A 57,671-nucleotide genomic window follows, 5' to 3' on the forward strand; every position below is an offset into this window, starting at 1 on the left:
TGCATTACCGTCTTTATCTCCTACTTTTAATGCACCCGTATCCGCAGATAATTGTACCGCTTTATCGCCTTCACCAAGAGTTACCTTGTTTTTCGCTGTTACGCTATCAACTTCGATGTCTTTCGCTAAACCGTAAGTGAATGTCTTACCATTACGTTTTACCGCTAAGTTTTTGTCCGCTTCGAAAGTAATTTCATCACCAGCGCCAATCGCTTCTGATTTTGCACCTTTCTCTGTACGGTCTGTCATTGTTTCTTCTAGGTTATTCGCTTTCGCAAACCATTTCGCGCTGTTGATTGCGTTCGCTACGTTCTCAACTGTCGCTACTTTGTTCTTATCTGCATCAGCTACGGTTACTTTACCTTTATTATTACCGCTTTCTTCTGCAGGTTTGATTGAACCTGTGTTCACTTTAATAGTAATAGTATTGTTATCTGCTTTTGTTGAGATAACACCACCATCTTCACCTTTAACAGTTAACCCCTGATCCCATAAGCGCACATCTGCACCATTATTTGCAGTTTCATCGCCTGCAATTTGTAAGTTAACAGATTTTAATTGTGCTACGTTTACTGCGTCAGTATCTACAGTACCTGCTGCCAAGTTGTTGATTTGACGAGTATGAGTTTCGCTACCTACAGAAACACCAGCTTTCGTTGAAGTTAACGTTTTGTCTGTTAACGAAGCGTATTTATTTAATACTGAACGCTCGTTACGAGTAGTTGTGTTCTGGTTGAAACCACTAACGCCTTTATTAACAGTTGTTTTAGAGTCAGAACCTAAAGCTACGCCGTCTTGGATATTCGCGATTGATTTAGGACCAGCTGCGAAAGCAAATTGAGCACTTGCCGCAGATTCAGAACCGATTGCCGTTGCATATTGGCTGTTTGTTGATGATGCTTTGTAACCAATTGCAACAGAATGATTTGATTTAGCCGCACTTTCACGACCGATTGCAATTGCATTGCTACCCGTTGTTTCCGTAATAATACCAATTGAGATACTGCTGTTACCTGATGCTTTAGCGGCTTGGTACTGACCAGCACGATTTGGGTTGCTTGTTGTTGCTCCACCAATTGCGATTGCAAAATCAGCATCTGCTTTAGAGAAAGTACCTAATGCAACTGTTGCTTGTTTACTTGCTGCCGCAGAAGTACCTACAGCAGTAGCATGGTTACTTGTTGCTTGAGCAGAACGACCTAATGCTGTTGCACGGTCATAAGTTGCTTGTGCTTGCATACCTAAAGCTGTAGTTGATTGCCCCATTGCTTTCGCCTCAGCACCCACAGCAGTGGTAAAGTTACCGTTATTTTGGTAGGAACCACGATTAGTATCTATACCTGCATAAGCTTGTTGACCTAATGCAGTCGAAGATCCACCTAATGCACGAGAGTATGAACCTAAAGCAACCGCTGCTTGACTAATGTTTGCACCGTTACCAGTTGCTTTCGCCATTAAACCGATTGCAATATGACCGTTACCACCTTGACCATTTTCACCACCAGCGTGAGAGCCGTTACCCATTGCGATACCATCATACGCTGTTACTGTTGCCCCTGGAGTTTGAGTTGCACCGTTTAAAGATTGATCTGTTACGTGATCAGTACCAATTGCTAAGCCACCGCGGTCATATGCAGTAATAACTGGCTTTGCTGACTCTGCCGCCATTACACCACTTGCTGTTACGAAAGAAGCCGCTAGAACTGAAAGTTTAGCCACTTGTTTTACTGAGCTTTGTTTTTTATAAGCCTTACTTAATTCAGACACAACCGTCCATGATTGAGTTGCGTGATTCCAAATAACTTTAAATATTTTATTCATTTACATGTTTCCTTATGAATAAGATGTAGATTATGGTGCTTTTAAATAAAAACGCCTGTAGAAGTTGATCATCTTAGAAGTAAGATATCAAGCCCTCATAATAATACCTTTTTTTTGCTTAATAAAGAAACAAATTTACATAAGATTACACGAAAAGAAATTAGGGATAGGATCTTGGGGGTAAATTTACAAAACACTAACAATTTAAGTGTAAATTGTCTAAAAAAAGAAGATAAATGAAGGGCGAGTATAACCCCGCCCGAAAATAATAGATGTATTATTCCACTTTTAAGATACGGCAAGTGTTTGTGCCGCCTTCTTTTAACTCATCGCCATGCGTTAATAACACTAAATCGCCTGCTAATAAGTAGCCTTGCTCTTTTAATAATGCTAATGCTTTTTTCGCACCATCAATAGTGCGGCTCTCTTCATCGTAGAACACTGGGGTTACACCACGATATAATGCCGTACGGTTTAATGCACGAGGGTTACGTGATAATGCGAAAATAGGTAAGCCTGAACTGATACGGCTCATTAATTTTGCGGTTTCGCCTGAGTGAGTTAATGCGATAATCGCAGAAACGCCTTCTAAGTGGTTTGCGGTGTACATTGCAGACATTGCAGTTGCTTCATCAACGTGTGTAAATGTACCTTCCATACGGTGACGAGAGACGTTGATGCTTGGCATAGATTCTGCACCTAAACATACATCCGCCATAGATTTTACGGTTTCAACCGGGTAGTCACCATTTGCGGTTTCGCCTGAAAGCATTACTGCATCAGTACCATCTAATACCGCATTTGCCACGTCCATTACCTCTGCACGAGTTGGCATTGGTTTTTTGATCATTGATTCCATCATTTGGGTTGCCGTAATCACTACGCGGTTTAATTTACGTGAACGACGAATTAAACGTTTTTGCACGCCAACTAATGCTGCATCGCCAATTTCAACACCTAAGTCACCACGTGCCACCATAATCACGTCTGCACCTAAGATGATGTCGTCCATCGCTTCTTCTGTTGCAACAGTTTCAGCACGTTCTACTTTCGCCACGATTTTCGCATCTAAGCCTGCTTCTTGTGCTAATTGACGTGCATAGTTTAAGTCTGCACTTGATTGAGGGAATGATACTGCTAAGTAATCTACGCCAATTTTTGCTGCTAATTTGATGTCGTTTTTATCTTTTTCAGTTAATGCTGGTGCAGATAAGCCACCACCTAATTTATTGATCCCTTTGTTGTTTGATAAAGGCCCACCAACAGTCACTTCAGTGTGAACTTTCACGCCTTCAACTTCTAATACTTTTAATTGAACGTTACCATCGTCTAATAAAAGAATATCGCCTGGTACGACATCGTTTGGTAAGTTTTTATAGTCTAAACCTACTGCATCTTGGTGACCTTCACCACGTGGCAAATCTGCATCTAAAGTGAATTTATCGCCGATGTTTAAGAAGATTTTACCATCTTTAAACGTAGAAACGCGGATTTTAGGGCCTTGTAAGTCACCTAAAATTGCCACGGTTTTCCCTAATTTAGCCGCAATTTCACGTACTTTATTTGCACGCTCAATGTGATCTTCTGGAACACCATGAGAAAAGTTCATACGAATCATATTCGCACCCGCTGCAATAATTTTTTCCAAAGTATTACCACGGTCAGTTGCAGGACCTAATGTGGTAACAATTTTGGTTCTTCTTAATTTTCGAGACATTGATTACTCCAATTATTGAAAGTTAGATTTTAAAAAATTTTCTTGATACAGTAATAACCATACAAAACGGCGGGTATTATACGCCTAAAATATAATTCTTGAAATACAAAAAAAGGAAACAGCTTATGAACATCTGGATTATGCGCCATAGCGAAGCGGGCTTTGATGCGCCAACCGATAGCGAAAGAACCTTAACAGAAAAGGGCAAAAATGCAGCGTTTTTACAAGGCAAATGGTTGGGTGAACAATGTATTCCGCGAAATATTCAGTTCGATAAAATCTTAGTAAGCCCTTATGTTCGAGCTCAGCAAACACTTACAGCACTCACACAAGGCATGGAAGCGGTTGGTTTTTCCCAACATTTTGCAAATATTACTGAGGAATGGGATGAAATCACGCCAAGTGGCTCACCTATTCTGATCCAAGATTATTTGGCATTTTTGAATGAAGAAGGGGCAAAGCAAGTACTTATCGTTTCACATTTACCGCTGGTGTTTGATTTAGTCCAAACATTCACACAATATCAGCAAAGCGTGCATTTTTACCCCGCTGTCATCGCTGAAATCCATTGGAATGGAACAAAAGGCATGCTTTTACAAGAAAAAATCGCTTAAACAAAAAAATCAAGCAGATTTTTTCATATTTTTTATTAAATTGTTTAAAAATCACTCTTCTCAAACGTGTAAAAAATGCGTATGATACGCCCCCTTGATTGTTGCATTGCATAACAATTAGGCAAATTATAAAAAGATGCAGTATGGAATTGCATCTTTTTTCGTTGATATTTTAAGAAGAATGCGGAGAAATGATGCGAATTGGACAATATGAATTTAAAAACCGTATTTTCCTCGCACCAATGGCGGGTATTACCGACCAACCATTTCGCCGTTTATGTAGCCAGCTTGGTGCTGGGCTTACCTTCTCTGAAATGATGTCAACTAACCCTGATGTATGGCATACTGAAAAGTCTAAACTGCGTTTAGCTCATCACCAAGAAATTGGAATTAATGCCGTACAAATTGCAGGAGCTGATCCTATTGAAATGGCAGAAGCAGCAAAGGTAAATGTAGGCTATGGTGCTGAAATTATTGATATCAATATGGGATGCCCCGCTAAAAAGGTAAACAAAAAAATGGCAGGCTCTGCCCTTTTGCGTGAGCCCGATTTAGTGGCTGATATTTTACAGACTGTGGTGAATGCTGTAGATGTGCCTGTTACCTTGAAAATTAGAACAGGCTGGGATCTTGAGAATCGAAATTGCGTAGAAATTGCCCAAATTGCAGAGCAAGCGGGTATTCAGGCTTTAACGCTTCATGGACGCACACGAAGTTGTTTATTCAACGGAGAAGCCGAATATGAGAGCATTAAAGCGGTCAAAAATGCGGTTTCCATTCCAATTATTGCCAACGGGGATATTACCTCCGCTGAGAAAGCGAAATTTGTGCTCGATTACACAGGCGCAGATGCCGTGATGATTGGTAGAGGGGCTTATGGTCGCCCTTGGATATTCAAGGAAGTGAATGATTTTTTAGAGAATGGTTATTACACTACCTTAGCAACGGAAGAAAAATGTCGCCTTATGTTGCGACATATCCAAGATCTTCATCAGTTTTATGGCGAAGAAAAAGGATATCGGATTGCTCGGAAACACGTCAGTTGGTATGTAGAAAATTTAATGCCAAACTCAACTTTTAAGCGTGCTTTTAATGCGTTAGAGAGTGCGAAAGCGCAACTCGATGCATTAGAAGATTTTGTAGAAGATCTCTTAGATTAAGTGGATAAAGGAAATGATTGAACAACCAGTAAACAACCCATTAACGGTTACGATGCTAAATGCACAAGCTCAACAAGTAGTAAAACCACTACGCGATAACGTAAAAGCAGCATTAAAGAATTATTTAGCACAATTAAACAATGAAGATCCAACAGAATTATACGAATTAGTATTATCTGAAGTTGAGCATCCAATGCTTGATATGGTGATGCAATATACACGCGGTAACCAAACTCGTGCTGCAACTATGCTTGGCATTAACCGTGGCACATTACGCAAAAAATTAAAAAAATACGGTATGGGTTAATTCTTACTCGGATAAAAAACCTCACTCTTCGAAAGATGGTGAGGTTTTTTTACGATATTATACTGCCGTTGTTCCATCATCATAGGCTGAACTCAAAATAAAAATTTAAAGATAATTAGCCAATATAGGAGAAATGTTAAGGAATCTTTATGGAAACGCCAAAATCCGGTAATGTAATGATAAAAAGGCATAATAAAAATCCCTATTGAATTAAAGTTTCAATAGGGATTTTACGATTTTTAATCAGTAAAAAATTACCAACCTTTTACTACACCATCTTTGAAGTGTTTTTGTGCTTCTTGGAACACTTCTTCAGTTTGGTATGCTTTTACAAAGTTTTTCACCTTGTCGCTATCTTTGTTATCTTTACGCGCTACAATGATGTTTACGTATGGAGAATCTTTATCTTCTACAAACACGCCATCATTCGCACTTAAACCAACTTGACCCGCATAAGTGTTATTTACCACCGCTAAATCCACATCATCCAATGCTTTTGCTGCCACTGATGTATCAACTTCTTGGATTTTCAAGTTTTTTGGGTTTTCAACAATATCAATCGCTGTTGAGAATAAGTTGGTATTGTCTTTTAATTTGATTAAGCCTTGTTTTTCTAACAAGATTAACGCACGTGCAAGATTACTTGGGTCGTTTGGTACAGCAATCACTGCACCGTCTTGTAACTCGCTTACTGATTTAATTTTTTTAGAATAACCTGCTAGTGGATACACGAACGTATTACCGACAATTTCAAGATTATCTAAGCCTTTAGATGCCGTATCTTTGTCTAAATACGGTTTATGTTGGAATGCATTGGCATCCAAATCACCTTTACTTACCGCTGTGTTTGGTAATGCGTAGTCGTTAAATAAAACGAACTCCACATCTAAACCATATTTTTCTTTTGCGATTTGCGCCGCTTTTTCTGCCACTGTGTGTTCAGGGCCAGACATTACGCCTACTTTGATTTTTTGAGTAGGTTGAGCTGCTGGAGTTTGAGCAGTTTCTGCTTTTTTCTCTTCGTTACAAGCGGTTAAAGCTAATGCTGAAACGAATGCAACACTTAATACTTTTTTAAAGTTCATAAAATACCTCTAAGAGATGTTGTGTTTAACTTGATCTTAGCGATGATCATATTTCTTCGCCAAATGATCGCCTAGTTTTTGAGAAACCATCACAATAGCCACAATAATGACTGTTGCAATCCATTTCACATAAACCATATTACGGTGTTCGCCGTAGCTGATAGCAAGGTTTCCTAAACCACCACCGCCAACAGCACCAGCCATTGCCGAATAACCAATTAACGCCACAAGGGTTAAAGTAATGCCGTTAATTAAAATCGGTAAAGATTCTGGCAAATAGAAACGAGTGACTACCTGCCAATTTGTTGCTCCCATTGATTTTGCTGCTTCGGTTAAACCTGCAGGAATTTCAAGCAAGGCATTTGCGGTTAAGCGTGCAAAGAATGGAATAGCTGACACACTTAATGGCACGATTGCTGCCGTTGTGCCTAATGTTGTTCCGACAATTAAACGGGTGAAAGGCAACAGCACAATTAACAAAATAATAAACGGCACAGAACGACCGATATTGATAATAATATCTAAAATTTGGTATGCACGTTGGTTCTCTAAAATCTCGCCTTTAGCTGTTAAGAAAGCAAAAAAACCGATTGGCAAGCCAATTACCACAGAAAGCAATGTTGCAACAAAGCCCATATAAATGGTTTCTACCGTTGATGAAGCCACGAGTTGCCACATCTGCGGAGTAAGCTCATTGAGAAAATCATTCCACATAACCTAGCACCTCAACTTTTACATTATTATCAATTAAATAGAATCTTGCTTCTGAAATCGCATCTTCTTCGCCGGTGACCTCCGCAATCACAAAGCCGAATTTTACACCACCTGCATAATCAATTTGCGACATCAAAATACTAAAATCAATGCCGAAGCGTTTTGAAGCGTGCGAGAGCAATGGTGCATCAACCGAGCGCCCTGTAAATTCAAACTTAATAATCGGTTTGTTTTTCTCTGCGCTTGGTTGAGCAGAAAGTTGTTCCATATACTCTTGCGGAAGCTCAATATGGAAGGTCGATTGAATAAATTTCTGAGCCAGTGTAGTTTTCGGATTAGAGAAAATTTCACTTACTGACCCCGTTTCAATCAGCTCACCTTTATCAATCACCGCCACACGATCACAAATGCGTTTAACCACTTCCATTTCGTGAGTAATCAACAAAATGGTTAAGCCTAAACGTTTGTTAATGTCTTTTAAAAGCTGCAAGATAGATTGCGTGGTTGCAGGATCTAATGCACTGGTTGCCTCATCACAAAGCAATACTTTTGGGTTAGAAGCCAACGCACGTGCAATCGCCACACGCTGTTTCTGACCGCCAGATAAATTACTTGGGTAAACATCTTTACGCTCGGTTAAACCGACTAATTCAAGCAATTCATTCACTTTTTTCTCTACTTGATCTTTCGGCGTATTATTTAAACGCAATGGCAACGCCACGTTTTCAAATACGGTTTGCGAAGAAAGCAAATTAAAATGCTGGAAAATCATTGCAATGTTGCGGCGAGCTAAAATCAGATCTTTATCCGACATTGCAGTTAAATCTTGCCCATCCACAATCACTTGCCCAATGGTTGGGCGTTCTAATAAATTCACGCAACGAATCAGCGTGCTCTTCCCTGCGCCAGAAGCCCCAATTACACCGTAAATTGTGCCTTGCGGAACTTCAAGGCTCACATTGTCAAGGGCGGTAATTTTTTTGCCGTTTACCTCAAACTGTTTGCTGATATTTTTCAGCTCAATCATAAATCTATCCACACACTTGTTAAAATATTTCAGTTATTTTAGATGTCTAGAATGCTATGTCAATTCACCTTACTTATTTTTTTATTCAAAAATGGAATAATGATAAACTAAACTGCCCATTTTTACTGAAATTAAGCGATCAAATCAGGATCATTTCGTTGCATTTTGACATCAATATAGCTACAACTTGGCTTGATTTTAAGCTGATTTTGTTTAGCAAAATCAATTACGGCAGAATAGAGTTTCCCTGCAATACCCTTGCCTTGAAAGGCTTCATCCACTTTTGTAGTAAATACATCAATCACATCATTACGAATATAACGATAGCGTAATTTGCCCATTTTTACTTCACCTTCAAAATAACTAAATTCGCCTTGTTCTGCGTTATGAATAATTTGCATACTTTGCTCCTAACAATTTCACGTTGTAAAAAATTTGTAGAAATACACCGCTTGCTAATGAAAAAAGCAAACGTTTGCGTTATAATCTCGCCCGATTTTTTTATTTTAATCTATATTAAAGGGAACTCAAAATGGCGATTCAACAAGCGTTATTAAGTGTGTCTGATAAAAAAGGCATTGTGGAATTTGCACAAGGGCTGGTGGCTCGTGGTGTAAAATTGCTTTCAACAGGCGGAACAGCAAAATTACTTGCTGAAGCAGGCTTGCCTGTAACGGAAGTGTCAGACTACACAGGTTTCCCTGAAATGATGGATGGGCGCGTAAAAACCCTTCACCCGAAAGTACACGGTGGAATTTTAGGACGTCGCGGCACCGATGATGAAGTGATGAACCAACACGGCATTGAGTGCATTGATATGGTAGTGGTGAATCTTTATCCGTTCGCTGCAACGGTCGCAAAACCAGATTGCACCCTTGAAGATGCGGTAGAAAATATCGACATTGGCGGTCCAACAATGGTGCGTTCTGCAGCGAAAAACCACAAAGATGTGGCGATTGTGGTAAATAATGGCGATTTCGATGCAATTTTAGCAGAAATGGATCAAAACGAGAATAATCTGACCTTAGCGACTCGCTTTAACCTTGCAATTAAGGCTTTTGAACACACTGCGCAATACGACAGTATGATTGCCAACTACTTCGGACAAAAAGTGCCACCTTATCAAGGGGCAGAGGAAGAAGATTTAACCCAAGTTTGTGGTCAATTCCCGCGTACGCTAAACCTCAATTTTGTGCGTAAACAAACGATGCGTTATGGCGAAAATGCTCACCAAAATGCCGCATTCTATGTAGAAAATGAAGTGAAAGAGGCTTCCGTTTCAACCGCAAAACAATTACAAGGTAAAGCCCTTTCTTACAACAACATTGCTGATACCGATGCCGCACTTGAATGCGTAAAAGAGTTTGAGCAGCCAGCTTGTGTAATAGTGAAACACGCGAATCCGTGTGGGGTGGCATTAGGCGAAAACATTTTAGAGGCCTATGATCGCGCTTATCAAACTGACCCAACTTCTGCGTTCGGAGGCATTATCGCTTTCAACCGTGAGTTAGATGGCACAACGGCAGAAACCATTGCAGATCGTCAATTTGTAGAAGTCATCATCGCACCAAGCATTTCTGCTGAAGCGAAAGAAGCACTAGCGAAAAAGAAAAATGTTCGCGTGTTAGAATGTGGCGAATTTAGCCAAGCACAAAAACGCTTAGACTTCAAACGTGTGAATGGTGGCTTGTTAGTGCAAGAAGCGGATCAAGGTTCAGTATCGCTTGCAGATTTGAAAGTGGTTTCTAAACGCCAACCAACCCAAGCAGAACTTGAAGACTTACTCTTCTGCTGGAAAGTCGCGAAATATGTGAAATCGAATGCGATTGTGTATGCGAAAAACGGACAAACCATCGGTATTGGTGCAGGCCAAATGAGCCGTGTGTATTCTGCGAAAATTGCTGGCATTAAAGCCGAAGATGAAGGATTGCAAGTGGCGGGGTGTGTGATGGCATCAGATGCTTTCTTCCCATTCCGTGATGGTATTGATGCCGCAGCGAAAGTGGGCATTACTTGCGTAATTCACCCAGGTGGTTCAATGCGTGATCAGGAAGTGATTGATGCCGCCGATGAACACGATATGGCGATGGTATTAACAGGAATGAGACATTTCCGTCATTAATCCACCATTCGAATGTTCACGATATAAACAAAAAAGGGAGAATAACTACGTTATTTTCCCTTTTTGCTCTATATGCCTATATTAACACACTTCAATTAGCGGTCTATTTTCATCCATTTCTAACAAACGCCCCACTCGGAAAAGTGGCACATTCATTGCGTTTGCAATTTGTTGGATTTTTTCGACCGCTTGTGACTCAACCGCCACTAATAAACCACCAGAAGTTTGCGGATCACACAAAATCGTTTTCTGCTCGTCCGTCAATGGTGAAATCAAATGCCCGTAGCTTTCAAAGTTGCGGTTTGTTCCCCCCGGTACAGAGCCTTGCGCAATATAATCTTGCACGCCATCAAGCGTTTGAATATGAGCAAAATCAACTTCCGCTCGTAAATTTGAGCCCTCGCACACTTCTTTTAAATGTCCCAGCAAGCCAAAACCTGTGACATCCGTCATCGCTTTCACTTCATCCAATTTGGAGAATTCCGCACCAATCAAGTTCATTTGACACATCGCATCTCGTGCTAAATGTTGATGCTCTGGCTTCAAAATTCCCCGTTTTTCTGCGGTTGTCAAAATACCAATACCAAGTGGTTTAGTTAAGAAGAGTTCACAACCTGCGGTTGCTGAAGCATTGCGTTTCACTTTTTCAGTTGGAATAACGCCCGTTACGGCTAAACCAAAAATTGGCTCGGGAGCATCGATGGAGTGTCCGCCTGCCAAAGCAATGCCCGCTGTGGCACAAGCTGCTCGTCCGCCTTCTACAATTTGTTGCGCGACTTCTGCAGGGAGTTTGTTGATAGGGAAGCCTAAAATCGCAATTGCCATAATCGGCTTACCGCCCATCGCAAAAATATCACTAATTGCATTAGTTGCAGCAATTCGTCCAAAATCAAATGGATCATCAACAATTGGCATAAAGAAATCGGTGGTGCTGATAATGCCTACACCGTTGCCAATGTCGTAAACTGCTGCATCATCAGCGGTTTCGTTGCCAACTAATAAATTTGGGTCGATCAATTTTTCGAGTTCGCTATGTAAAATTGTCCCTAACACCTTAGGCGAAATTTTACAGCCTCAACCTGCACCGTGACTAAATTGCGTTAAACGTACTTGTTCGGTCATCTCGCCTCCTTATCCATAAAATCATTATGAGCATTTTACCAAAAGTAACACAAGCGGTCGATTTTCTGTAATCAATCTTCTTTTACACAATTTCATTTAGTGTAAAGAAATAAGCGATTTCACGCTCTGCTGATTCAACAGAATCAGAACCGTGCACTGAATTTTCACGTCCACTTAATGCGTACATTTTACGAAGCGTCCCTTCTTTTTGATCTTCTGGTTTTGTTGCTCCCATTAAAGCACGATAATTTGCTACTGCGTTTTCACCTTCCAGAACCACTGCAACCACAGGGGCTGAAATCATAAAATCAATGAGCGAAGTAAAATATTCGCGCCCTTGATGTTCTGCATAAAAACCTTCCGCTTGTTCACGGGTAAGTTGGATTTTTTTCAATGCCTTAATGGTTAAACCAGCTTCTTCTAAATGCGATAAAATTTTACCGATTAAATGGCGTTTCGTCGCATCTGGTTTAATTAAGCATAAAGTTTGTTGGATCATTCTTTTCTCCGTTATTCTCGTCATAAAATAAGCATATAAGTAAGCAGTGATATTTTAGCAAAAATATTACAAATATTTGCGATAGATCAAATTAAAGTGTATTAACTGACTATTTTTTGGTAGAATTTACAGCGAGTTTTAACTCAAGTTTTACCTATTTTTATTTGAGGATAATAATAATGGCATACACATTACCAGAATTAGGCTACGCATATGATGCATTAGAGCCACATTTCGATGCAAGAACAATGGAAATTCACCATTCTAAGCATCACCAAACTTATGTAAATAATGCAAATGCAGCATTAGAAGCATATCCAGAATTATTAGAACAATGCCCAGGTAAATTAATTTCAAACCTTGAGCAAGTTCCTGCAGAAAAACGTGTTGCAGTGCGTAACAATGTGGGCGGTCACGTGAACCATACGTTATTCTGGAAAGGTTTAAAAACTGGCACAACTTTACAAGGTGCATTAAAAGACGCAATTGAGCATGATTTCGGTTCTGTTGAAGCATTCCAAGCACAATTTGAACAAGCAGCAGCAACTCGTTTCGGTTCAGGCTGGGCGTGGTTAGTATTAGAAGAGGGTAAATTAGCCGTTGTTTCAACAGCAAACCAAGATTCTCCGTTAATGGGCAAAGCAGTGGCTGGCGTGTCTGGTTACCCAATTTTAGGTTTAGATGTTTGGGAACACGCTTACTACTTAAACTACCAAAACCGTCGTCCAGACTACATCAAAGCCTTCTGGAACGTAGTAAACTGGGACGAAGCAGCTCGCCGTTTTGAAGATAAAGTAAACACTTGTGGTTGTGCAAAATAATCAAAATTAATCTTATATCATTTACCTAGTAAGTAATGCGGATAAAGTAATGGATTTAACTTTATCCGCTTTTTTATTTACCATTTTTCTGTCTCTTTCATTTATTTAGCAATTTATTTTCTATTGATAGGTAAAAACCATTTGAATATAGTGTTTTTTAGATAGAAAATGCGAGCCATTTTCATTAAATAACCATAAAAAATAAAAGGAGACAAGCATGAGCAAAAAATTTTCGCTCAACATCATTACATTATCATTACTGGGGGTAGCTCAATTTGCTTATGCAGATTTAGTACTAGATGAAATCCAGGTAAAGTCTAGTGAAGTGAGTAACGATAAGAAGCCCTTCACTGAAGCCAAAGCCAAAAGTACGCGTGAAAATGTCTTTAAGGAAACACAAACCATTGACCAAGTGATTCGGAGCATTCCTGGGGCATTTACTCAACAAGATAAAGGCTCTGGTGTCGTTTCTGTGAATATTCGTGGCGAAAATGGATTAGGCCGTGTCAATACTATGGTTGATGGTGTAACCCAGACCTTCTATTCTACAGCCTTAGATTCTGGTCAATCAGGAGGAAGTTCTCAATTTGGTGCGGCAATCGATCCTAATTTTATTGCAGGTGTAGATGTCAATAAAAGTAACTTTTCGGGAACAAGCGGTATAAATGCGTTAGCGGGCAGTGCTAATTTTAGAACATTAGGCGTTAATGATGTCATTACCGATGACAAACCATTTGGCATTATTCTGAAAGGAATGACGGGAAGTAATGCTACTAAATCCAATTTTATGACGATGGCTGCAGGCAGAAAATGGCTTGATAATGGTGGCTATGTAGGTGTGGTGTATGGTTATAGCCAACATGAAGTTTCACAAGATTATCGTATTGGTGGCGGAGAACGATTAGCATCATTAGGGCAAGGTATTCTAGAGAAAGAAAAAGAAGCTTATTTTCGTAATGCGGGTTATGTTTTAAATCCTGCAGGGCAATGGGCACCTGATTTAAATAAAAATCATTGGTCTTGCAACGCACCCAATCCAACATTTAATGGAAATACAGCCCCAATTACAACAACCGATGAGCTAACTGGAGTGACCGAAACAAGAACACCAGGTTGTATTACTCGGATTGAACGACAAGAAGAAAATTACGATTATATTAGTGAAGAGGAGACGCCAGATGAGCCACGTTACAATACATCTCGCTATCAACTTGATAACTATAAAAATGAAACAAGAAAGAAAATTTTAAAAGAATTAGCAAATGGCACTCAGCCTCAAGAAATACCTGAATTACAGGATGAAGTAAATTCTACAAATGACTCATTTGAACGCAATAAAGATCAATATAGTGTTGCACCAATTGAGCCGGGTAGTTTGCAATCACGCTCCCGTAGCCATTTATTAAAATTTGAATATGGCGATGATCACCATACGCTAGGGGCACAATTACGCACGTTGGATAATAAAATTGGTTCACGTAAAATTGAAAACCGTAATTACCAATTCAATTATAACTTTAATGATCACAACTATCTCGATCTTAATTTAATGGCTGCACATAACATTGGCAAAACCATTTATCCTAAGGGTGGCTTTTTTGCAGGTTGGCAAGTTGCAGACAAACTTATTACCAAAAATGTCGCAAATATTGTTGATATAAATAACAGCTATACCTTCTTATTGCCAAAAGAAATCGATTTAAAAACCACATTAGGGTTTAACTATTTTACTAATGAATACAGTAAAAACCGTTTTCCAGAAGAATTAAGTTTGTTTTATGATGATGCTTCACATGATCAAGGTAACTACAGTAATTTAGGACGATTTAAAGGTAGTCGTAATTTACTGCCACAACGTTCAGTGATTTTACAACCTTCAGGTAAGCAGAAATTTAAAACGGTGTATTTTGATACCGCACTTTCTAAAGGCATTTATCATTTAGACTACAGCGTGAATTTTACCCATTATGCCTTTAATGGTGAGTATGTCGGATATGAAAATACAGCGGATCAAATTAATGAACCGATTTTGCATAAATCAGGTCATAAAAAGGCATTCAATCATTCTGCTACATTAAGTGCAGAACTGAGCGATTATTTTATGCCATTTTTTACTTATTCACGCACACACAGAATGCCGAATATTCAAGAGATGTTTTTCTCTCAAGTGTCTGATGCAGGGGTAAACACAGCATTAAAACCTGAACAATCTGACACCTATCAACTAGGCTTTAACACCTATAAAAAAGGTCTATTCACTCAAGACGATGTGTTAGGCGTAAAATTAGTAGGTTATCGTAGCTTTATTAAAAACTATATCCATAATGTTTACGGTGTTTGGTGGAGAGATGGTACGGTACCTACATGGGCAAACACGAATGGTTTTCGCTTTACCATCGCTCATCAAAATTATGAGCCTATCGTGAAAAAAAGCGGTGCCGAGTTAGAGCTTAATTATGATATGGGACGTTTTTTTGCGAATTTCTCTTATGCTTATCAACGTACGAATCAACCAACTAATTATGCCGATGCTAGCCCACGTCCGAATAATGCATCAAAAGAAGATATTTTGAAACAAGGTTATGGCTTATCTCGCGTTTCAATGCTACCGAAAGACTACGGCAGATTAGAGCTTGGCACACGCTGGTTTGATAAAAAATTAACCTTGGGTATCGCAGCACGTTATTATGGAAAAAGTAAACGTGCAACCATTCAAGAAGAATATATCAACGGTTCTCACTTTGAATTAAATACCGCGGGTGATAGAACTTACTATGCCGTTAAAAAAACGGAAGAGATTGAAAAACAACCGATTATTTTAGATTTACACGTCAGCTATGAACCAATCAAAGATTTGATTATTAAAGCGGAAGTACAAAATCTGTTAGATAAACGTTATGTTGATCCGTTAGATGCTGGAAATGATGCGGCTTCGCAACGTTATTATTCAAGTTTAAATAATTCTATCGAATGTGCGAAAGATCCATCTGCTTGTAACGGTGGTTCAGATAAAACCGTGCTTTATAACTTTGCACGTGGAAGAACTTTTATTATGAGCTTGAATTATAAATTTTAGAGCATATAAGACAATTAGAGTGTAATTTAGAGTAATAATAGAACTTATTTTAAGATAAAAAATAACCCTATAGCAAAAGGGCTATAGGGTAAATCTTTTGTTCTAATTCTGGAGGTAAGAATCACTGTTTTACAAAAGGAGACAAATAAAACAAGAACAAAAGCAAAACTAAAGGAAAATAGTTGGCTCCTCCTGCGGGACTCGAACCTGCGACATATGGATTAACAGTCCACCGTTCTACCGACTGAACTAAGGAGGAACAAAACGGTGTACATTTTATGCTAAAACGTTTTAGCTGTCAAATAGATTATTCCATAAATAAAATTATAAGTAATATTAGCCTTATTTATGCGATTTTATGCCATCTAGCATGATGCTGTGCAAACCTGACAACTCGGCATTTTCGGTAGATTCATCTCGCGCACAGAAAAATGCAAGCCATCAATAATCAACAATTTCCCCGCTAAGGTTTTGCCAATATTGAGTAAAACCTTGATGGTTTCCAATGCCTGCAAACTGCCGATCACCCCAACAATGGGGGAAATCACGCCTGCTTCCACGCAGCTTAACGTATCGCTGCCAAAAAGCTGGCTTAAACATTGGTAGCAGGCTTCGTTTTTGGCATAAGTAAACACAGAAATCTGCCCTTCAAAGCGGATTGCAGAACCTGAAACAAGCGGTCGTTTTTGTTCAAAACATTGCGAATTGAGTTGATTTCGCACATCAACATTATCAGTGCAATCAACAACAACATCTACTTGCTGAATGAGTTTGACAAATTCCGCATCATCACATTTTTTTACGACCGCTTGCACCTCAATGTTTGGGTTAATCGCTTGCAAACGCATCTTTGCTACTTCCGCTTTGGGCTTGCCAATATCGGCATCAGTGTAAAGAATTTGGCGTTGCAGATTGGAAAGTGAGATGGTATCGAAATCCACCAAAATGATTTTACCCACTCCCGCACTGGCTAAATATTGGCTTACAGCACAACCTAAACCACCTGCACCAACAATCAGCACGCGGCTGGCTTTCAGTTTCTCTTGTCCATCAAAATCCACTGCTTTTAGGCTGATTTGGCGGTTATAACGCAACATTTCGTGATCGGTTAATTCCATTATTTAACCGCCACTATTTCAATAAGCCATTAAACGGTTGAATGGTCACTTTTTCGCCCACTTGTACATTCCCACGCTCGGCTTCAAGTACGATAAAACAATTACTTTCATAGAAAGCACTAAAAATATGCGAACCTTGCTGCCCGACTGGTTTTACCATCAATTCGCCTTGTTCGTTGATGAAATAAAAACCGCGCTGGAAGTCTTGGCGACCTACTGCTTTTTTCAAATTGGTTGCCGCACAAGCGGTCATTTTTGGCATTAAATTTGCAAGATAGTCTGCATTAAAACCAGCAAGTTGAGCTAAGGCAGGCTGTACTAATTGATAGAAAGTCACCAACGCAGAAACAGGGTTGCCTGGTAAGCCAAAGAAGACGGTTTGTTTTTCGTTTTCATTACCTAAAAAGCCAAATGCGAATGGCTTACCTGGTTTTATTGCGATTTTCCAGAAAGCGATTTTACCCAATTCCTCGAGCACATCTTTGGTGAAATCCGCCTCACCGACTGACACGCCACCGCTGGTAATTAACACATCTGCAGCTTGTTGAGCTTTCATAAAAGCCTCTTCGAAAATTTGCGGATCATCAGGCTGAATGCCAAAATCTAAAATCTCGCAATTCAATTTCTCTAGCATTAAACGTACCGCAAAACGGTTGGTATCGTAAATTTGCCCTGCAGCAAGCGATTTGCCGACGCTCACTAACTCATCACCTGTCGAAAGAATCGCCACTTTAGTACGTTTAAATACCTCAACTTCCGCAATACCAAGCGATGCTAACAATGGCAAACTCGCCACGTTTAATAGGCTACCTTTAGCAAGCACAAGATTACCTTTTGCCACATCCTCGCCCACGCGACGGATATTTTGCCCAAGTTTAATTGCATTGGTAAAACGGATCTGATTTTCGCCCGCTTGTTCGGTTTCTTCTTGCATAATCACCGCATCACAGCCTGTAGGAATCATTGAGCCCGTCATAATGCGGACACATTCGCCCGCCTGAGTTTCGCCCTCAAATGGCTTGCCCGCAAAGGATTTGCCTGCGATATTAAAATCGGTAAACGTTTCTAAATCGGCAAACTTGATCGCATATCCATCCATTGCGGAATTATCAAAACTTGGGACGTTAATTGGCGAGATAATATCTTGGGCTAATACACGATTAGTGCAGTCGTTTAAGGAAAGTCTTTCAGTTTCGGTTGGTTGTGGCAGTTGTGCCAACATATTGGAAAGTGCTTCGTTGAGAGGTAAAAGTGCCATTTTATTTTCCTTATGAAAATAGACTTAAATTCTACCTTGTAGTGTGTGTGAACAAAGTTCATGCACCAAGTTGGGTATGTTACGTGCATGAATTTTTCAAATTCATACTCCCTACAAGTTAAAGAGAAAGGGCATAAAAACGCCCTTTTTTCTTAGTTTACCCGATTTTCACTGATTATGCACTTGCACTGATATTGTGAATTTCTAAATTACCCGATTGAGCCGCATTTTTCGCTTTGGCTTTATCATTACGAGCATTGGCAATAGCATCTAAATAGGCTTTGTTCACATCGCCTGTGATGTATTCGCCCGTAAAGACAGAAGCGTCAAAGTTTTTGATGGTAGGATTTTCAAGTTGTACCGCTTTAAAGAGTGAAGATAAATCTTGGAAAATCAATTTATCTACCCCGATCATTTCTGCGATTTGATCCACATCACGATGGTAAGCGACTAACTCTTCGCTGGTTGGCATATCAATGCCGTATACGTTTGGATAACGAATTTCTGGTGCAGCCGATGCGAAATAGACTTTTTTGGCTCCTGCTGCACGTGCCATTTCAACAATCTGTTCAGAGGTTGTGCCACGTACGATAGAGTCATCGACTAATAATACATTTTTGCCTTTAAACTCTGCAACGATTGCGTTAAGTTTACGGCGAACCGAGCTTTTACGCTGTGCTTGACCCGGCATAATAAAGGTGCGAGCTACATAGCGGTTTTTCACAAAACCTTGACGATATGGTTTGTAAAGCACGTTGGCGATACGCACGGCAATGTCGTTTGAGGTTTCAGGCACAGGGATAACCACATCAATTTCATCCACAATTCTGCCCCATTCTCGTTTGATTTTTTCACCCAACATTTCCCCCATATGCACACGAGATGCGTAAACTGAAACGCCATCAATCACAGAATCTGGACGAGCAAAGTAAACGTATTCAAAAATACAAGGATTGAGCGTTGGGTTATCTGCACAAATTTGAGAATGAAGTTCGCCATCGAAAGTAATATAAATTGCTTCGCCTGGGAGTACATCACGTTCAAATTCAAAGCCAACAATGTCTAATGCCACACTTTCAGAAGCAAACATATATTCAGTTTTGCCGTCTACTACACGTTTACCCAATACAAGCGGTCTAATTCCGAACGGATCGCGGAAAGCTACCATACCGTGCCCGATGATCATTGCGATACACGCATAAGCACCTTTGATGATCTGATTAGTTTTGCGAACGGTTTCAAAAATGTTTTCAGGTAAAAGGTGTGATGTTGGATATTGATCAAGATAGTGCGCAAAGATATTTAATAACGCTTCGGAATCAGAGTTGGTGTTCACGTGACGACGTGCCTCGGTGAAAAGCAACGCTTTTAATTCTGCACTGTTGGTTAAGTTGCCGTTATGCACGAGCGTTAAACCGAACGGTGAGTTTACATAGAATGGTTGTGCTTCTGAAACGCTTGAACTGCCCGCGGTTGGGTAGCGAACATGCCCAATTCCTGCATTACCTTGCAAGCGTAACATATGCTCTTGGTGGAAAACCTCGCTTACCAAGCCATTAGCTTTACGTAAGCGGAAACGGTTTTCCTCATCAATAGTGACAATACCTGCGGCATCTTGCCCACGGTGTTGAAGTAATGTTAATCCATCATAAATCGCTTGGTTTACAGGCGATCCCCCAATAATCCCGACAATGCCGCACATAAGAAAGTAACCTCTATTTAGTTGAATTTAAGAAACTGGAATTTGCCTGTAATTGCTCGAAGAACCATTGCACAATGAAGTCAAAATGAGGAATGAGTTGCGACTCTTTCCAAAGCTCATTTTGGCTTAGCGATGTGAAGGTATCAAGGAAGAAAAGTGCCACGGAGACAATTAAAATCCCACGCAATGCACCAAACGCCCCACCGAGAATACGGTCTGTAGTTGATAAAATGCCTGTGGTTGAAATAATTTTATTTAATAACGCATTGATGACACCGCAAATAATCAACACAATCACAAAAAGTGCTGTAGCTGCTACGCCATTGCGTAAATATTCTGAATTTTGTAAGTAAATAGAGTTAACTTGGGTAAGGTAACCACTCAAATAAGGATAAAAATTACTTGCTACCCAAAATGCCAATACCCAGCCAGCCAGTGATAATGCCTCACTTACAAAGCCACGCCATAAGCTAATCAGAATAGAAAAAGCAATCAAACCAACGATAATAATATCAACCATAAAAACCTCTACGGGCAATAGTCGCCCTATTTTACAAAAAAAGAAAACGTTTGCGTAGTGCAAACTGTGGAAAAAACACCATTATTTTGATGAAAATGAGTAAGCGGTCGATTTTGCAGAATATTTTGCAAATCTTTTCTCTTTTTTGACCGCTAAAGGAAAATGCCTCTACGATTTTAACCGTAAAGGCATTGGTTGTTATTGTAACGGGAATTTTCTGCAGATTCTACTATAAAAAGTAAAACGAATTTGCTAGACTTTTCTTGGTTAAACAATCATCAGAGGGAGTAAAAAATGTTAGATGGATTCACGCTTGCCGCCTTAATTTTTGTGGTATTTGTAGTGGTTATTTTATATTCCACCATTAAAACCGTGCCTCAAGGTTATAACTGGACGATTGAACGTTTTGGTCGCTACACTCGCACCTTAATGCCAGGACTGAATTTAGTCTTGCCGTTTATTGATCGTGTTGGTCGCAAAATCAATATGATGGAACAGGTATTGGATATTCCTTCGCAAGAAGTCATTTCTAAAGACAATGCGAATGTTGCTATTGATGCGGTTTGTTTTGTGCAAGTGATTGATGCTCGCAGTGCAGCATATGAAGTAAACCACCTTGAGCAGGCTATTATCAACTTAACAATGACCAATATTCGTACTGTTTTAGGATCGATGGAATTGGATGAAATGCTCTCACAACGAGATTCAATTAACAGCCGATTACTCGCAATCGTGGATGAAGCAACCAACCCTTGGGGCGTAAAAGTCACTCGTATTGAAATTCGTGATGTACGTCCACCGCGTGAGCTGATTGATTCAATGAATGCTCAAATGAAAGCGGAACGAAATAAACGTGCAGAAGTATTAGAGGCAGAAGGGATTCGCCAAGCTCAAATTTTACGTGCAGAAGGGGAAAAACAGGCACGTATTTTGAAAGCGGAAGGTGAGCGTCAAGAAGCATTTTTACAAGCCGAAGCCCGTGAGCGTGCAGCTGAAGCGGAGGCAAAAGCAACACAGATGGTTTCAGATGCAATTGCCAATGGTGATACCAAAGCAATTAACTATTTTATTGCACAAAAATACACCGAAGCATTAAAAGAGATTGGTGGTTCACAAAATAGCAAAGTGGTGTTAATGCCACTTGAAGCGGGGAATTTAATTGGCTCTGTGGCGGGCATTGCTGAATTATTGAGAGGAGAAAAACGTTCATAATACATAATATTAGAGGATAACATGATGGATTGGCTTACAACTTGGTCATTATGGCATTGGCTGATTTTAGGTTTTATGTTGCTGATTTGCGAGGTGCTCACGCCTGGTGTTTTCTTAATGTGGTGGGGATTTTCTGCTTTAGTGACGGCACTATTACAATGGCTTTTCCCTGCATTACCGCTCTCTGTCTTTGCAATTTTTTACGCTGTTTTAGCCTGTATTCTTTCCGTGATTTGGTGGAAATATCAAAATGGGAAAGATCGCCAAGCACAATCACATTCTAGTTTAAATCAACGCGATCACGCTCTGATTGGTAAATTTGGCACAGTGCAAGAAATTTCACCTAATGGCATTGGTCGAGGTATCTTTGGTGATACCACTTGGCGAATTCAAGGCGAGCAACTCGCTGTAGGTGATTTGATTTATGTTGAGCGAGTAGAAGGGATTACGTTAATTGTTAAAAAGCCCAATAAATAAACAAAAATAAGCGGTAGTATTTTGCAAATGTTTCGCAAAATATAACCGCTTGAATATTTAAATTTCTGGATTGTATCCAACATCTTCCAAACTAGGGTTATTCGCTCCTTGTTTGGCAAGTTCATCACAAATTTCATTTTCACGATGCCCTGAATGCCCTTTTACCCAGGTCCATTCTATTTGGTGGCGTTGAATTTCTTGATCTAAAGCTATCCACAAATCTTTATTTTTTACTGGTTTTTTATCACTCGTTTTCCAATCGTTTTTTTTCCAGTTAAAAATCCATTTTTGAATGCCGTTCTTCATATATTGGCTATCAGAATTTAGCTCGACCATACAAGGTTCTTTTAACATTGATAAAGCTTCAATCACTGCACGCAATTCCATACGGTTATTGGTGGTTTGAAAATACCCTTTGCTCACTGTTTTCTCGTGCTGGTTGTAACGCAGTAAAATCCCAACACCACCTTTTCCTGGATTACCTAAACAAGAACCATCGGTAAAAATTTCGACTTTTTTCATTTTAGTTTTAAATACAAAGGGCGTGTTCAACACGCCCATACCTTATTGATTTATATAACAAATTTTATTTGTCATTGACTGATTATTTGCTACCCAATTGCGGCACCACTTGATTATTCGCAGAGATTAAACCTGTATCGGTGTAAATTGCTAATTTACCGCGAGTGTCTACGATGTCTAGGTTACGCATCGTTAATTGACCGATACGATCGCTTGGGGTAAACGGCGCATCTTCCACTTTTTCCATACTTAAGCGTTCTGCTTCGTAGGTTAAGTTTGGAGATTCAGTGTTAAGAATCGTGAAGTCGTTACCACGACGTAATTCAAGTGTCACCGTACCAGTAATCGCTTTCGCTACCCAACGTTGTGCGGTTTCACGCAACATTAATGCCTGCGGATCGAACCAGCGACCTTGGTAAAGTAAGCGACCTAAACGTAAGCCGTTAATGCGGTATTGTTCTATGGTGTCTTCGTTGTGAATACCTGTCACTAAACGTTCGTAAGCGATGTGTAATAACGCCATTCCAGGAGCTTCGTAGATACCACGAGATTTCGCTTCGATGATACGGTTTTCGATTTGGTCTGACATACCCAAACCGTGGCGACCACCAATGCGGTTTGCTTCAAGAATTAACTCTACTGCATCATCAAAACGTTTGCCGTTTAAGGCAACTGGCACCCCTTCTTCGAAAGTAACAGTTACAGTTTCAGGTTTGATTTCAACAGACTCATCCCAGAATGCCACGCCCATAATCGGTTTGACAATTTTCATTCCGGTACTTAATTCCTCTAAGTCTTTCGCTTCGTGCGTTGCACCAAGCATATTTGAATCGGTTGAATAAGCTTTTTCTACTGACATTTTGTAGTCGAAGCCGTTTGCAATTAAGAATTGAGACATTTCAAAACGACCGCCAAGCTCGTCGATAAATTGATTATCTAACCACGGTTTGTAGATTTTTAATTTCGGATTAGTTAATAAGCCGTAGCGGTAGAAACGTTCGATATCGTTACCTTTGAACGTTGAGCCATCGCCCCAGATGTTTACATCATCTTCTTTCATTGCAGCCACAAGCATTGTCCCCGTTACTGCACGACCAAGTGGTGTGGTGTTGAAGTAAGGAATGCCGCCTGTTGAAATGTGGAATGCACCACATTGAATTGCTGCAATCCCTTCGTGGGCTAATTGTTGGCGACAGTCGATTAAACGTGCATTTTCCGCACCATATTCCATTGCTTTTTTCGGAATTGCATTGTAATCATCTTCGTCTGGCTGCCCTAAGTGTGCCGTGTAAGCATAAGGCACCGCACCTTTTTTACGCATCCAAAGTAATGCTGCTGATGTGTCTAAACCGCCTGAGAATGCGATCCCCACTTTTTGACCTAATGGGAGAGATTCTAAAATTGTTGCTGACATACAAATTCCTATATTTGAAATGAATGGAAAATCACTAACTGCAAACGATTGCGAGCAAGTAAAGCTGACACATTTTATTAGAAAAAAAAACAAATTTCATCTAAAATTTAGCTGAATTGTTGAATTTACTATTTTTGCAAACTTTATCGAAAAATCAGCCGCTTGAAATAAATAAAAAGAGTCTCAAAATGAAAAAAATCCTTGTTATCCGCAACGATAAAATCGGTGATTTTATGGTCTGCTTTCCCGCTTTTGCGATGCTCAAACAATCGTTACCCGATGTCGAAATTACCGCACTTGTGCCAAGCTACACTGCACCGCTAGCGGAACTTTGCCCTTCAATTGATAAGGTCATCATTGATGCCTCAAACAAAAAAAATTCTGCAGCATTTCAACAAGTATTACAAGCGGTCAAAAAAGAGCAATTTGATGCCGTAATTTCATTTGTATCTGATTGGTATAACGCTAAACTCACGTGGAAAAGCGGGATAAAATATCGTCTTGCTCCTGCAACAAAGTTGTTTCAATTTTTATATAACCATCGCTTAACCCAGCGCCGTTCTCAATCAACAAAAGCGGAATCGGCATACAATTTAGATTTGGCTCGTGCATTTTTAGAAAAACAAGATATTCCTGTTGTTGAACCTTCTGTGCCTTATTTGCAATTTAGTGAACAAGAGATCTCCACACAAAAAACCAAATTAGCAAAACTCTTAGGCATTTCACCCGCTTGCAAATGGGTCTTTGTGCATAGTTCTACTGGTGGTTCAGCAACCAGCCTTTCGCTTGAACAATATGCGACATTACTTAATAACTTAACCGAGCACTTTGATTGCCAAGTAATTTTAACCGCGGGAAAAGGCGAGGAAGAGCGAGCAAATGCATTGGCATCTCAACTTACGCCAAAAGCGGCGGTTTATGCCAAAAATGATGGCTTGCAAGATTTTAGCCGTTCAATTGCTTGTGCCGATCTTTTTATTGCAGGTTCAACAGGTCCGTTACATATTGCGGGAGCATTAAACGTGCCAACTATCGGCTTCTACCCAAGCCGACTTTCTGCCCAACCACAACGTTGGCGACCAATTAACGCAGAGGGAAAACATCTTGCTTTTATGCCGCCATTAGCACACGATTGTGCTTCGCAGATGAATTTGAGCCTAATTTCTATCGAGAATGCACTCAAAGAGATTATCCCTTTTGTGGCAATAAATTGGCAAAAAGCCTAGCTCTTTCAATGGTCTAGTCAAGAGAAATTTGTTACACTAGACCCCTTTATTAGCCTACAATATATCCATTCACATTATGTTTAAAAAAATTCTGCTTTCCTGTTTAGCTATGCCAAGTATCGCATTGGCACAATCTTACGTTGTCTATGATTTTACTCACGATCGCGTGCTTGAAAGTCGCGATCCTCATTCTGCTCAACCCATTGCGTCTGTCACTAAATTGATGACGGCAAATATCTTTTTAGAAAATAATAAACAGAAAAACTGTATAGCATCTATTACGCACGACGATGTGGATACCATTAAAGGCACGAACACAAAACTGCCAAGAAATACACCAATTTCGTGTGATGAATTATTAAAAGCGATGATTGTGCACTCTGATAATTATGCCGCTCACGCTCTTTCTCGCTCAGCAGGAATAAGCCGTGCTCAGTTCATTCAAAAAATGAATGAAAAGGCTCGTCAATTAGGTATGACAGCAACCCACTTTAGTGATAGCTCTGGTTTATCAAGTAGTAACGTGTCTAGTGCGATGGATTTGGTGAAATTGGCGAAATACTCGTTGAAAAAGCCTGAATTACAAAAATTATCGAATGAAAGAGCAACGCTTGTGCAAGTGGGCAATCGCCGTGTATTTATGCAAAATACCAGTGCATTAGTGCGAGAAGAGATTTTCGATGCAGCATTGAATAAAACAGGATATATTCGTGAGTCGGGTTACAACTTGGTGTTTGTAAATAAACATCGTTGTGGTAATAATGCGACCATTGGCGTAATTAGTTTGAATAATCGTAGTTCTGCCAAGCGGTCAAATTTTACGAAAACTAAGCTAGAACAATATGGTTGTGCGAGTTTGGCTCACAATCATCATTTTTCAGATAATGATGATTCATAATCTATGTACTAATTTTTTTATTTTTGCCCTTGAAAATGCCGAGTATAGCTCCATTTAATTGGGCGTAACGCCAAAAGGCGTAAATTGTTTAATTTTTAACAGAGGATTTGAAATATGGCTCTTCGTCCATTACACGATAAAGTAATTTTAAAACGTGAAGAAGTAGAAACAAAATCAGCAGGCGGTATCGTTTTAACTGGTTCTGCAGCAACCAAATCTACCCGTGGTAAAGTAATTGCTGTGGGAACAGGTCGTTTATTAGAAAATGGCAATGTTCAGCCTTTAGCGGTAAAAGTTGGCGATGTAGTGATCTTCAACGAAGGTTATGGCGTAAAATCAGAAAAAATTGATGGCGAAGAAGTGTTAATTCTTTCTGAAAACGATATTTTGGCGATTGTAGAATAATTAAAAAAGGAATATAAAAATGGCAGCAAAAGACGTTAAATTTGGTAACGATGCACGCGTAAAAATGTTAAAAGGAGTGAACGTATTAGCAGACGCAGTCAAAGTAACTTTAGGCCCTAAAGGTCGTAACGTTGTTTTAGATAAAGCTTATGGTGCACCAACCATCACTAAAGATGGTGTTTCAGTAGCACGTGAAATCGAATTAGAAGATAAATTCGAGAACATGGGTGCTCAAATGGTAAAAGAAGTCGCCTCTAAAGCAAACGATGCAGCGGGTGACGGTACAACAACCGCAACAGTGCTTGCTCAAGCTATCGTAAACGAAGGCTTGAAAGCAGTTGCAGCGGGAATGAACCCAATGGATTTAAAACGCGGTATCGATAAAGCAGTTGCAGCAGTGGTAACCGAATTAAAAGCGATTTCAAAACCTTGCGAAACCGCAAAAGAGATTGAGCAAGTGGGTACAATTTCTGCAAACTCTGATGCAACCGTAGGTCAATTAATTGCTCAAGCAATGGAAAAAGTGGGCAAAGAAGGCGTAATTACCGTTGAAGATGGCACAGGTTTAGATGATGCGTTAGATGTAGTGGAAGGTATGCAATTTGACCGCGGTTACTTATCACCATATTTTATCAACAAGCCTGAAGCAGGTACCGTTGAATTAGATAGCCCATACATCTTATTAGTAGATAAAAAAATCACAAACATCCGCGAAATTTTACCTGTGTTAGAAGCGGTTGCGAAAGCAGGCAAACCATTGTTAATCATTGCTGAAGATATCGAAGGCGAAGCGTTAGCGACTTTAGTTGTGAACACAATGCGTGGTATCGTGAAAGTAGCAGCGGTTAAAGCACCTGGTTTCGGTGATCGTCGTAAAGCAATGTTACAAGATATTGCAATTTTAACTGCAGGTACTGTGATTTCAGAAGAAATCGGTATGGAGCTTGAAAAAGCGACATTAGAAGAACTTGGTCAAGCAAAACGCGTAGTAATAACCAAAGACAATACAACCATCATTGATGGCGTGGGCGATGAAACACAAATCAAAGCACGTGTTGCACAAATTCGCCAACAAATCGAAGATTCAACTTCAGATTACGATAAAGAAAAACTTCAAGAGCGTGTTGCTAAATTAGCAGGCGGTGTGGCAGTGATCAAAGTTGGTGCGGCAACTGAAGTTGAGATGAAAGAGAAAAAAGACCGTGTGGATGATGCGCTTCACGCAACCCGTGCAGCGGTAGAAGAAGGTATTGTACCAGGGGGCGGTGTGGCATTAGTTCGTGCAGCAAGCAAAGTAGCTGAAGAATTAAAAGGCGACAACGAAGAACAAAACGTTGGTATTCGTTTAGCATTACGTGCAATGGAAGCACCACTTCGTCAAATCGTGACTAACGCAGGCGAAGAAGCATCAGTCGTTGCTCGTAACGTGAAAGATGGCAAAGGTAACTTCGGTTATAACGCAGGCACTGAACAATATGGCGATATGCTAGAAATGGGTATTTTAGACCCAACAAAAGTAACACGTTCAGCATTACAATTCGCTGCATCAATCGCAGGCTTGATGATTACCACTGAATGTATGGTGACCGATCTTCCAAAAGATGAAAAAGCTGACCTAGCTGCTGGAATGGGCGGCATGGGAGGCATGGGTGGAATGATGTAATTCTCCCTATTTCTTAAAGCAACACCCGAGTGAAAACTCGGGTGTTTTTTAGGAATGGCAAACAAAATCACTGCTCTACTTTTTCTTTAGTATTTTTCACAAATACCTCTTTCTGCTCCGAATTCACCAACGACAAATAAATCTCCTTACTCATCGCTTTTAAGCTCGGTTTTTCGTGAGGTTGGAACATCATAGGGCGACAAAATTCCATTGCTTTAATACCTAATCGGGCGGTTAAAATCCCTACGCCTAAGCCTTGGATGACTTGCCCAAAGAGTTTACGTAGCACATTATGCGACAACATGCCTGCAACAAGTTCTGTTGTGCCTGCAAAGGCCATATTCTTTATCACCATTTTGAACAAGTGCAAACGGCTGAAATAGCCTAATTCCATCCCATAAATACAGGTAATTTTGTTGATTAATGCAAAATTTCGCCATGCAACCATCAACACGTCAGCAATAGCGACAGGGCTTAATGCTACAATCACTGCATTATCTCGGGCATGTTTGGCAATCAGCTTTTGAGCTTGTTTATCCATCGGCGAAAGCACAGTTTGGCTAAACATCGTCATCACTTGTTCTGAATTGTGATATTCGTTGATTTGCGATAACCACTGTTTTTGGCTTTGTTCAAGTTGCGGTGTTATTTGCATTTGCTCAAGTAATTGTCTGCAAAAGATCTGCGATTTTTCACCGCTTGTCGTCGGTAATTCGGCTCGATATTGCTCCGCCTCTTGTTGCATAAGTTCGTGCTGTCTGAGTTTGCGTAGTTTTCGCCACTCTTGGAAAATGGTTCCCACGCCTGTTAAGCTGATTAATAAAAAGGCAACCGCAAAGAAAAGCGTAATCCATTGTTGATCCGTAATAGCATTTACAATCCATTGCACGCCTTGGGCAAGCAAGGCAATACAAAATAACATGAGAGAGGTCATTATCAGGCGGATGCGAAAACGTGAAGGTTTGAAATCTTCTTCAAAAAGCAAATCACCTTCCACTTCGCGATTCTCTTCCAAGTTCTGATAGGCGTTTAAATCTTCTTCCAACACATCCTTTTCGCTAAACTCTTGCTTCGCTTGGTAACGTTCTCGAGGTTCGATAATATCTTCTTCGCTAAAAATCTGTTTTTGCATTTTACGCTCCTTTTTCGACCGCTTGCTCAATATGCTTTTTCAAGCCCTCATATCCGTGTTCGGTTTTCAAAATTTGGAACAGCTGCATTGCTTCTGGGTACTCTTTATCCAAATAATGCAGCCACTGTTTGATGCGTGCCACGTGGTAAAAGCCAGAATCGTGCTCATTTTCCATTTGTACATATTGATAAAGCAGTTGCAGCACTTCTGCCCACGGCATTTTGGCTTGATTGAATTTCACCACTCGGCTTAAATTTGGGGTATTCAAGGCTCCGCGACCAATCATTAAACGGCTGCAAGCGGTGATTTCTTGGCATTGTTTTGCAGAGACATAATCCCAAATTTCGCCATTGGCAATCACAGGAATGCTCAACCGCTTTTGAATATCACCAATCGCTTGCCAGTTTATCCGCTCGGCACGGTAGCCGTCCATTTTGGTTCGACCGTGTACGGTAATTTCATTCGCACCACCTTGTGCTACCGCATCGGCAATTTCAAAACATTGTTCGGCACTATCCCAACCTAAACGTACTTTTACCGAGACGGTTTGCTCTTTTGGCACAGCTGCTCGAATGGCTTTGGTCGCTTGATAGATCAACTCAGGCGTTTTTAATAATGCAGCTCCGCCTTGGCTGCCATTTACCGTTTTGGACGGACAACCACAGTTGAGATCAACTCCGTGCGAACCCAATTCAATCGCTAGCATTGCATTTTCTGCTAACCATTCTGGATATTGCCCCAATAGCTGCACGCGGACAGGCGTGTCCGAAGCGGTTAAGCCTTGATTGTGCAATTCAGGGCAGACGCGATAAAAAGTTTTGCGAGGCAGTTTTTGATCAACCACGCGGACAAATTCAGAAATACAAATATCGTAATCGTTCACTGCGGTTAAAAGCTGACGAACAAAGGGATCTAATACGCCCTGCATTGGGGCTAAAATCACTTGAGGTATCATACAAAAAAGAACGGATAACCCATGTTATCCATTATAAACTCCTATTTCCAACCTTTTTGTTTGCAAATCAGATCGTAAGCGGCTTGAATTTGTTGGGTTTTTTCTTTGGCTAATTCCATCATCTCATCTGGCAAGCCTTTTGCCGCTAATTTGTCTGGATGGTTTTCATTCATCAGCTTGCGATAAGCACGTTTGACGGTGTTTTGGTCATCATCGGCTGTTACGCCCAACACCTTATAAGCAGCGTCAATACTTGGTTGGCTACTCTGCTGATAGCTGCCCGAATAACCACCTTGAGAATAACTACCTTGTTGATGCGAATAATAACCTTGTTGGAAACCGCCACGGCTGAATTGCTGTGCCGCCATAATCATGCCAAGCATTTGCTCAAATTGCATGCGGCTCATGCCCATCGCTTCAGCAATGGTAAACAACACTTGTTGTTCTTGTGCGTCTAATTCGCCATCTTGAATCGCTGCGGTAATTTGCACTTGAATAAAGAAACGCAATAAATCTTGGCGTCTTGCACAAGCCTCACGAAATTCACGAATTACATTACGAAGCGGGAAATCTGCCTCTTTACCCAAGGTAAATGCCTTTTGAGCCTCTTGCTGGGTCTTGGCATCTAAATTCAGATGAGCCATTAAATTACATGCATTTTGAATATCCTCTTCGGTGACACGCCCTTTCGCTTTGGCTAAATGGCCAAGCACTGCAAAAGTGGTCAGTGTAAATAGCGTTTGGCGAGTTAAGTTTTTGCCAAAAATGGAAGAACGTACGCTACCTAGTTCATAGAGTTTTTTATCTGCTAAATGCCCTAAAAATGCACCGAAAATCCCGCCGAATAATCCGTGAAAAATTTGATAACCTAGAAAGAAACCGATGATCTTTCCAATATATTGCATAGCTTATTTCCTTATTTTATTGTATTAAATTTTTTGCTTAATAAGGGCGTTTTGAGGAAAAACAACCTTTATCACGTAATATGACCACAAAATCCGAGATTTTCTCAGAAATTGATGGATTAAGATGTAAACTCTAGCATATTTAGCCTCGCATTCATATTTAAAAAAGCATTGCCTTAGATGCTCAAAAAATGTATTATAGACGTCTAGACGGAAAAACGGCTAACTTATTTTAAGTATAAGCGGTCAGATTCAGCAAAATTTTTGCAAATTTAACCACTTGTGTACTTTCCACTTTATAACACGAAATAAGGACAAATATGGCTATCAATTTATTTACTTCAGAGTCTGTTTCTGAAGGTCACCCAGATAAAATCGCAGACCAAATTTCAGACGCAGTATTAGACGAAATTTTAAAACAAGACCCGAAAGCACGCGTGGCGTGTGAAACCTATGTTAAAACAGGTATGGCATTAGTAGGCGGTGAAATCACTACTTCAGCTTGGGTAGATATTGAAAACTTAACTCGCCAAGTGATTGCAGACATCGGTTACAACCATTCAGATATGGGATTTGACGCACACTCTTGTGCGGTATTAAATGCGATTGGTAAACAATCTCCAGACATTAATCAAGGTGTAGACCGTGCTGATCCGCTAGAACAAGGTGCAGGCGACCAAGGAATTATGTTCGGTTATGCAACCAATGAAACCGATGTGTTAATGCCAGCGCCAATCACTTACGCTCACCGTTTAATGGAACAACAGGCGAAAGTGCGTAAATCAGGTAAATTAGACTGGTTACGCCCAGATGCAAAAAGCCAATTAACCTTCATTTATGAAGACAATCAAATTAAAGGTATTGATGCGGTCGTGCTTTCAACCCAACATGCTGAGTCTGTGTCACAAAAAGAAGTGTATGAAGGTGTAATGGAAGAGATCATTAAACCAATCCTACCAAGTGAATGGTTAAGCCAAAACACCAAATACTTTATCAACCCAACAGGTCGTTTTGTGATTGGCGGACCAATGGGTGACTGTGGCTTAACAGGCCGTAAAATTATCGTCGATACCTACGGCGGTGCAGCACGTCACGGTGGCGGTGCGTTTTCTGGTAAAGATCCATCAAAAGTAGACCGCTCTGCAGCCTATGCAGCACGTTATGTGGCAAAAAATATTGTAGCAGCAGGCTTAGCAGATCGTTGTGAAATCCAACTTTCTTATGCAATCGGTGTGGCTGAACCAACCTCAATCATGGTAGAAACCTTCGGTACGGGTAAAGTAAGCAATGAAGTGTTAGTACGTTTAATCCGCGAAAACTTCGACTTACGCCCTTATGGTTTAATCAAAATGTTAGATTTGATCCGCCCAATCTACCGCGAAACAGCCGCTTACGGCCACTTCGGTCGTTCACACTTCCCTTGGGAACAAACTGATAAAGCGGAAGCGTTAAGAGCGAGTCTCTAATTTTTGAATCTTCAATAAAAAATCCCACAGCTGTGGGATTTTTTGTTTTTATAGAAATTGTTTTATAAGTTTTAGAATTTCACCGCAAAACCAGCGAAGTAAACCACTGGGTCAAGTTTTAATTTTACTTCGTGATCTAAACCAAGAGCTTTAAAGTTTGCTGTTGTTTTGATGTGTGTATACCATGCAGCGGCATTGAAGTAGATATTTTTGGTTAATTTTACATCCACACCTAAGTTTGCCACAGGGCCAAATGAATGTTTTTTCACTTGTAAATCAGTTACTGCTGAGTGAGTAGATTTAGCGTGGTAGAAACGAGTATAGTTAAAACCTGCCCCCACATAAGGGCGAGCTGCTGAATCCGCATTAAAGAAATAGTATTGAGCATATAAGCTTGGCGGTAATTGTTTTACAATCGCTACACGGCCTAAATCTAAACCTAATGCTGGTACATTCCCTTGAATTTTATGTGATAATGGGGTTGCTGCTAATAATGCCCCACCTAACATAAGTGCTAATGCTGTTTTTTCATTATAAAGTCCCTTCTGGTTATTTGTTTTTATCTTAGCTTATACCCCTTAAGGGGTGGTGTTTTACAGTTTAATTATTTCAAAACAAAATTTCTTGATAACAATCAATTTTTTAATATTTGCTAGCATAAAAAGAAAATAAATGCAAAAAAATGTGCTCTAGTTCACATTTTTCTCTTGAAATTCATTTGTCAAGCTCCATTTAGTGTAGTGCTAAAGTTTCACGCTAATGTGAAACGGGTACAAATTCAAAGAAAGAGGAAAGAATATGAACTTTGAAAAATTCACAACAAAATTACAAGAAGCCTTAGCCGAAGCTCAGTCTTTAGCCGTCGGCAAAGATAACGGATACATTGAACCTGCTCATTTACTTTACGCATTATTAAAACAAGCTGATGGTTCAATCGCTCCACTTTTTACCGCATTAAACGTGCAACCAAAACAGTTAGAAAGTGAATTATCCGCAATTTTAGACCGCTTACCACAAGTTCAAGGTGGCACAACACAACTTTCGCAACAAACTATTCGTTTATTAAATCAAGCAGATAAATTATCGCAACAATTCGGCGATAGCTTTATTTCATCTGAATTGTTCGTACTTGCCGCCATCGATGATAATAGCGATTTAGGCAAATTATTGAAAAAATTTGGCTTAACAAAAGAAAAAATTACACAAGCAATTAGCCAAATTCGTGGAGGAGAAACCGTGAATAATCAAAACGCAGAAGAAACCAGACAAGCATTACAAAAATATACTATTGACTTAACCGAACGTGCCAAAGCAGGCAAATTAGACCCTGTGATTGGTCGTGATGAAGAGATCCGCCGTGCAGTGCAAGTACTACAACGCCGTACTAAAAATAACCCTGTGTTGATTGGGGAACCAGGGGTGGGTAAAACTGCGATTGTAGAAGGTTTAGCACAACGTATCGTAAACGGTGAAGTGCCTGAAGGATTGAAAAACAAACGTGTTCTTTCCCTTGATATGGGAGCATTGATTGCAGGGGCAAAATATCGTGGTGAGTTTGAAGAACGTTTAAAAGCGGTCTTAAATGAGTTAGCAAAAGAAGAAGGGCAGGTAATCCTCTTTATTGATGAAATTCACACAATGGTTGGAGCAGGTAAAACCGATGGTGCGATGGATGCGGGTAACTTATTAAAACCTTCACTTGCACGCGGTGAATTGCACTGTGTTGGGGCAACAACCTTAGACGAATATCGCCAATATATTGAAAAAGACGCAGCATTAGAACGTCGTTTCCAAAAAGTATTAGTTGATGAACCAAGTGTTGAAGATACGATTGCAATTTTGCGTGGTTTAAAAGAGCGTTATGAAATCCATCACCACGTTCAAATTACCGACCCAGCAATTGTAGCGGCAGCTGTGCTTTCACACCGTTATATCAGCGACCGTCAATTGCCAGATAAAGCCATCGACTTAATTGATGAAGCGGCTTCAAGCCTTCGTATGGAAATTGATTCTAAACCAGAACCGCTAGATAAATTGGAGCGCCGTATTATTCAATTAAAATTGGAACGCCAAGCGTTACAAAAAGAAGAAGATGAAGCTAGCCGTCAACGTCTTGCAAAACTTGATGAAGAATTGGCTGCAAAAGAACGTGAATACTCTGAATTAGAAGAAATCTGGAAAGCAGAAAAATCTGCATTACTGGGTACACAGCACATTAAAACTGAATTAGAAAACGCACGTATTGCAATGGATCAAGCTCGCCGTGAAAATAACTTTGAGAAAATGTCCGAGTTACAATATGGTAAAATCCCTGCGCTTGAAAAACAATTGCAAGAAGCGGTCAAACGTGAAGAAGAAGGGGGCGAAAATCACTTACTTCGCACTAAAGTCACTGATGAAGAAATCGCAGAAGTGCTTTCTAAAGCAACAGGCATTCCTGTTTCAAAAATGATGGAAGGCGAGAAAGAAAAACTCTTGCGTATGGAAGAAGTTTTACATAGCCGTGTAATTGGACAAAATGAAGCGGTAGAAGCAGTAGCAAATGCGATTCGTCGTAGCCGTGCTGGTTTATCAGACCCGAACAAACCGATTGGTTCATTCTTATTCTTAGGACCGACAGGGGTTGGTAAAACAGAACTTTGCAAAACCTTAGCGAATTTCTTGTTCGACGATCCTGATGCAATGGTGCGTATTGATATGTCCGAATTTATGGAAAAACACAGCGTGTCTCGCTTAGTAGGTGCACCTCCAGGTTATGTTGGCTATGAAGAAGGTGGTTATTTAACCGAAGCCGTTCGTCGTCGCCCATACTCTGTTGTGTTATTAGACGAAGTGGAAAAAGCCCACCCAGAGGTGTTCAACATCTTACTACAAGTGTTAGATGATGGACGATTAACCGATGGTCAAGGCAGAACCGTAGATTTCCGCAATACCGTGGTGATTATGACCTCAAACTTAGGCTCACATCTCATTCAAGAAATGCCAGAGGCAACCTATGGCGAATTGAAAGAAGTGGTGATGTCGGTGGTAAGCCAACACTTCCGCCCAGAGTTCATTAACCGTATTGATGAAACTGTTGTGTTCCATTCACTCGGTCAAGAACACATTCGTTCAATCGCACGTATTCAATTAGAACGCTTGATTAAACGTATGGCAGAGCGTGGCTATGAAGTAACCATCACCGATGCAGCCATCAACCACATCGGCAAAGCAGGTTTCGATCCATTGTTCGGTGCACGCCCACTTAAACGTGCTATCCAACAAGAGCTTGAAAACCCACTTGCACAACAAATCCTTGGCGGTAAATTATTACCAAGCCTCCCTGTTGTGGTGAATTACCAAGATGAAAAATTGGTAATTGAAAATCAATAGAAAGAAAGGGCGTAATATCTATTACGCCAATTTCTCCTACGCTTTTGATTATTTTTATTTAGAGATATAATTCAAATTATCTAATAGTTATTGATGAGAATAAAAATGCAAAAAACAAAAGCCGTCCTTGCTACAAGCAATCAAGGCAAAGTAAAAGAGATGGCAGATGTGTTAGCTCAATTCGGTTTTGAGGTGGTGGCACAATCTGAATTTGGTATTCAAAGCCCCGAAGAAACGGGCTTAACTTTCGTTGAAAATGCGTTATTAAAAGCGCGTTATGCGGCAAAAATTACAGGCTTGCCTGCTATTGCCGACGATTCTGGCTTATCGGTGAAAGCCTTAAACGGCGCACCAGGTTTATATTCTGCACGTTATGCGGGCGCAGAAGGGAACGACGAATCGAATCGTCAAAAATTGTTGCGAGAAATGGCATCCGTACCTGCCGAAGCGCGCCAAGCTAAATTTGTCAGCTGCATCGTCTTTTTAGCGCACGAAACCGACCCAACCCCGAAAATCGCGATTGGCGAATGTTTTGGTGACATCTTAACCGAAGAACGCGGTACAAACGGCTTTGGTTATGATTCGCTCTTTTTCTATCCACCGAAAAATTGTAGCTTTGCGGAATTAGAAACAGCAGAGAAGAAAAAAATCTCGCATCGTGCTATTGCACTGGCTCAATTAAAAGCACAATTTGAGGCTACAAAATGATCATCACAACAACGCCAACGATTGAAGGCAAACGCATTAAAGAATATAAAGGTTTAGTGTTTGGCGAAGTGGTTTCTGGTGCGAATTTTATTCGTGATTTCTTCGCTAGCATTACCGATGTGATTGGCGGGCGTTCTGGTGTTTATGAAAGCAAACTGAACAAATCGCGCCAAGAGGCTTTGGATGAGTTAGCCGAAGAAGCACGTAAGGTGGGGGCAAATGCCGTGGTGGGGGTCTCGCTTGAATATCAATCTATGGGCGGCGATAAGAGTATGTTTATCGTGGTTGCAACAGGCACGGCGGTTGTCGCGGAATAGGGGGGATTTTGCAAAAAAATACCGAAATTGAACCGCTTTTCTGGCAGAAAAAGTCGCTACTTGAAATGAACGATGCTGAGTGGGAAGCTTTGTGCGATGGCTGTGGAAAATGTTGTTATCGTAAATATATTCAAGGGCGAGGTAAGCGTGAACGCCTTTATTATACCCGTGTGGCGTGTAATCTTTTAGATGTGAATACGGGGCGTTGTATGCACTATGCTGATCGTTTTAAGCGAGAACCAGATTGTACTAAACTGACCAAGAAAAATCTGCCCGATTTTGGCTGGCTACCGAAAACCTGTGCTTATCGTTTGCTTTATGAAGGGAAGTCTCTGTTTGATTGGCATCCGCTGATTTCTCACGATCCTGAATCAGTAAGAAAAGCGAATGTGCTCATTCCTAACGGCATCCACGAAAAAGAGGTGATTGATTGGTTTGAGTTCGTGATTGATGAGGTTTAACAGAATGCAATTGCAATAAAAAAGCTAGATGGTGATTTACATTTCATCATCTAGCTTTTTCATTTTAGTTAATACCGTAAGGCTCTGTATAAGAAATCAAGCCACGCTTCAACATTCTGCTTACACCGCTGCTGTAGTTTGTGCCAAAGCGAAGTTCAAAATTTACCCCAAATTTATTGTCATAAAATAAATCGTTAATAGTATCACTTGTTGCATTTGACGGTGTTGAAACCAATCTACGTGCAACATAAACATTCGCAGTCCAGCAGCAAGTGTTGTAGTTCATCGAAAACTTCGTTTCAACAGGTTTTTTCAACGCAATATCTTGGTAATGGCTAAACATTGCCGCTACATTATCCGTTAATTCCCACGCCACGACACCACCAAGCTGTTTAATATCTTGACCATAACGGTTTGTACTTAAGTTTTGGTTAATATAATCACGGCTTGCAAAGCGATAATTTAATTGAAACAATTTGCTATCGCTTGGCTTATATTGCAATGACATATTCGCCAACGAGGTTTGATTCAAACGTGTATCATATTGATAACTTCCGTGCCAATTCCATTTACGATGGAATTTCCAGTTTGATTCTAACGCCCACGAAGAAGAACGATTCGCCGTACTATTGCTTGAATTATCATCAATTTTAGATGGGCTTAAATAGTAAGTTTGCCCTGCACTAAAATTGAATACCTCTGTCCCTGTCTTATCGCTGAAGAATCGAGTTGTTCCACCTGCTGTCACAAGGTTCGCAGAAGAAATACGGTCTAAACCACTATAACGACGATCGTTAAATAGCGAGAAATAATCGGTTTGTAATAACGCAGAATCATAGCCTAAACTTACGCTTTGATGGCGTTTAGAGCCAATATCTGCTTGGTTTTTGTATGGGCGATAAATATATTGCATACGAGGCTCAAAGGTTTGATTATAACCTTTAAAGAACTGCTTATCTGCTTCAAGTACCGTTTGGAAATCTAACTTAATTTGAGGAATAACACGTGTGACATTTTTCTTCATTTCTTCCGCATTGACATCACTACCTTTTTGTTGAATATAGTGCGTTGCGTAAAGTTTCGTTTCCAGATTTAAACTGCCATAGCGATTGACAAGCGGTGCATTTAATGTTGGTTCCACGTGGAAACGCCACGCTTTTGGCATTAGATTGCTATCATTATCAAAACGAGCGGCTTGCGAGAATAAATGGAAATCAGCAATGCCTTTTAACGCATCATTTTTATAATAATTGAAATCAATTTGCGGTAATACGCGGTATGGGCCAACTGAATTTGTAGAAAGATCAAAAGTCTGGAATTTTTTACCTGAAACTGACAAATTATAGTTTGATTGATAGTAACCTAATTTAAATTGTTGTGTAGCATAGCCATCCGTACTGCTACCGTAGTCTGAATCAAAATCAGAGAAATAATGGCGATCGCTCACTTTAGTGTAATTCACATTCAAACGCCAATCGCTTAAAAAACTCATATTATGACGCCAATGTAATAAATAACGTTTACGGCTGCCATCATCTGGTTGATATTCATCTAAGCGATCTTTCGCCATATATTCGGTTGCAACCAAGCCTTCCCCCAACTTCGTTAAATAACGAAGTTCAGGGCTAAGCTGCCAGCCACGACGAGAATAATAGGTTGGTGTAAAGGTTGCATCCATATTCGGTGCAATGTTCCAATAAAATGGCTGTGAATAAGTAAAACCATTTTTGCTTGAACGCTCAAAGCTTGGAATCAATAAACCTGAACGACGACGATCGCCAATAGGGAATTGTAAATAAGGAGAATAGAAAACGGGTACGCCCATCACTTTAAAACGAGCGTGCCACATTTCAGCATATTCATCTTGAACGTGCTGAATCATTTCGTTCGCTTCAATTGACCAAGATTCATCATTCACTAAACAGGAGGTAAAGCTCGCATTTTTTAATGTGCGAGTTTGGTCATTAAAATGACCGCTTTCCGCTGTACCTCGCCCTTGTCTATCCACTAATTGATAGCTTGTATTAGAAAGGTCTGCCTCTTTACTCGTTAAATCTACCGCCGCATCACGACCTTCAGCTTGAATGAGGTTATCGCGATATTTGTAAGAGCCTTTTAAAAACGCTTTACGAGCTTGCTCACCTTGTTGTTCCACACGCACTTCATTGGCAAAAAGCGAACGATTTCCTTGCTTAATATTGACATCACCCGTATAGGTTGCATCCGTCGGCTGATTAATTAATGCATTATCAGCCTCAATGTAAACTGGTGCTTGGTTCGGATCACCTTTAACCTCTTCACCTTGAAAATGCGGGACGCCTAATAAACATTGCTCTCTTAAATCCGCTGATGCAATTTGGCTATAACAAGCCGTAACTACCGCCAGAGAGAGAAGATTGTAACGTTGTTTCATTCTCGTTTCTCTTAAATAATTCTGGAAAACTGTTGTCTTTTTGCAAGCTGTCTTGAATACACATCAAAGCATAAACAGATGTTACGAATCAACAAACGGCCTCTTGGTGAAACCACGATGCTTTTTTCGTTAATTTCAAGCAAGCCATCTTTAGCCAATGGCTGTAAATAAGTTAAATCTTCAGCAAAATAGGTATTAAAATCAATACCGTAGGCTTGCTCCAAGCGGTCAAATTCAAGTTTGAAATTGCAAATTAATGCTTTGATCACATCACGGCGGATACAGTCATCTTGAGTAAGAGCAAGACCTTTACTTAATGCGATGCCCGTTTCTTCCACATCAGAATAATATTGTTTTAGCTCTTTTTGGTTTTGAGCGTAAGTATCGCCAAGCAAGCTAATTGCAGAAACACCCATACCTAATAAATCGCACTCTTCTTGCGTTGTGTAACCTTGGAAATTACGGTGTAGTACGCCATTAGCTTGGGCGATTGCTAACTCATCATCAGGTTTAGCGAAGTGATCCATCCCGATAAATTTATAGCCATTTTCGCCTAAGAACTGAATTGAATTTTGCAAGATCGTCAATTTAGTTTCTGGTGGTGGCAACATATCATCTTTAATTTTGATCTGTGCAGCAAAACGGCTTGGCAAGTGGGCATAGTTAAACACGCTCATACGATCTGGATTGAGCTCCACCACACGTTTTAACGTGTACATAAAACTTTCCACATTCTGTTTTGGTAAACCGTAAATCAAATCTACGTTAGTTGAAACAAAACCCAGATCTTTCGCACGTTTCATTAAGGCAAAAATAAATGCTTCATCTTGCTCGCGATTGACAAGCTCTTGTACTTCTTTATCGAAATCTTGAATCCCCATACTGATACGGTTAAAACCAATATGGCGAAGATGATCAAGCATATTCAGCTCAATTTCACGCGGATCCATTTCGATACTGATTTCTGCATCAGCTTGAACATCAAAGTGTGTTTTGAGTAAATTCATCAAACGAGCTGATTGTACTTCGTCTAAATACGTTGGTGTACCACCGCCCCAGTGAATTTGGGTCACTTTACGATTTTTGAAAAGCGGTGCGCGAGTTTTAATCTCTTTTTCAAGGTAATCTAAATAGAGATCGACTTTATGACGATGACGGGTAATTACTTTATTACACGCACAGAAATAGCAAAGTTTATGGCAAAACGGAATGTGCACATAAAGCGAAAGTGGACGCTCAGGATAACGTTCTGCCGCCGCTTTAAAATCTTCATTAGTATAATTTTCGCTAAATTCCAATGCGGTCGGATATGACGTATAACGCGGACCAGATTGGTTATATTTTTGAATAAGATTTAAATCCCAAATAATTTCTGACATTATTGTGCCTTTTTTAAAGTTTTAATTACTTCGATCAATTGACCACATTCTGCTTGGATTTGCTCAAAAAGCTCGGCTTCTTTTGCTTCACGTGCGAGGTCTTGACGCATACGCTCATTACGTTTCAACGCTTTGCGTTCCTCCAAAATTGCCATATCCTGCACTAGCTCATAAAGCTCCCACATGGCAGGATAATTCGACAATTTATGCCCCAACACATCCAACAGCGGTTTTAAACGTAACACACCTTCAGAAGGATTGCATTGCTCCGTTCTTACCGCATGGGCAATCACTTCCACGCTTTCAAAAATGCGTTCAAAACGTGCTTTTTGCTCTTCTTCGGCTTGCTTTCTTAATTCTCGCTCTAAAGCTTGCTGATTTTTCACTTTCGCCCACAAATAGACTGCATAGCCCACCATTGAAAGTAAAATCAACACCGCCAAAATAATGAGAAAAAATCTAATCATATCAATGCTCAATTTCCTGATTATCTACTTAAATTGATTAAGATTGATGGTTTCAAATTGGTGCAATAAGGCATCACCTTCATCCATCTCTTCATTTTGAATGCCTAAAATTTCCATCAATTCATCAATGCGATCTAAGCATTCATCTACAAATTTTTGATCTTCTGCAGAAAGTACTTTACCTGCATCTAACTCATCCAGTAATTGGTGTAAACATTCATTATTTTCCAGTTGCTCTAACTCCAATTCTAGCGATAAAACTGGTTTAACCTCTTCTGGCAATACAGGTTTAATGAACTGACCTTTTTCAGGTTTGTTTACAAACTCCACCATCAACGGAATTTTCTTTTTGCTACCAATACGCGGATCTTTAACTTCTTTCACCACTGCTTTTTTCTGCTCAGTAGGATCAACATTACGTGAACCTGTTGGCAAGCCTTTATGCTTACGTTTTTTCTTCTCCTCACGTGCTTTTGCATCTAATTCATAGCGAGTAAGCTTACGATTTTTACCACTGGTTAATTTCGGTTGTTCTGGTCTTTTATCTGCCTTACGGGTTGGCATAATGTCGGTAATACGACGTGTTTTTTTGGTACGACTCATATTCTCTTCTGTTTTTGATATAATAACTAATTAAACGACTTATTCTACTAGGAAAGCGAGCGAGTGAACAGAAAAGATTTAATTTCACACTTTAAAGTTTCCATTTAACAGTTTATTAACATAAAATTTAATAATCCTAGAAATAAAAAATTCTTATAATCCATGTTGACAAATGAATTTTAATGCGATAACTTCAAAACTCATTTTAAAACTACCTGCTGAAAAGTAGGTCCAATCAAGAGGAACTTTATCGTGGAACCAATCATATTAAATGGCTATCACACGCTAATTGCAGCAACTCTCGTATTACTTTTAGGACGTTTGCTCGTAAAAAAAATCCAATTCTTACAAGATTTTAATATCCCTGAAGCCGTTGCAGGCGGATTAATTGCAGCAGCAATTATTTTTGCACTTTATCAGTGGTTCGGTTTATCTTTCCAATTTGAGAAAAGTTTACAAAGTGCCTTTATGCTTGTTTTCTTCTCTTCTGTTGGCTTATCAGCAGACTTCTCTCGCTTAAAACAAGGCGGTTTCCCACTTGTGATTTTCCTTGCTGTAGTAGGCGTACTCATCCTTGTGCAAAATGGTGTAGGTGTAGGTTTAGCCTCATTACTTGGCTTAGATCCGAAAATTGGCTTAATCACAGGTTCTATTACTCTAACAGGTGGTCACGGAACTGGGGCAGCTTGGGCAAAAGTATTTGCGGATAAATATGGCTTACAAGGCGTAATGGAAATGGCAATGGCATCTGCAACTTTTGGTTTAGTGGCTGGTGGTTTAATCGGTGGCCCTGTTGCTCGCCGTTTAGTAAATCGCTTAAAACGTGATAAAAAAGTGTCATCTAAACGCATTGAAACCACAGATGATCAATACGATGGTGAAACCTTCGAAGAAAAAGACCACGTTCGTTTTATTACCGCAAGTTCAACCATTGAAACCATGGCGTTATTCTCAGCGTGTTTGGCCTTCTCTTCTGTAATGGCAGCTCAATTTGCCGATTTAGGCTTACCACAATTTGTTTGGGCATTAGGTTTTGGTGTACTTCTACGTAACATTCTAACAAAAGTGTTCAAATTCGATATGTTTGACCGTGCGATTGACGTATTTGGTAATGCTTCATTAAGTTTATTCTTAGCAATGGCATTGATGAGCATCAAATTATGGGAATTAGCAGGTTTAGCTGGACCAATGTTAATTATCTTAATCATTCAAACTATCGTCATGATTTTATACGGTTACTTTGTGACTTTCCGCATTATGGGGAAAGATTACGATGCCGCCATCTTAACAGCTGGTCACTGTGGCTTCGGTTTAGGCGCAACACCAACAGCTGTTGCAAATATGCAATCTGTAACACAAACCTTCGGACCTTCGCATAAAGCTTTCTTAATCGTACCGCTTGTAGGAGCTTTCTTTGTTGATATTATCAACTTGTTTGCGATTACTTGGTTTATTAATATGTTAGGTTAATTTTACTCATTGTAAATTGATTGATTATTTGAAAATGTCCTTATTACCAGTAATAAGGGCATTTTTCTTTATATCTTTTATCTATGAAACGTTTACAAGTTTAGTTATTCTCAAACCAACTCTCCAAAATCAAACAAGCCGAAATTGAATCCACTTTATCTTTTTTCAGTGCTTTATAACCACCGCGAGCGAAAATCTCTGATTTTGCTTCAACCGTGGTTAAGCGTTCATCTTGCAATTCCACAGGTAAGTTAAAACGTCCATTTAGGCGATTCGCGAATTTTTTTGCTCGCTGTGTAAGCGGTTGTTCTGTACCGTCCATATTCAGCGGTAAGCCAACCACAAGCAGATCAGGTTTCCATTCTTGGATCACTTTGCAAATCATATCCCAATTCGGAATGCCATCTTGGGCTTTAAAGGATGGCAAACCTTGTGCTGTGCCCGTAATGCTTTGCCCTACGGCACAACCGATGCTATAAGTACCAAAATCGAAAGCTAAAATGGTTTTTGTCATTGATATGATTCCTTATTTGTTTCTATTTTTTATAAGTAATTGTTGGTAATAATCCCACACAAAATATCGACCAGGATCTTGTTTTCGCCCTGGTGAAATATGCTGATGCCCTGTAATTCGCTCATCGGTAATAGCGGGGTAAGCGGTCTGAATTGCTTGGGTTAATGCAACTAAACTTTCATATTGTGCTTGGGTAAAAGGCTGATTATTTGAGCCTTCAAGTTCAATGCCAATTGAAAATTCGTTGCACTTTTCTCGCCCTTCAAAATTTGATAATCCTGCGTGCCACGCCATATCATTAAAATTCACATATTGGGTAATTTCGCCTTGTCGGTTAATTAAGCAATGAGCAGAAACGCGTAAATCCTTGATTTCTTGGAAATAAGGATGCAGATTGGGATCAAGTTTCCCTTGAAAAAAATCATCAATGAAATGCTCGCCAAATTGCTCAGGCGGTAAGCTGATGTAATGAATGACCAAGAGCGAAATATCATCAATATTCGGGCGAGGGTTAAAATGAGGCGAAGGAACTTGCTTTTGATGAATCAAGCTGCCATTTTTTAAGGTTAAATCCATAGCGTTTTGTGGTAGAATTCTGCCGTTTAAAATCAATCAAATCGAGAGAGAAATGCTTAGCTATCGTCATAGTTTCCACGCTGGAAACCACGCAGATGTGCTTAAACACATTGTACAACTTCTTATTTTACAGTCGCTCAAACAAAAAGAGAAAGGCTTTTTATATTTAGACACTCACTCTGGTACAGGACGTTATAGCCTATTCAGTGCTGAATCAGAAAAAACGGGCGAATATTTAGAAGGAGTGGCTCGCCTTTGGGAACGTGATGATTTGCCTGAAGACGTGGCCCTTTACATTGATGAGCTGAAAAAAATCAATCGTGGTGGGAAGTTAAAATATTATGCGGGGTCACCATTGCTGGCAGTTAACCAACTTCGCCCGCAAGATCGTGCGATTTTAACTGAGCTCCATCCAAACGATTTTCCATTATTACGCCAAGAGTTTGCCAAAATAGAGAATGTGCAAACCAAGCGCGAAAATGGTTTCCAGCAATTAAAATCAGCATTACCACCGAAAGAACGTCGTGGCTTTGTGCTTATCGACCCGCCTTACGAGCTTAAAGAAGATTATGAATTAGTAGTGAAAGCAATCGGAGAGGGCTACAAACGCTTTGCAACAGGCGTGTATGCGATTTGGTATCCTGTGGTGCTTCGCCAACACACAAAACGTATCGTACGTGGCTTGCAAGAAACGGGCATTCGCAAGATTTTACAAATTGAACTCGCTGTTCGCCCAGATTCAGACCAACGCGGAATGACAGCAAGTGGAATGATTGTAATCAATCCACCTTGGCAGTTAGAAAGCCAAATGAAGAAAATTCTGCCTTATTTAACAGATGTGCTTGTGCCTGAAGGTACGGGTTCTTGGGCTGTTGATTGGATCACGCCAGAATAATCTTTTCCCCATCTTGGTTTTAACCGAGATGGGGATTTTTTTGTAAAAATTTTAGTAAAAACAACCGCTTGTAGGGTGTATGAACGAAGTTCACGTACATTTATCTAAACAAGTGTTTTTCATATAAAGCGAGGATATTATGCAACAATACAAACACGACTTTATTGAATTCGCACTCAGCCGTCAGGTGCTTAAATTTGGCGAATTCACCTTAAAATCAGGTAGAAAAAGCCCTTACTTTTTTAATGCGGGTTTATTCAATACAGGTCGAGATTTAGCTAAATTAGGCGAGTTTTATGCTCAAGCCATTCAAGCCTCAAAATTAGATTACGATGTGTTATTCGGCCCAGCTTACAAAGGAATCCCTATTGCAACAACGGTTGCTGTTGCACTAGCCAATCAATTTGATGTAGATAAGCCTTGCTGTTTTAACCGTAAAGAAGCAAAAGATCACGGCGAAGGCGGAAACTTAATTGGCTCACCGCTTAAAGGTAAAATTTTATTGGTGGATGATGTGATTACTGCAGGTACAGCCATTCGCGAATCAATGGAAATTATCCAAGCGAACCAAGCCGAATTAGCAGGCGTGTTAATTGCATTAAACCGTAAAGAAAAGGGCAAAGGCGAGCTTTCTGCTATTCAAGAAGTAGAGCGTGATTATGGTTGCCAAGTATTCTCAATCGTAAATTTTGATGATCTGATACAATTTATTGAGAAATCGACAGAATACGCTCCATTTCTGCCTACGATGAAGGCATATCGCGAGCAGTATGGCGTTTAGTTTATAAAATAAAGCTACTAATGCTTTGATCATTAGTAGCTTTACTAATTCAATGTTATTTAATGCGCTCTTGTTCTATTCCATAAATCAGCATATTTTACAAATGTTGAATACGCAGACAGAATAGCTAATAAGAAACCTTGTTTTCCATCTAAAAAACCAGCTTTGAGTAGATACATTTTCATAAAGCACCCTAAAGCATGCAGTACGCCATCCAATAAAGTTGCTTTTTTATTAGCCTTCTCTCGTTGCATTGCCCAAGCTTTTGCATATCCTGCAGATTTTACAAGATAATGATAAATGTCTTTATAAGTAAAATGTAATAAATCACCCTTAAGTTTTTTTACTTGTGCATCTTTAGGATAATGTACTTTTTCATGAACCAATTCATTACCATATTGAGCAAAATCAGTCGCATATAATCGAACAACATAATCGGGATACCAACCAGAATGTCGAATTTGTCGCCCAAATACCTCGCTTAAGCGACTTACTTGGTATATTACATTTCTTTCGTTCTTTTCTACTGCTTGTAAAATACTATTTTTAAGTTCTGGGGTAACTCGCTCATCTGCATCAAGCCATAAAACATAATCACTTGTTACATATTGTTGTGCGAATTGACGCTGTTTACCAAAGCCTTGCCAATCGGTATTTATATAAAATTTTGCACCATATTGTTCAGCAATTTGCTGAGTATTATCGGTGCTACCACTATCTAAAATAATAATTTCATCTACCCAACCTTTTATTGTTTCAAGGCAGGCACTTAAATCTTGCTCTTCATTTTTTACAATCATTGCAACACTTAATCTTGGCATATCTGAATTCCTATGCTTAAAGTAATTTTGTCTATTCTATGCGATTGTTAAAACAAAAAAAAGAGATAGCAAAATTGAAGCCATCTCTGTTTTCTAATAAGCCTATGTTTATAGAGATATTGTTAGTTTATGGTACGCTCGCAAGGCTTTTTCTTTCGCTTTTTCAGTATTCTTATCGCGAGCTAAAATCACCCCCATACGGCGGTGACCATCTACGCTACCTTTACCAAATAAGCGAATATTGGTGCCGCTCTCTTCTAACACTTTATCGAGATTGCCAAAAGCGACATTATCTGACTTACCGTCCACCACAATCGCTTTTGAAGCAGCAGGGCTAATTTGATAAATTTCAGGAATTGGTAGACCTAAAATCGCACGAGCGTGTAAGGCAAATTGTGAAAGCTCTTGCGAAGCCATTGTGACCATGCCCGTGTCGTGTGGGCGAGGAGAGACTTCGTTGAAAATGATTTCATCACCACAAACAAAAAGTTCAACACCAAAAATACCACGGCCGCCAAGAGCTGAAGTAATTTTCTCTGCCACTTCTTGGGCTTTACGTTGGGCGGTTTCGCTCATTGCTTGCGGCTGCCAAGATTCTTGGTAATCGCCGTTTTTCTGAATATGCCCAATCGGTGCAAGAAATGATGTACCGTGAATATGGCGTACTGTAAGTTGTGTGATTTCATAATCAAATTTGATAAAACCTTCCACAATCACACGACCTCCACCCGCACGACCACCTTCTTGAGCATATTGCCACGCTTGCTCAATTTGGTCAGCTGATTTGATAATTGATTGCCCGTGTCCCGAGGAAGACATAATCGGTTTTACCACACAAGGAATCCCAATTTCCGTAATCGCTTGTTGGAAAGCATCAAAATTATCCACAAAGCGATAAGGTGACGTTTTCAGTCCTAATTCTTCAGCAGCTAAACGACGAATGCCTTCACGGTTCATTGTTAGTTTTGTGGCCTTCGCTGTTGGAATAACGTTATATCCCTCACTTTCCAACTCAACTAAGGTATCAGTTGCAATAGCTTCCACTTCTGGCACAATAAAATCAGGCTTTTCTTGTCCCACTAATGCACGCAAAGCCAGCCCATCTAACATCGAGATAGTATATGCACGATGAGCTACTTGTTGAGCAGGAGCATTCTCATAGCGGTCAACTGCAATCACTTCCACGCCTAAGCGTTGAAGTTCAATCACAACTTCCTTGCCCAATTCGCCTGAGCCTAACATCATTACTTTAGTTGCATTCGGTCTTAACGCTGTTCCGATTGTGGTCATTTTTTTGATCCTTTGGGGTAAAATAAAAGCAAACGTTTGCGTAAATTATACAGAAAAGAGATAAGATTTTGCAAAAGTTTTACAAAATCTTACCGCTTGAAGAGAAGCCGATTACTCTATTGATTTCACCGCACTACTAATTGTCATCTTAATTTCTGCTGAAATCAGGCTTGAAATCAAATCTTCAATTGCTTCGATTTTCGCTTTATTGGCCTTACCTTCTGAATCAAAGTAACCTTCTACTTTTAATGCTGAAGTAAAGGTTGAGAACAACGCTTTGTCGAAGAATTCTGGTGCGTTGATTCCGTGTAGCACTGATAAACGTTGAGCAATTGAGCGACTTTCTTTTTCTAACTCGCCACGTGAGATTTCAGGGCGATCAAGCAAAATATTTAAGCTGATAAAATAGCGTTGTAACAATTCACGTACACCATTGCTGTGCAATTGTAATGAGCGTAAATGAGCTGGATTGATTTTAAAGACTTCGCTTTCGCTTTTTACTAATTGTTGGCGAGTAAATTCGTTTAGAATCAACCCAATTTGGGTGCGAAGTTCTGTTTCGTTAAAGCGTAAGAAAAGTTCTGCTTTTAAGAACGGATAAATTTGCTGTACCGTTTTAACGATTAGATCTTTCGACACCGCTTCTAAGTGTAAAATCACGCTTGCAACTAAAGATGGCAATACAAACAAATGTTGAATGTTATTGCGATAATAAGTCATCAATACTGCCGATTCTCGATCTAAGCGGATAAGTTCACCAAAATTATCTTTTTCTGCGGTAACGCCTGAACGCGGTAGTTTTAATACATGCTCAAGCATCGCTTCCGTAGAGTCTGTTGGTAATGTCATATCTTCAGAATAAGGTACATTGCGGAATAATTGCATGTAACTTTCGACTTGTTCAATCAACTGTTCACGTGTTAACGCTCGTTGACGAGAAGCAAGTAAGGCAGAGCCGATCAGGTTTTTCGCATTGACCGCTGCAGCCTTATTGATATTAACCATCACTTCTTTCGCAATGCGATCGACGGCATCATTTAACCATTTTGCACGCCCGTCTTCGCTTGGCTCACGCCATTCTGGGAAATATTGGTTTAAATAATGGTTAATTTGAATCGGTTCACCGAAATTGACATAACCTTGCCCTAAGTTTTTCAATTTTTTAATGACACGAAGTACTAAACCTGCATTCTCTTTCTCTTTTGCCGCACCACGTAATTCTTTGGCGTAGGTATCAACTTCTAGCACGTGCTCATAACCGATATAAACAGGCACAATGCTGATTGGACGTGTTAAGCCACGTTGTAAGGCTTGAATAGTCATTGACATCATTCCCGTTTTTGGCTCAAGTAAGCGCCCCGTGCGAGAGCGCCCACCTTCGATAAAATATTCGACCGAATAACCACGATAGAAAAGCTCTGCTAAATATTCGCGGAAAATGGTGGAATATAAGCGGTTACCTTTGAATGTGCGGCGAATAAAAAACGCTCCCCAGCTGCGGAAAATTGAACCAACAGGGAAAAAATTGAGGTTAATTCCTGCTGCGATATGTGGTGGCACTAAGCCTTGATGGTAAAGCAAGTAAGAAAGCAACAGATAGTCCATATGGCTACGGTGACAAGGCACATAGACGATTTCGTGTCCTTCTAATGCGAGTTTACGCACACGCTCACTGTTTTCAACATTGATGCCTTGATAGAGCTTATTCCAAAGCCAGCTTAACAGACGATCTGCCACACGTAAGCTATCGTGTTTGACATCGGCTGCAATTTCATCAAGCATTTTTGCGGCTTCAGCACGTGCTTTTTCAAGCGGAATTTTTTTATTTTCTGCTTCATCTGCAATCGCTTTTTTCAATACATCAGAATCAAGCAATTTGTTGAACATCGCTTGGCGATCAGGTAGTTGTGGACCCATTGCTGAGTAACGTTGTTTTGCAAAGTGCATACGAGCAATACGAGCCAATTTATGTGCGAGTTTTTCATCGACATCGTGATTTGCAACCATTTCATTTAAAGAGACCGCTTGTGAGAAACGGACGAAGTTATCACGACCATACCAAAGGATCGAGAAAATACGTGAACATGCACCTAACGCACGTAAATTGGGGGCTTTCTCTTTACCTGGTGCACGCCCCCAAAGAACAGAAACAGGGATAAGTTGCACATCTAAATTGGGATCTTGTTTGTGTAAATCTAAATAGCGATGAATAGAGGCAACGGTTTCGCTTTTCGCTTCTTTTGATTTAAAAATACGGCGATCTTCGTTTAAAAAGACGAAACGAGGCAATGAAACACCGTTAATCACATTTTGTTCTAATGGGTCAGGTAGGTTCAAACTACGGCAGTTTTGCTGCAAAATCAGGAGGTCTGATTGTGAAGTATAAGGTAAAACGTAAATTAATGGCTGTTCACGATTAAGTGTTAATTCGGTAATCGGATCGGTTGGAATAGATCGTGATTTTACTAGCAAAGAAAGTGGTAAATTCAGCAATTTACGATATAAATTAAGCAAAATTGACATTGGATTATCCTTTATTTATTTTGTCAAACGGGCATATGGTATCACAAAATTTCAAAAAAATTAGTTACAAATCATAGCTTACTGTATATAATGCCAAATATTATGTATAAAAGACCAGAGAGGATAAAATGGCACGTAAACAATTAACAGAACGCCAGCAAGAAATCTTTGATTTTGTTAAAAATCATATCACAACAACTGGTATGCCCCCAACGCGTGTGGAAATTGCACGTGAAATCGGTTTTAAATCGCCTAATGCGGCAGAAGAGCACTTAAAAGCCTTAGCGCGTAAAGGCTATATTGAGATGCTTTCAGGCACATCTCGCGGTATTCGCATTTTGGTAAACGATGAAGAAGCGGCAAATGAAGATAGTTTACCGTTGATTGGTCGTGTAGCTGCAGGTACGCCAATTGAGGCGATTGAACATATTGAAGATCATTATCCTGTAAGCGGGACAATGTTCAACCCAACCGCAGATTATCTGCTTCGCGTGAATGGAAATTCAATGGAGAATATCGGCATTTTAGATGGCGATTTATTAGCCGTACATAAAACTAAAATTGCGAAAAATGGACAGGTTGTTGTAGTTCGCGTGGATGATGAAGTGACGGTAAAACGCCTTGAGAAAAAAGGTAATTTAATCTACCTTCATCCTGAAAATGATGAGTTAGAAGCGATTGTGGTTGATCCTCGTCTTGAATATATTGAGATTGAAGGAATTGCTGTTGGTGTCATTCGTAGCAACGCTTGGATGTAGTTTGAAGCCGATATTTTTGTAATGAATTTAGCCAAACTTCCTACTTCTGAAGCAGAGCTGTTAGCCAATGCGAATTGGTTAGCAGGTTTTCGATTGGGCGAAATTGCCGAAATGTTGCAAATACCCGTGCCAAAAGATTTAAAACGCGATAAAGGCTGGGTTGGGCAATTGATTGAAACGGCACTTGGGGCAAATGCGGGATCGAAAGCGGAGCAAGATTTTGTACATTTAGGCATAGAGCTCAAAACGATTCCGATTAACGTACAAGGCGAACCGTTGGAAACAACCTTTGTAAGCCTTGCCCCACTTATACAAAATAATGGCATCACGTGGCAAAGTTCGCACGTGCGACATAAATTACAAAAAGTGTTGTGGATTCCTGTTGAAGGTAGCCGAGATATCCCACTTGCAGAACGGCATATCGGGCAACCGATTTTGTGGCAACCTTCTTCCGAACAAGAGCAGCAACTTCAGCAAGATTGGGAAGAGTTGATGGAATTGATTGTATTAGGACAATTGCACAAAATTAATGCCACTTTAGGAGAGGTTTTACAACTTCGTCCTAAAGGCAGAAATAGCCAAGCGCTTGCCAATGCAATAAATGAACAAGGGCAGCCTATTCAATCCTTGCCGTTAGGTTTTTATTTGAGAAAGCAATTTACTCGACAAATCTTGCAACAATTTTTGATTGCAAATGACAAAAGCCAATAATTAAAGCGGTTACTGAGCTTGTCAATGCATTAGCTTTACCATCATATAACAAGATTATGTTACTTATTGATTTAAAAGACAAAGAACTCTCCCAAGAAGAAGTTGAATTATTAGAACATCCCTTGGTTTCTGGTTTAATTCTGTTTAGCCGAAATTTTCACGATAAACAACAAGTCCAAGCCTTGATTAGAGATGTTCGCCAACGGGTGCAAAAGCCACTTTTGATTACCGTCGATCAAGAAGGCGGACGAGTGCAACGTTTTCGAGAGGGTTTTACACAACTCCCCGCAATGCAATCTTTCGCTCATTTTGCTCAAAGCGAACAAGAAACCAAGCAGCTTGCATATGAAGCAGGTTGGGTAATGGCGAGCGAAATGTTTGCTTTAGATATTGATTTAAGTTTTGCGCCTGTATTGGATTTAGGGCATCAAAGTAAGGCAATTGGCGATCGTGCTTTTTCGCAAAATATCCACGAATTACTACCGCTTGCAGAACGCTTTATTGATGGAATGCAAGCAGTTGGAATGGCAACCACAGGCAAACATTTTCCAGGGCATGGGCACGTTTTAGCTGACTCACATTTAGAAACCCCATTTGATGATCGCCCAAAATCGGTTATTTTTGAGCAAGATATTCAGCCATTTAAACAGCTGATTGCGAAAAATAAACTCTCTGCGATTATGCCTGCGCACGTAATTTATACTCAATGTGATAGCCAACCTGCCAGCGGTTCAAATTACTGGCTAAAAGAGGTTTTACGTCGGCAATTGAGTTTTAATGGCGTGATTTTCTCCGACGATTTAGGTATGAAAGGGGCTGGATTTATGGGCAATTTTGTTGAACGCGCAGAAAAAGCGATTTCAGCAGGTTGTGATTTATTACTGCTTTGTAATGAACCTGAAGGCGTGGTACAGGTGTTGGATAATTTAAACTATCAACCTACTCAAGCACAGAAAGAACGCTATATTAGCTTGATGAAACGCAAGCATATCAGTTGGTCTGATTTAGAAAAAAATCGTGACTATTTGCAAGCCTCTGCTCATTTGAGTGAATGGCAGCAAAAATGGCTTGAATGGAAGGCTCTTAATAATTGATGATGAACTTAAATTGCCAACATTTTACCCAACAACAATGTCGTTCTTGCCAATGGCTTGACAAGGACAAATTTGAGCAAATTTCGCTAAAAGAAAAGGAGCTCAAGCGGTTGATTTCACCTTTTATTTTGCAAAATCAGACAGAAATACTACCGTCTGTAATGTCGGAGATTTCACACTTTCGTAATAAAGCCAAAATGGTCGTCAGTGGCAGCGTAGAACGTCCAGTTTTAGGCTTGTTGAAAGATCAGAACGACCCGCAAAGTGGCGTGGATTTAACCGATTGCCCACTGTATGCCAAAGGCATTGAAACACTTTTTCCAATTTTAAAAGATTTTATCGGTCGAGCGGGATTGGTACCTTATAACATTGCAAAGAAAAAAGGAGAGTTGAAATATATTCTGATTACTCAAAGCCAAGCGAATCAATCGATAATGTTGCGTTTTGTGCTTCGTTCAACGCAAAAACAGCCGCTTGTAGAGCGAGAATTGCCTGTATTGTTAACAAAATTGCCAGCCAATTCGGTAATTAGTTTAAACATTCAGCCACAGCACGCTGCGATTTTAGAAGGCGAAACAGAAATCTTTCTTACAGAACAAACAACGATTGAGGAGAATTTTAACGGCATTCCGCTTTTTATTCGTCCGCAAGGTTTTTTCCAAACAAATCCGCTTGTTGCCAGCCAGCTGTATAAAACCGCGCAAGAATGGGTAAAAAATTTACCTATTCAGCACTTTTGGGATCTGTTTTGTGGAGTAGGAGGATTTGGGCTACATTGTGCTTACGCATTACAAGAAAAAAATCCAACCGTTTCCCTCAAGGGGATTGAGATTTCTGCCTCTGCCATTGCTAGTGCAACAAAATCGGCTGAAAAGTTAGGGCTTGATAATGTCTCTTTTGCATCACTGGATTCAGCGCAATTTGCTATTCATGCTGATAAAGAACGAAGTCAGCCCGATTTAGTGATTGTAAATCCACCAAGGCGAGGAATTGGGCAGGCATTGAGTGAATATTTAAACGAGCTTGCTCCACCATATTTAATTTATTCCAGCTGTAATGCTCAAACAATGGCAAAAGATTTTGAGGCATTAACGAACTATGCATTATGCAAGGTACAACTCTTTGATATGTTTCCGCATACTGCCCATTATGAGGTTTTAACCTTATTGGCTAAAAAATAGAATTTTATCTCACTCTTTTGCGGTAGGCTTACCGAAAAATCGGAAAAGTTGCTATAATATTGAGGATTTATAGTATTAGATCAAATTAGCTGCAAATAAAATGAACTAAATCATCTTTTTGCAAGACAAACTAAGCAAATATCCTTACTATATCCCTATTCTTTTTTTCAATCTCAATTAGAGGAATATCAACAATGGCTAAAATTGTAAAAGTAATTGGTCGTGAAATCATCGACTCTCGTGGTAACCCAACAGTTGAAGCAGAAGTTCACTTAGAAGGTGGCTTCGTAGGTCTTGCAGCAGCTCCATCTGGTGCATCAACTGGTTCTCGCGAAGCATTAGAGTTACGTGATGGCGATAAATCACGTTTCTTAGGTAAAGGCGTATTAAAAGCGGTTTCAGCAGTAAACAATGAAATTGCGAACGCTATCGTTGGTAAAGATGGTTCTGCACAAGCTGAAATCGACCAAATTATGATCGACTTAGATGGTACAGAAAACAAATCTAAATTTGGTGCAAACGCAATCTTAGCAGTTTCATTAGCAACGGCTAAAGCAGCAGCAGCATCTAAAGGTTTACCACTTTACGCTTACATTGCAGAATTAAATGGCACTCCAGGAATTTATTCTATGCCATTACCAATGATGAACATCATCAATGGTGGTGAACATGCAGATAACAACGTTGATATCCAAGAATTTATGATTCAACCAGTAGGTGCAAAAACTTTACGTGAAGCATTACGCATCGGTGCTGAAGTATTCCACAACTTAGCTAAAGTATTAAAATCTAAAGGTTTAAATACAGCTGTAGGTGATGAAGGTGGTTTTGCACCTAACCTTGCATCTAATGCAGACGCTTTAGCATGCATCAAAGAAGCCGTTGAAAAAGCAGGTTACGTTTTAGGTAAAGATGTCACTTTAGCGATGGACTGTGCATCTTCTGAGTTCTACAACAAAGAAACTGGCAACTATGAGTTAAAAGGCGAAGGCAAAACTTTCACTTCTCAAGAGTTCACCCACTACCTTGAAGGCTTAACCAAAGAGTATCCAATCGTTTCTATCGAAGACGGTCAAGATGAATCAGACTGGGATGGTTTTGCATACCAAACTAAAGTATTAGGTGACAAAATTCAATTAGTTGGTGACGACTTATTCGTAACTAATACTAAGATCTTAAAAGAAGGTATCGAAAAAGGTATCGCAAACTCAATCTTAATCAAATTCAACCAAATCGGTTCATTAACTGAAACTTTAGCAGCAATCAAAATGGCTAAAGATGCAGGTTACACAGCGGTAATCTCACACCGTTCTGGTGAAACCGAAGATGCAACTATCGCAGACTTAGCGGTAGGTACAGCAGCAGGTCAAATCAAAACTGGTTCAATGAGCCGTTCAGACCGTATTGCGAAATACAACCAATTAATCCGTATCGAAGAAGCATTAGAACGTGCAGGCACTCCAGCCCCGTTCCTTGGCTTAAAAGCGGTTAAAGGCCAAGCATAATTCAAACTTTGATTAAAGCTGATTAGCTTAAAAAATGCCACAGTTTTCTGTGGCATTTTTTCTATCTTTTTTGCTATTGTGAGGAAAACAGAATGTTATATTCCGTATTAACTGACCAAATATTATTAGGTGAAGGCTATCGTAATGGGGCTCATTCCACGCAGCACGAACATTTAGTCGTAATGTTTGAAGATGATGGCGAAACAGGCTATTTTTATGCGATGGATTTACACCAAACGGAGCAACCGATTGTTGATAGTCTGTTTGTTTACAACGTAAGTGATATTGACCAGAACAGCCTAAAAGAACCACGCCGATTAGAAATTTGTTGGTCTGAAGATGGCTATCAAGCCTTTTTATTGATTAACGGCTACCCGCACGCCGTGTTTGATTTCCATCAATTTGTGGGTTACAGCCACACCAAATTCCCGCAACCAGATTTAAGCAGCATGTGGGTGCATAAAGAAACCACCAACGAGCATGTTGAGAAGTGGTTGGGGTAAACATAAAGAGGCATAGTCAAATGACTATGCCTCATTCAGATTAAACCTACTTAATCTTCTTAAAACAAGCGGTCAATTTCGCAAAATCTTTTACGCCTTTGCTGCTTTCCACGCCTGAGTTTAAATCCAAGCCCAAGCAGCCTTGTTGGAGTGCTTGCCCGATATTTCCTGGACTAATACCGCCTGCTAATAACGATTTCGCTTTAATATTCTCAGGAATGATCGACCAATCAAAGGCTTTGCCTGTACCGCCTTGTTGATTGCCTGATTTGCTATCAAGTACAAAGCGGTCGATTTGCGGGTTATCATCAATTGTCACATTTTCAGCATTCAGATCAATAGAAACAGCTTTCCAAATTTGGACTTTACCT

At 40.0% G+C, this 57,671-nt stretch carries 53 protein-coding genes, 1 tRNA gene and 1 pseudogene (1 of these 55 running past the window's edge); 26 read left to right on the forward strand and 29 right to left on the reverse strand.

The window, feature by feature from the left end:
* Window positions 1–1,821: ESPR-type extended signal peptide-containing protein (locus tag B0184_RS00400; RefSeq protein WP_279625840.1), on the reverse strand; the 1,821-nt coding region annotated here is incomplete at its 3' end.
* A gap of 277 nt (window positions 1,822–2,098) precedes the next feature.
* On the reverse strand, window positions 2,099–3,538 hold the full coding sequence (pyk, locus tag B0184_RS00405; RefSeq protein WP_005708484.1) for a pyruvate kinase: 1,440 nt from the start codon (window positions 3,536–3,538) through the stop codon (window positions 2,099–2,101).
* A gap of 125 nt (window positions 3,539–3,663) precedes the next feature.
* Between pyk and sixA the strand changes: the two genes are divergently transcribed.
* The 3 genes from sixA (at window position 3,664) to fis (ending at window position 5,619) form a co-directional block, all read left to right on the forward strand.
* The gene (gene sixA, locus B0184_RS00410; protein ID WP_005708586.1) at window positions 3,664–4,152 is read left to right on the forward strand and encodes a phosphohistidine phosphatase SixA; all 489 of its coding nucleotides are present in this window, start codon (window positions 3,664–3,666) and stop codon (window positions 4,150–4,152) included.
* 194 nt (window positions 4,153–4,346) lie between these two features.
* Window positions 4,347–5,312, forward strand: a complete 966-nt coding sequence (gene dusB / locus B0184_RS00415; RefSeq protein ID WP_005708608.1) for a tRNA dihydrouridine synthase DusB — start codon at window positions 4,347–4,349, stop codon at window positions 5,310–5,312.
* A 13-nt stretch (window positions 5,313–5,325) separates the two neighbouring features.
* Window positions 5,326–5,619 (forward strand): DNA-binding transcriptional regulator Fis, encoded by a 294-nt coding sequence (fis, locus tag B0184_RS00420; RefSeq protein ID WP_005705819.1) that lies wholly within the window; start codon window positions 5,326–5,328, stop codon window positions 5,617–5,619.
* 254 nt (window positions 5,620–5,873) lie between these two features.
* Here fis and B0184_RS00425 read toward each other — a convergent pair whose 3' ends face one another.
* The 4 genes from B0184_RS00425 to B0184_RS00440 all read right to left on the reverse strand — a co-directional run bounded on the left by B0184_RS00425 (window position 5,874) and on the right by B0184_RS00440 (window position 8,846).
* Window positions 5,874–6,704 (reverse strand): MetQ/NlpA family lipoprotein, encoded by an 831-nt coding sequence (locus tag B0184_RS00425; RefSeq protein WP_005708552.1) that lies wholly within the window; start codon window positions 6,702–6,704, stop codon window positions 5,874–5,876.
* A gap of 36 nt (window positions 6,705–6,740) precedes the next feature.
* Window positions 6,741–7,418, reverse strand: a complete 678-nt coding sequence (locus tag B0184_RS00430) for a methionine ABC transporter permease (protein WP_005708492.1) — start codon at window positions 7,416–7,418, stop codon at window positions 6,741–6,743.
* Window positions 7,408–8,445: a methionine ABC transporter ATP-binding protein MetN gene (metN, locus tag B0184_RS00435; protein ID WP_005708526.1), complete on the reverse strand. Its 1,038-nt coding sequence runs from the start codon at window positions 8,443–8,445 to the stop codon at window positions 7,408–7,410. The genes B0184_RS00430 and metN overlap by 11 nt, the downstream gene beginning before the upstream one ends.
* Window positions 8,446–8,576: 131 nt before the next feature.
* The gene (locus B0184_RS00440) at window positions 8,577–8,846 is read right to left on the reverse strand and encodes a GNAT family N-acetyltransferase (RefSeq protein ID WP_005708420.1); all 270 of its coding nucleotides are present in this window, start codon (window positions 8,844–8,846) and stop codon (window positions 8,577–8,579) included.
* Between the two features lie 131 nt (window positions 8,847–8,977).
* On the opposite strand from B0184_RS00440, the gene purH reads away from it, so the two are divergent.
* Complete coding sequence (gene purH, locus B0184_RS00445; protein WP_005708533.1) at window positions 8,978–10,567, forward strand: bifunctional phosphoribosylaminoimidazolecarboxamide formyltransferase/IMP cyclohydrolase; 1,590 nt, start codon at window positions 8,978–8,980, stop codon at window positions 10,565–10,567.
* Window positions 10,568–10,648: 81 nt separating this feature from the next.
* Here purH and selD read toward each other — a convergent pair whose 3' ends face one another.
* Window positions 10,649–11,689 (reverse strand): selenide, water dikinase SelD, encoded by a 1,041-nt coding sequence (gene selD, locus B0184_RS00450; RefSeq protein WP_078177596.1) that lies wholly within the window; start codon window positions 11,687–11,689, stop codon window positions 10,649–10,651.
* A gap of 82 nt (window positions 11,690–11,771) precedes the next feature.
* Window positions 11,772–12,188 (reverse strand): nucleoside-diphosphate kinase, encoded by a 417-nt coding sequence (gene ndk, locus B0184_RS00455; protein ID WP_005708538.1) that lies wholly within the window; start codon window positions 12,186–12,188, stop codon window positions 11,772–11,774.
* 179 nt (window positions 12,189–12,367) lie between these two features.
* On the opposite strand from ndk, the gene sodA reads away from it, so the two are divergent.
* A complete protein-coding gene (gene sodA / locus B0184_RS00460) occupies window positions 12,368–13,009 on the forward strand; it encodes a superoxide dismutase [Mn] (RefSeq protein ID WP_005708524.1) in 642 nt (213 codons plus the stop codon).
* A 217-nt stretch (window positions 13,010–13,226) separates the two neighbouring features.
* Window positions 13,227–16,085, forward strand: a complete 2,859-nt coding sequence (locus B0184_RS00465) for a TonB-dependent receptor domain-containing protein (protein WP_005708438.1) — start codon at window positions 13,227–13,229, stop codon at window positions 16,083–16,085.
* Window positions 16,086–16,268: 183 nt separating this feature from the next.
* On the opposite strand, the gene B0184_RS00470 is transcribed toward B0184_RS00465, so the two are convergent.
* From B0184_RS00470 to B0184_RS00490, 5 genes are all read right to left on the reverse strand, one after another.
* A tRNA-Asn gene (locus B0184_RS00470) sits at window positions 16,269–16,344 on the reverse strand.
* A gap of 106 nt (window positions 16,345–16,450) precedes the next feature.
* Window positions 16,451–17,203, reverse strand: a complete 753-nt coding sequence (gene moeB / locus B0184_RS00475; RefSeq protein ID WP_005708612.1) for a molybdopterin-synthase adenylyltransferase MoeB — start codon at window positions 17,201–17,203, stop codon at window positions 16,451–16,453.
* A gap of 13 nt (window positions 17,204–17,216) precedes the next feature.
* Window positions 17,217–18,461: a molybdopterin molybdotransferase MoeA gene (moeA, locus tag B0184_RS00480; protein WP_005708607.1), complete on the reverse strand. Its 1,245-nt coding sequence runs from the start codon at window positions 18,459–18,461 to the stop codon at window positions 17,217–17,219.
* Between the two features lie 175 nt (window positions 18,462–18,636).
* Entirely contained in the window at window positions 18,637–20,163 is a 1,527-nt protein-coding gene (purF, locus tag B0184_RS00485) for an amidophosphoribosyltransferase (protein ID WP_005708474.1), read from the reverse strand.
* A 13-nt stretch (window positions 20,164–20,176) separates the two neighbouring features.
* Window positions 20,177–20,683: a CvpA family protein gene (locus B0184_RS00490; protein WP_005708601.1), complete on the reverse strand. Its 507-nt coding sequence runs from the start codon at window positions 20,681–20,683 to the stop codon at window positions 20,177–20,179.
* A 294-nt stretch (window positions 20,684–20,977) separates the two neighbouring features.
* Here B0184_RS00490 and B0184_RS00495 point away from each other — a divergent pair, with 294 nt between their 5' ends.
* Together B0184_RS00495 and B0184_RS00500 are read left to right on the forward strand one after the other, a co-directional pair.
* Window positions 20,978–21,895: an SPFH domain-containing protein gene (locus B0184_RS00495; RefSeq protein WP_005708457.1), complete on the forward strand. Its 918-nt coding sequence runs from the start codon at window positions 20,978–20,980 to the stop codon at window positions 21,893–21,895.
* Window positions 21,896–21,916: 21 nt separating this feature from the next.
* Window positions 21,917–22,372, forward strand: coding sequence for an NfeD family protein (locus B0184_RS00500; protein WP_005708434.1), 456 nt, complete (start codon window positions 21,917–21,919; stop codon window positions 22,370–22,372).
* A gap of 57 nt (window positions 22,373–22,429) precedes the next feature.
* Here B0184_RS00500 and rnhA read toward each other — a convergent pair whose 3' ends face one another.
* Both rnhA and argG read right to left on the reverse strand, forming a co-directional pair.
* Window positions 22,430–22,894, reverse strand: coding sequence for a ribonuclease HI (gene rnhA, locus B0184_RS00505; RefSeq protein WP_039851313.1), 465 nt, complete (start codon window positions 22,892–22,894; stop codon window positions 22,430–22,432).
* An 82-nt stretch (window positions 22,895–22,976) separates the two neighbouring features.
* Window positions 22,977–24,308, reverse strand: coding sequence for an argininosuccinate synthase (gene argG / locus B0184_RS00510; RefSeq protein WP_005708507.1), 1,332 nt, complete (start codon window positions 24,306–24,308; stop codon window positions 22,977–22,979).
* 188 nt (window positions 24,309–24,496) lie between these two features.
* On the opposite strand from argG, the gene B0184_RS00515 reads away from it, so the two are divergent.
* The 4 genes from B0184_RS00515 to groL all read left to right on the forward strand — a co-directional run bounded on the left by B0184_RS00515 (window position 24,497) and on the right by groL (window position 28,500).
* Window positions 24,497–25,534, forward strand: coding sequence for a glycosyltransferase family 9 protein (locus B0184_RS00515; RefSeq protein WP_005708585.1), 1,038 nt, complete (start codon window positions 24,497–24,499; stop codon window positions 25,532–25,534).
* Window positions 25,535–25,610: 76 nt separating this feature from the next.
* Window positions 25,611–26,432, forward strand: coding sequence for a D-alanyl-D-alanine carboxypeptidase family protein (locus B0184_RS00520; protein WP_005708416.1), 822 nt, complete (start codon window positions 25,611–25,613; stop codon window positions 26,430–26,432).
* A 114-nt stretch (window positions 26,433–26,546) separates the two neighbouring features.
* Window positions 26,547–26,837: a co-chaperone GroES gene (locus B0184_RS00525; protein ID WP_005706053.1), complete on the forward strand. Its 291-nt coding sequence runs from the start codon at window positions 26,547–26,549 to the stop codon at window positions 26,835–26,837.
* A 19-nt stretch (window positions 26,838–26,856) separates the two neighbouring features.
* Entirely contained in the window at window positions 26,857–28,500 is a 1,644-nt protein-coding gene (groL, locus tag B0184_RS00530; RefSeq protein ID WP_005708561.1) for a chaperonin GroEL, read from the forward strand.
* Between the two features lie 67 nt (window positions 28,501–28,567).
* Here groL and B0184_RS00535 read toward each other — a convergent pair whose 3' ends face one another.
* From B0184_RS00535 to djlA, 3 genes are read right to left on the reverse strand one after another with little or no spacing between them, the layout of a single operon-like run.
* Complete coding sequence (locus B0184_RS00535) at window positions 28,568–29,632, reverse strand: YcjF family protein (protein WP_005708555.1); 1,065 nt, start codon at window positions 29,630–29,632, stop codon at window positions 28,568–28,570.
* A gap of 1 nt (window position 29,633) precedes the next feature.
* A complete protein-coding gene (gene dusC, locus B0184_RS00540) occupies window positions 29,634–30,587 on the reverse strand; it encodes a tRNA dihydrouridine(16) synthase DusC (protein WP_005708567.1) in 954 nt (317 codons plus the stop codon).
* Between the two features lie 41 nt (window positions 30,588–30,628).
* Window positions 30,629–31,492 carry a co-chaperone DjlA gene (gene djlA, locus B0184_RS00545; protein ID WP_005708427.1) on the reverse strand — a complete coding sequence of 288 codons (864 nt, stop codon included), beginning with the start codon at window positions 31,490–31,492 and terminating at the stop codon, window positions 30,629–30,631.
* Window positions 31,493–31,812: 320 nt separating this feature from the next.
* On the opposite strand from djlA, the gene metK reads away from it, so the two are divergent.
* Window positions 31,813–32,958: a methionine adenosyltransferase gene (gene metK, locus B0184_RS00550; RefSeq protein ID WP_005708579.1), complete on the forward strand. Its 1,146-nt coding sequence runs from the start codon at window positions 31,813–31,815 to the stop codon at window positions 32,956–32,958.
* Between the two features lie 71 nt (window positions 32,959–33,029).
* On the opposite strand, the pseudogene B0184_RS00555 reads toward metK, so the two are convergent.
* Window positions 33,030–33,524: pseudogene (locus B0184_RS00555) on the reverse strand (OmpW/AlkL family protein); the annotation flags it as partial.
* Between the two features lie 232 nt (window positions 33,525–33,756).
* Here B0184_RS00555 and clpB point away from each other — a divergent pair.
* The 4 genes from clpB (at window position 33,757) to B0184_RS00575 (ending at window position 37,816) form a co-directional block, all read left to right on the forward strand.
* Window positions 33,757–36,330, forward strand: coding sequence for an ATP-dependent chaperone ClpB (gene clpB / locus B0184_RS00560; RefSeq protein WP_005708611.1), 2,574 nt, complete (start codon window positions 33,757–33,759; stop codon window positions 36,328–36,330).
* A gap of 105 nt (window positions 36,331–36,435) precedes the next feature.
* Window positions 36,436–37,038: an RdgB/HAM1 family non-canonical purine NTP pyrophosphatase gene (gene rdgB, locus B0184_RS00565; RefSeq protein ID WP_005708505.1), complete on the forward strand. Its 603-nt coding sequence runs from the start codon at window positions 36,436–36,438 to the stop codon at window positions 37,036–37,038.
* Window positions 37,035–37,355, forward strand: coding sequence for a YbjQ family protein (locus B0184_RS00570; protein WP_005705916.1), 321 nt, complete (start codon window positions 37,035–37,037; stop codon window positions 37,353–37,355). Before rdgB ends, B0184_RS00570 begins: the two co-directional genes overlap by 4 nt.
* A 5-nt stretch (window positions 37,356–37,360) precedes the next feature.
* The gene (locus tag B0184_RS00575; RefSeq protein ID WP_039851250.1) at window positions 37,361–37,816 is read left to right on the forward strand and encodes a YcgN family cysteine cluster protein; all 456 of its coding nucleotides are present in this window, start codon (window positions 37,361–37,363) and stop codon (window positions 37,814–37,816) included.
* A 64-nt stretch (window positions 37,817–37,880) separates the two neighbouring features.
* On the opposite strand, the gene lptD is transcribed toward B0184_RS00575, so the two are convergent.
* Genes lptD through yihI form a run of 4 tightly spaced genes read right to left on the reverse strand, consistent with a single transcriptional unit; the run spans window position 37,881 to window position 42,678 of the window.
* Window positions 37,881–40,229, reverse strand: coding sequence for an LPS assembly protein LptD (gene lptD, locus B0184_RS00580; protein ID WP_005708499.1), 2,349 nt, complete (start codon window positions 40,227–40,229; stop codon window positions 37,881–37,883).
* An 11-nt stretch (window positions 40,230–40,240) separates the two neighbouring features.
* Window positions 40,241–41,608, reverse strand: coding sequence for an oxygen-independent coproporphyrinogen III oxidase (gene hemN, locus B0184_RS00585; RefSeq protein WP_005708614.1), 1,368 nt, complete (start codon window positions 41,606–41,608; stop codon window positions 40,241–40,243).
* Window positions 41,608–42,075 carry a DUF2489 domain-containing protein gene (locus B0184_RS00590; RefSeq protein ID WP_005708515.1) on the reverse strand — a complete coding sequence of 156 codons (468 nt, stop codon included), beginning with the start codon at window positions 42,073–42,075 and terminating at the stop codon, window positions 41,608–41,610. Before B0184_RS00590 ends, hemN begins: the two co-directional genes overlap by 1 nt.
* Window positions 42,076–42,099: 24 nt before the next feature.
* Window positions 42,100–42,678: a Der GTPase-activating protein YihI gene (gene yihI, locus B0184_RS00595; RefSeq protein ID WP_005708547.1), complete on the reverse strand. Its 579-nt coding sequence runs from the start codon at window positions 42,676–42,678 to the stop codon at window positions 42,100–42,102.
* 252 nt (window positions 42,679–42,930) lie between these two features.
* Between yihI and gltS the strand changes: the two genes are divergently transcribed.
* On the forward strand, window positions 42,931–44,148 hold the full coding sequence (gene gltS, locus B0184_RS00600) for a sodium/glutamate symporter (RefSeq protein ID WP_005708562.1): 1,218 nt from the start codon (window positions 42,931–42,933) through the stop codon (window positions 44,146–44,148).
* A gap of 100 nt (window positions 44,149–44,248) precedes the next feature.
* On the opposite strand, the gene ruvX is transcribed toward gltS, so the two are convergent.
* Window positions 44,249–44,662: a Holliday junction resolvase RuvX gene (gene ruvX, locus B0184_RS00605; protein WP_005708448.1), complete on the reverse strand. Its 414-nt coding sequence runs from the start codon at window positions 44,660–44,662 to the stop codon at window positions 44,249–44,251.
* A gap of 12 nt (window positions 44,663–44,674) precedes the next feature.
* Complete coding sequence (ampD, locus tag B0184_RS00610; protein ID WP_005708551.1) at window positions 44,675–45,238, reverse strand: 1,6-anhydro-N-acetylmuramyl-L-alanine amidase AmpD; 564 nt, start codon at window positions 45,236–45,238, stop codon at window positions 44,675–44,677.
* A gap of 52 nt (window positions 45,239–45,290) precedes the next feature.
* On the opposite strand from ampD, the gene B0184_RS00615 reads away from it, so the two are divergent.
* Window positions 45,291–46,133, forward strand: coding sequence for a 23S rRNA (adenine(2030)-N(6))-methyltransferase RlmJ (locus B0184_RS00615; RefSeq protein ID WP_005708553.1), 843 nt, complete (start codon window positions 45,291–45,293; stop codon window positions 46,131–46,133).
* Window positions 46,134–46,272: 139 nt separating this feature from the next.
* Window positions 46,273–46,914, forward strand: coding sequence for an orotate phosphoribosyltransferase (gene pyrE / locus B0184_RS00620; RefSeq protein ID WP_005708501.1), 642 nt, complete (start codon window positions 46,273–46,275; stop codon window positions 46,912–46,914).
* A gap of 59 nt (window positions 46,915–46,973) precedes the next feature.
* On the opposite strand, the gene B0184_RS00625 is transcribed toward pyrE, so the two are convergent.
* The 3 genes from B0184_RS00625 to plsB form a co-directional block, all read right to left on the reverse strand.
* Window positions 46,974–47,735: a glycosyltransferase family 2 protein gene (locus B0184_RS00625; RefSeq protein ID WP_005708436.1), complete on the reverse strand. Its 762-nt coding sequence runs from the start codon at window positions 47,733–47,735 to the stop codon at window positions 46,974–46,976.
* A gap of 108 nt (window positions 47,736–47,843) precedes the next feature.
* Window positions 47,844–49,025: a formate-dependent phosphoribosylglycinamide formyltransferase gene (purT, locus tag B0184_RS00630; protein WP_005708556.1), complete on the reverse strand. Its 1,182-nt coding sequence runs from the start codon at window positions 49,023–49,025 to the stop codon at window positions 47,844–47,846.
* Between the two features lie 111 nt (window positions 49,026–49,136).
* On the reverse strand, window positions 49,137–51,548 hold the full coding sequence (gene plsB, locus B0184_RS00635; protein WP_005708623.1) for a glycerol-3-phosphate 1-O-acyltransferase PlsB: 2,412 nt from the start codon (window positions 51,546–51,548) through the stop codon (window positions 49,137–49,139).
* Between the two features lie 128 nt (window positions 51,549–51,676).
* Here plsB and lexA point away from each other — a divergent pair, with 128 nt between their 5' ends.
* From lexA to B0184_RS00665, 6 genes are all read left to right on the forward strand, one after another.
* Entirely contained in the window at window positions 51,677–52,306 is a 630-nt protein-coding gene (lexA, locus tag B0184_RS00640; RefSeq protein ID WP_005708458.1) for a transcriptional repressor LexA, read from the forward strand.
* Between the two features lie 21 nt (window positions 52,307–52,327).
* The gene (gene mutH / locus B0184_RS00645; protein ID WP_005708519.1) at window positions 52,328–53,017 is read left to right on the forward strand and encodes a DNA mismatch repair endonuclease MutH; all 690 of its coding nucleotides are present in this window, start codon (window positions 52,328–52,330) and stop codon (window positions 53,015–53,017) included.
* Between the two features lie 56 nt (window positions 53,018–53,073).
* A complete protein-coding gene (gene nagZ / locus B0184_RS00650) occupies window positions 53,074–54,111 on the forward strand; it encodes a beta-N-acetylhexosaminidase (RefSeq protein WP_005708482.1) in 1,038 nt (345 codons plus the stop codon).
* A gap of 2 nt (window positions 54,112–54,113) precedes the next feature.
* The gene (gene rlmC, locus B0184_RS00655; RefSeq protein ID WP_039851319.1) at window positions 54,114–55,292 is read left to right on the forward strand and encodes a 23S rRNA (uracil(747)-C(5))-methyltransferase RlmC; all 1,179 of its coding nucleotides are present in this window, start codon (window positions 54,114–54,116) and stop codon (window positions 55,290–55,292) included.
* Window positions 55,293–55,486: 194 nt separating this feature from the next.
* Complete coding sequence (gene eno, locus B0184_RS00660; RefSeq protein ID WP_005708532.1) at window positions 55,487–56,797, forward strand: phosphopyruvate hydratase; 1,311 nt, start codon at window positions 55,487–55,489, stop codon at window positions 56,795–56,797.
* 92 nt (window positions 56,798–56,889) lie between these two features.
* The gene (locus B0184_RS00665) at window positions 56,890–57,300 is read left to right on the forward strand and encodes a DUF2251 domain-containing protein (protein ID WP_005708464.1); all 411 of its coding nucleotides are present in this window, start codon (window positions 56,890–56,892) and stop codon (window positions 57,298–57,300) included.
* Window positions 57,301–57,346: 46 nt separating this feature from the next.
* On the opposite strand, the gene trpCF is transcribed toward B0184_RS00665, so the two are convergent.
* On the reverse strand, window positions 57,347–57,671 hold the 3' portion of the coding sequence (trpCF, locus tag B0184_RS00670) for a bifunctional indole-3-glycerol-phosphate synthase TrpC/phosphoribosylanthranilate isomerase TrpF (RefSeq protein ID WP_005708423.1). 1,082 nt of this gene lie beyond the right edge of the window; 325 of the gene's 1,407 nt are visible here — the last part of the coding sequence; its start codon lies off the right edge, out of view; its stop codon occupies window positions 57,347–57,349.

The organism is Haemophilus paraphrohaemolyticus, from assembly GCF_002015045.1.
Classification (GTDB): domain Bacteria; phylum Pseudomonadota; class Gammaproteobacteria; order Enterobacterales; family Pasteurellaceae; genus Haemophilus_A; species Haemophilus_A paraphrohaemolyticus.

What these genes read in the sequence shown, in the direction of transcription:
- groL (WP_005708561.1), top strand. Translation starts at nt 26,857, where the DNA reads ATGGCAGCAAAAGACGTTAAATTTGGTAACGATGCACGCGTAAAAATG.
- B0184_RS00615 (WP_005708553.1), top strand. Translation starts at nt 45,291, where the DNA reads ATGCTTAGCTATCGTCATAGTTTCCACGCTGGAAACCACGCAGATGTG.
- argG (WP_005708507.1), bottom strand. Translation starts at nt 24,308, where the DNA reads ATGTCAGCAACAATTTTAGAATCTCTCCCATTAGGTCAAAAAGTGGGG.
- purH (WP_005708533.1), top strand. Translation starts at nt 8,978, where the DNA reads ATGGCGATTCAACAAGCGTTATTAAGTGTGTCTGATAAAAAAGGCATT.
- B0184_RS00515 (WP_005708585.1), top strand. Translation starts at nt 24,497, where the DNA reads ATGAAAAAAATCCTTGTTATCCGCAACGATAAAATCGGTGATTTTATG.
- moeA (WP_005708607.1), bottom strand. Translation starts at nt 18,461, where the DNA reads ATGGCACTTTTACCTCTCAACGAAGCACTTTCCAATATGTTGGCACAA.
- B0184_RS00490 (WP_005708601.1), bottom strand. Translation starts at nt 20,683, where the DNA reads ATGGTTGATATTATTATCGTTGGTTTGATTGCTTTTTCTATTCTGATT.
- djlA (WP_005708427.1), bottom strand. Translation starts at nt 31,492, where the DNA reads ATGCAATATATTGGAAAGATCATCGGTTTCTTTCTAGGTTATCAAATT.
- B0184_RS00525 (WP_005706053.1), top strand. Translation starts at nt 26,547, where the DNA reads ATGGCTCTTCGTCCATTACACGATAAAGTAATTTTAAAACGTGAAGAA.
- pyk (WP_005708484.1), bottom strand. Translation starts at nt 3,538, where the DNA reads ATGTCTCGAAAATTAAGAAGAACCAAAATTGTTACCACATTAGGTCCT.
- B0184_RS00590 (WP_005708515.1), bottom strand. Translation starts at nt 42,075, where the DNA reads ATGATTAGATTTTTTCTCATTATTTTGGCGGTGTTGATTTTACTTTCA.
- hemN (WP_005708614.1), bottom strand. Translation starts at nt 41,608, where the DNA reads ATGTCAGAAATTATTTGGGATTTAAATCTTATTCAAAAATATAACCAA.
- B0184_RS00495 (WP_005708457.1), top strand. Translation starts at nt 20,978, where the DNA reads ATGTTAGATGGATTCACGCTTGCCGCCTTAATTTTTGTGGTATTTGTA.
- B0184_RS00500 (WP_005708434.1), top strand. Translation starts at nt 21,917, where the DNA reads ATGATGGATTGGCTTACAACTTGGTCATTATGGCATTGGCTGATTTTA.
- rlmC (WP_039851319.1), top strand. Translation starts at nt 54,114, where the DNA reads ATGAACTTAAATTGCCAACATTTTACCCAACAACAATGTCGTTCTTGC.
- B0184_RS00570 (WP_005705916.1), top strand. Translation starts at nt 37,035, where the DNA reads ATGATCATCACAACAACGCCAACGATTGAAGGCAAACGCATTAAAGAA.
- eno (WP_005708532.1), top strand. Translation starts at nt 55,487, where the DNA reads ATGGCTAAAATTGTAAAAGTAATTGGTCGTGAAATCATCGACTCTCGT.
- lexA (WP_005708458.1), top strand. Translation starts at nt 51,677, where the DNA reads ATGGCACGTAAACAATTAACAGAACGCCAGCAAGAAATCTTTGATTTT.
- pyrE (WP_005708501.1), top strand. Translation starts at nt 46,273, where the DNA reads ATGCAACAATACAAACACGACTTTATTGAATTCGCACTCAGCCGTCAG.
- plsB (WP_005708623.1), bottom strand. Translation starts at nt 51,548, where the DNA reads ATGTCAATTTTGCTTAATTTATATCGTAAATTGCTGAATTTACCACTT.
- sixA (WP_005708586.1), top strand. Translation starts at nt 3,664, where the DNA reads ATGAACATCTGGATTATGCGCCATAGCGAAGCGGGCTTTGATGCGCCA.
- metK (WP_005708579.1), top strand. Translation starts at nt 31,813, where the DNA reads ATGGCTATCAATTTATTTACTTCAGAGTCTGTTTCTGAAGGTCACCCA.
- B0184_RS00425 (WP_005708552.1), bottom strand. Translation starts at nt 6,704, where the DNA reads ATGAACTTTAAAAAAGTATTAAGTGTTGCATTCGTTTCAGCATTAGCT.
- dusC (WP_005708567.1), bottom strand. Translation starts at nt 30,587, where the DNA reads ATGATACCTCAAGTGATTTTAGCCCCAATGCAGGGCGTATTAGATCCC.
- ampD (WP_005708551.1), bottom strand. Translation starts at nt 45,238, where the DNA reads ATGGATTTAACCTTAAAAAATGGCAGCTTGATTCATCAAAAGCAAGTT.
- metN (WP_005708526.1), bottom strand. Translation starts at nt 8,445, where the DNA reads ATGATTGAGCTGAAAAATATCAGCAAACAGTTTGAGGTAAACGGCAAA.
- clpB (WP_005708611.1), top strand. Translation starts at nt 33,757, where the DNA reads ATGAACTTTGAAAAATTCACAACAAAATTACAAGAAGCCTTAGCCGAA.
- moeB (WP_005708612.1), bottom strand. Translation starts at nt 17,203, where the DNA reads ATGGAATTAACCGATCACGAAATGTTGCGTTATAACCGCCAAATCAGC.
- mutH (WP_005708519.1), top strand. Translation starts at nt 52,328, where the DNA reads ATGAATTTAGCCAAACTTCCTACTTCTGAAGCAGAGCTGTTAGCCAAT.
- B0184_RS00520 (WP_005708416.1), top strand. Translation starts at nt 25,611, where the DNA reads ATGTTTAAAAAAATTCTGCTTTCCTGTTTAGCTATGCCAAGTATCGCA.
- B0184_RS00430 (WP_005708492.1), bottom strand. Translation starts at nt 7,418, where the DNA reads ATGTGGAATGATTTTCTCAATGAGCTTACTCCGCAGATGTGGCAACTC.
- rnhA (WP_039851313.1), bottom strand. Translation starts at nt 22,894, where the DNA reads ATGAAAAAAGTCGAAATTTTTACCGATGGTTCTTGTTTAGGTAATCCA.
- sodA (WP_005708524.1), top strand. Translation starts at nt 12,368, where the DNA reads ATGGCATACACATTACCAGAATTAGGCTACGCATATGATGCATTAGAG.
- yihI (WP_005708547.1), bottom strand. Translation starts at nt 42,678, where the DNA reads ATGAGTCGTACCAAAAAAACACGTCGTATTACCGACATTATGCCAACC.
- B0184_RS00440 (WP_005708420.1), bottom strand. Translation starts at nt 8,846, where the DNA reads ATGCAAATTATTCATAACGCAGAACAAGGCGAATTTAGTTATTTTGAA.
- B0184_RS00535 (WP_005708555.1), bottom strand. Translation starts at nt 29,632, where the DNA reads ATGCAAAAACAGATTTTTAGCGAAGAAGATATTATCGAACCTCGAGAA.
- lptD (WP_005708499.1), bottom strand. Translation starts at nt 40,229, where the DNA reads ATGAAACAACGTTACAATCTTCTCTCTCTGGCGGTAGTTACGGCTTGT.
- ndk (WP_005708538.1), bottom strand. Translation starts at nt 12,188, where the DNA reads ATGATCCAACAAACTTTATGCTTAATTAAACCAGATGCGACGAAACGC.
- dusB (WP_005708608.1), top strand. Translation starts at nt 4,347, where the DNA reads ATGCGAATTGGACAATATGAATTTAAAAACCGTATTTTCCTCGCACCA.
- B0184_RS00625 (WP_005708436.1), bottom strand. Translation starts at nt 47,735, where the DNA reads ATGCCAAGATTAAGTGTTGCAATGATTGTAAAAAATGAAGAGCAAGAT.
- nagZ (WP_005708482.1), top strand. Translation starts at nt 53,074, where the DNA reads ATGTTACTTATTGATTTAAAAGACAAAGAACTCTCCCAAGAAGAAGTT.
- B0184_RS00665 (WP_005708464.1), top strand. Translation starts at nt 56,890, where the DNA reads ATGTTATATTCCGTATTAACTGACCAAATATTATTAGGTGAAGGCTAT.
- rdgB (WP_005708505.1), top strand. Translation starts at nt 36,436, where the DNA reads ATGCAAAAAACAAAAGCCGTCCTTGCTACAAGCAATCAAGGCAAAGTA.
- ruvX (WP_005708448.1), bottom strand. Translation starts at nt 44,662, where the DNA reads ATGACAAAAACCATTTTAGCTTTCGATTTTGGTACTTATAGCATCGGT.
- purF (WP_005708474.1), bottom strand. Translation starts at nt 20,163, where the DNA reads ATGTGCGGCATTGTCGGGATTATTGGGGGATCGCCTGTAAACCAAGCG.
- fis (WP_005705819.1), top strand. Translation starts at nt 5,326, where the DNA reads ATGATTGAACAACCAGTAAACAACCCATTAACGGTTACGATGCTAAAT.
- purT (WP_005708556.1), bottom strand. Translation starts at nt 49,025, where the DNA reads ATGACCACAATCGGAACAGCGTTAAGACCGAATGCAACTAAAGTAATG.
- B0184_RS00465 (WP_005708438.1), top strand. Translation starts at nt 13,227, where the DNA reads ATGAGCAAAAAATTTTCGCTCAACATCATTACATTATCATTACTGGGG.